Below are 45079 nucleotides of genomic sequence, written 5' to 3'. Positions count from 1 at the left end.
GTGTTCCCGTTGCGGACCGTGCCGAACATGGCGGCCAGCACCGTGCCGGAGCCGGTATTGACCGGGACCACGCGAACGCCGCCGACCGGCAGGGCCGCCGTGAAGTAATCGCGGACGGCCTGTTCGACCATGGGGCGCAACTCGTTCGGGACCTGCGGCGGGATCATCGCGTTGAGGACCTGCGAGAGCGGGCCCATGGGCACGAAACCGCCGCGGCCGGTGGTGAGGTTGACCCAGGCGACCTGCATGCCGGAGGTGTCGGCACTGTCCGGGCTGATGCCGTAAGGGACGAACGCGAACATGGCCTGGCCCGCCTTGACGGCCGAAAGATCAAGGCCGGGAATGGAAACCGCGTAACGCGGCCACGGGCCGGGGATGGTGCCCGCGACTGCGGGGGCCAGACCCAGCGTGGTGCCGCCCAAGCAGAAAGGCGCGGCGGTCGGATAGAGGAAGGGCTGGATGCCCAAAGTCTGCAATCCATCGACGGTTTGGCCGTAGGCCGAGAGCCAGTCGGTGGGGGCCGCGGTGTCAGCCCTGGTGATCGCGGCCAATGCCGCGGCCGCGTCGGCGGTGAGCGCGGCGGCGCCGGTGTTCGGGCGGTCGGCGGGGGCCGCGGCCGCGGTGCCGGTCAGGGTTGCCGGACCGGTGGCTGTCAGGACCGCGCAGACGCCGAAAGCGCCTGCGAGACGGACGAGGTGGTGGAACGCGGACATGGGTGGCTCCCCTCGAGGTCACGGGTCGAGGGGGACGCTACTCCGCTGACCAGCGAAAACCGGATATTTGATCCGGTGTGCCGGTCACTTGTTCAGGCCTGGTCGAGGATCGGTCAGGCGTGGGCCGGGGCGGGCGACATGGTGTAGCCCAGGTTCGCCAGCACTTCGCCGGTGGCCTTGGCGAAGTTCAGGGTGATGAAGTGCAGGCAGGGCGCGCCCTCGGCGATGAGCGTCTCGGCGATCTCGGTGGCGATCTCGATGCCGACCTCGCGGACCGCGGCGCGATTCTCCTCCGGACCGTCACCGGCGGCCTTGCGCAGCCGCTCCATCACCTTGGCGGGCAGCTCGCGGCCCGACAGCTCCACCGCGCGCTCGACGGTGCGCAGCGAGGTGATCGGCATGAGCTCCGGAATGATCGGCTTGGCGCCCTCGACCGGATCGCAGGCGATGACCCGATCCCGCAGGCGCAGATAGTGCTCCGGGTCGAAGAACATCTGGGTGATCGAATACTCCGCGCCCGCACGCAGTTTCGCGCACAGGAAGCGGGTGTCGTCGTCGAGGTCGCCCGAACGCGGGTGCCCCTGCGGGAACGAGGCCACGCCGACGTGGAAGTCGCCCAGATCACGCACCATGCGGACCAGGTCCTCGGCGTACTCGACGCCCTCCGGATGCTTGACCCACTCCCCCAGCACATCGCCCGGCGGATCGCCGCGCAGCACCAGCAGATTCCGGATGCCCGAATCCGCGTACGCGCCCACGATCGAACGCAGCTCGGCGACAGAGTGATCGACAGCGGTCAGATGCGCGACCGTCAGCAGCGTGGTTTCGCGCGCCAGCTGCCCGGTGACCCGGATCGTACGGTCGCGAGTGGACCCGCCAGCGCCGTAGGTCATGGACACGAACGCCGGATGCAGCCGCTCGAACTCCCGAGCCGCGCGCCACAACCGCGCCTCACCGGCGGCGTCACGCGGTGGATTGAACTCGACCGAGAACGGGATCGACCCATCGGGCCGCGGCCCCAGCTGTTCGAGGACGGAGCGAGTTCCGGACACTCGAGGCGTGCGGGAAACTCGGCCAGGGGTCGAATATCCCCGTACATTGTCGAAACTCACGCCGACATTTTACGGGGCGAAACCGGCCACCGAACCCCGCCCCGCACCTATCCCAGCAGGTGAGACCCGCTCCCCTGCGCCGAGTGGCACACCAGTGTGGCCGAATCCGACAAATCCCCTCGCTGGTGTGCCACTCGGCGAATCGATCCTCACCTCGGCTGCCGCGGCTCCGGGCCGGACGTCGAGAGATGCTCGCGACAACGGGAGGTGGGGTAGCAGGCGGAAGCGGCCCGGGCGGCGGTATGACCGATTCCTGAGGCTGGGTGGGTGCTGGGTATTGTCGGGGGCGAAGTCTCGCGCGCTGGCTCGAGCGGATCGCGATCAGGTCGGCCCCGGGGGGAAAGCCGGTCAGCGAGGCTCGGGCATCGCCGCAGTACGGCACTCATCAAGGAGGCTCCCCTGTCCGCCGGACCTGGTACCCCGACCCGCCACCCGGTCGGCGCGGGCTCTGTCGTCGCCGCCGTGGAAGAGCGGCTGCGGGCCTTCTTCGTGACGCGGGAACCCATCGTGGAGCCGCTCGGGCCGGTGTTCGTGGACGCGGCACGGGCCTTGCAGGACTTCGTGATCCGGGGCGGCAAGCGGACGCGGCCGTCGTTCGCGTGGACCGGGTGGCTGGGTGCGGGGCGCAGCCCGGAGGATCCGGAGGCGGACGCGGTGCTGACCGCGTGTTCGGCGCTGGAGCTGGTGCAGGCGTGCGCGCTGATCCACGACGACATCATCGATTCCTCGCGCACCCGGCGCGGCTTCCCGACCGTGCACGTGGATTACGAAGGGCGGCACCGGGATCAGCGCTGGCGGGGCGACGCGGACCACTACGGGATCAGTGTCGCGGTGCTGATCGGCGATCTGGCGCTGGCCTGGGCCGACGATATGACCCGCGACGCCGGCCTGCCCGACGACGCGGCCGCGCGGTTCGCCCCGGTGTGGGCGGCCATGCGCACCGAGGTGCTGGGCGGGCAGCTGCTCGACATCCACGGTGAGTCCGCCGGGGACGAGACCGTCGAGGCGGCGCTGCGCATCAACCGGTACAAGACCGCGGCCTACACCATCGAACGCCCGCTGCACATGGGCGCGGCGCTGGCCGGGGCCTCCCCCGAACTGGTCGCCGCCTACCGCGAATTCGGCACCGATATCGGCATCGCCTTCCAGCTGCGCGACGACCTGCTCGGCGTCTTCGGCGATCCGGCCGTCACCGGCAAGCCGTCCGGCGACGACCTGCGCGAGGGCAAGCGCACCGTCCTCATCGCCGAGGCCCTGCAGCGCGCCGATATCGACGCCCCGGCCGTCGCGGACCTCATCCGCTCCAGCCTGGGCACCGACGTCACCCCCGAACGGGTCACCGAATTGCGCACGGCCCTCACCGAACTCGGCGCGGTCGACGCGGTCGAGAAGCGCATCAGCTCGCTGACCGACCAGGCCCTCACCGCCCTGGACGCGAGCACCGCGACTCCAGAGGCAAAGCGGCAACTTCGTGCGATGGCGCTGGCCGCCACCGCGCGTACGTATTAGGCGTCTGCTCACATCGTCATTCCGGCGTGTCCTTGGCCGGAGTCCGCACCCGCAGGAGCCGCGCGGATGGTGTGGATCCCGGCCAAAAGCACGCCGGGATGACGGGGCAGGGATGCACGCCGGTATGACGGGGCAGGGATGACGGGGCAGGGATGACGGGAGTGGTGGTGGCATGAGAACTGTTGCGGGACCGACCGATCGGGTGGTCGTCGTGGGAGCCGGGTTGTCCGGGCTGGCGGCGGCGCTGCATCTGGTGGCGGCCGGGCGGCAGGTGACCGTGCTGGAGCGGGCCGATCACGCCGGCGGGCGGGTCGGGCGGTACCGGGGGCCGGATTATGAGATCGATTCCGGGGCAACGATTCTCACACTGCCCGAGCTGATCGACGAGGTGCTGGGTGTGGTCGGGCAGACCCGCGAGTCGGTGGGACTGCGGATTCTGGAGATGGCACCGGCCTATCGGGCGCGGTTCGCGGATGGGTCCGTGGTCGGCGTCTACTCCGAGGAGGCGCAGATGGCGGCCGAGGTGGCGCAGGTGCGCGGACCTGAGGCCGCTCGGCGGTATCGGCGGCTGCGGGGCTGGCTGAAGGACGTGTACGAGGCCGAGTTCCGGCAGTTCATGGACACCAACTTCGAATCGCCGCTGGACATGGTGCGGATTCCGGAGAAGCGCGTCGCGCTGGCGGAGCTGGTGCGACTGGGCGCCTTCGGGCGGCTCGGGCCCAAAGTCGGGTCGATCATGCGGGATTCGCAGCTCGCGCGGCTGTTCAGCTTCCAGGCCCTGTTCGCGGGGATGGCGCCGAATCAGGCGCTCGGGGTGTACGGCGCGATTCCCTACATGGACACCTGCCTGGGCGTCTACTACCCCGAAGGCGGCATGCGGGCCATCGCCGCGGCGCTCGGGCGCGCGTTCACGGCGGCGGGCGGCACCCTCGAACTCAACGCCGAGGTGATCGGCATCGACTACCGGGGCAAGCGGGCCGAGGCGGTGCGCACCGCCGACGGCCGCGTCTTCGACTGCGATGCCGTCGTGGTCACCGCCGACCTCGGCTCGCTGCCGCGCTTCGGGCTGCGGCACCGGCGCGGCCTGCGGGCCTCACCGTCGGCGGTGGTGGCGCACGGCACAATTCCGGCCGAGGTGGCCGCGGGCTGGCCGGTGCAGGCGCATCACACCATCGACTTCGGGCAGGAATGGGACAAGACGTTCACCGAGATCGCTGCCCGGCCCGGGCGCGGACGGCTGATGAGCGATCCCTCCCTGCTGCTCACCCGCCCCGCCCTCACCGACCCCACGCTCTACATCGACCGTGCCGAACAGCACATCGATGCGACCGGGCATCTACGCGACACTGTCCGCTACGAGCCACTGTCGCTGCTGGCCCCGTGCCCGAATCTCGATGCCGCACCGCTCGGCTGGGACCAGCTCACCCCCTTCTACCTGCGCGAACTCCTGCAGACCCTGGAAGAGCGCGGCTACCAAGGGATTTCGGAGCACTTCTGGATCGACCACGTGGACACCCCGCGCACCTGGAAGGCGCAGGGCATGCTCGCGGGCACCCCGTTCTCGGCCGCACACCTGTTCCGGCAGACCGGTCCGTTCCGTACTCGAAACCTGGTGCGCGGCCGCGCGAATGTCGTTCTCGCAGGCTCGGGCACCGTGCCCGGCGTCGGCGTGCCGACCGTGCTGTTGTCGGGCAGACTGGCAGCGGCGCGCATCACCGGTGACGCGCGACATGCCGGGAGTCGATCACTTGACACCGGAGCGGTGGCGCCGGTGCGCAAGCACTAGACTGACCGCGTCCTTAGATCACCCGCGGCCCGCCGCCGCCGACCTTTTCGGGGGGAACGACCGCCGATGCCGACCCCCGAGACGGACTCCGCCACTCCGGACGCCGCGAACACCACGATCACGCGGACCGCCCGCGGTGTCGCGCAGGCCGATCCGGCCGACCGCGCCGCCACCCGGAGCTCCCTCGACGCCGCCGCGCACGGCTGGCTGCACCATGCCGCCGACTTCGTCCGCGGCCCCGCCGGACACTCGGCCACCCTCGGCTTCTTCGGCGCGCTGCTGATGACCTTCGGCGGCTTCGGCGCCGGCAGCACCCGGCGCAGCGATCCGCTGTTGGAGGCCATGCACCTGTCGTGGCTGCGGTTCGGGCACGGGCTGGTGCTGTCGTCGCTGTTCGTGTGGATCGGCGTGCTCGCCATGATCACCGCGTGGGTGCGGTTGGGGCGCATCGTGATCGGGCGGCAGCCGGGCATCGAGGTCACCCTCAACGAGCTGCGCGTGATCGTCGGCGTCTGGATCTTCCCGCTGCTGTTCTCGGTGCCGCTGTTCAGCCGCGACGCCTACTCGTACCTGGCGCAGGGCGCCATGCTGCGCGACCACATCAACCCGTACCAGTTCGGGCCGACCGAACTGCACGCCAACGCCGCCACCGTGCTCGACAACGTGAGCCCGGTCTGGCTCAACACCACCGCGCCCTACGGACCGGTCTTCCTGCTCATCGGGCGGGCCATCACCAGCATCACCGGCGACAACGTGGTGGCGGGCACGATCGCGCTGCGGCTGGTCATGCTGCCCGGCCTGGCGCTCATGGTGTGGGCCATCCCGCATCTGACCAAGCATCTGGGCGGCAAGCCGACCACGGCGCTGTGGCTGGCGGTGCTCAACCCGCTGGTCCTGGTCCACCTGATCGGCGGCGTGCACAACGAGATGCTCATGGTCGGCCTGATGTGCGCGGGCATCGCGCTGGTGCTCGAACACCATCACGTGGCCGGCATCGTGGTCGTGGCCGTCGGCGTGGCGGTGAAGGCGACCGCGGGCGTGGCGCTGCCGTTCCTGGTGTGGATCTGGATGATTCACGAACGCGAGCGCCGAGCCGCGCAGAACGAGGGCGAGATGCCCCATCCGGTCCTGACCTTCGCCAAGATCAGCGCGCTGGGCGTGGCCGTGTTCGCGGCCGTGTTCGCCATGGCCACCTGGGCCACCGGGCTGCGCGATCACCAGATCGGCTGGCTCACCGCGCTGTCCGGCTCGAAGAAGATCATCAACTGGCTCTCGCTGCCGACCATCATGGCGCACATCGTCACCTGGGTGACGCCGTTCCAGATGGACCCGGTGCTGAACGTGACCCGCCTGATTTGCGCGGCGGTCATGGTGGGCCTGCTGGGGTGGGCCTGGTGGCGGTTCAAGAGCAGCGAGAAGGAGGCCGTGCTCGGCATCCTGGTCGCGTTCGTCACCATCGTGATCCTCTCCCCGGCCGCGCTGCCCTGGTACTACTCGTGGCCGCTGGCGCTGGCCGCCGCGTTCGCGCTGTCCACCCGGACGCTGCAGATCCTGGTCGGCCTGTGCACCTGGCTCATGCTGATCTTCCAGCCCGACGGCGCGCCCGTGACCGGGTATGTGCACGGCACGCTGGCCATCTTCGTGGCGGTGGTGGCGGCGCGGTCGCTGCGCACCGTGGATCCGCTGAAACTGCGTGCGGCGCAATCGCATATCGAGACGCTGCCGCAGACCGAGAAGCTCGGCACCGCCGCGCCCGGCCCGGTGTGAACCGGCCCATGCCGCTCGACCGCGCCTACCGGGACTGCCGCCGCATCGCCGCCGCCCACGGCCGCACCTACTTCCTGGCCACCCGCTTGCTGGAGCCGGAGCGAAGACCGGCCGTGCACGCGCTCTACGCCTTCGCACGGCTGGTCGACGACATCGTGGACGCGGCCGACGCGCCGAGCCGGGCGGCCGAATCCGCGGCCCGGCTGGATCTGATCGAACACGAACTGCGAGCCCGGCTGGTGGACGCGCCCGTCGACGCGGACGACAGTGCCGAGACCCGGGTGCTGCTCGCGGTCTCCGACACCATCCGGCGGTATTCGATTGCCGCCGAACACTTCTGGGTGTTCCTCGACTCCATGCGCATGGACATCCCCGGCGGGCCGCAATACCGCGACCGCTACGCCAGCCTGGCCGAGCTGGGCGAGTACATGCGCGGCTCGGCGGCGGCCATCGGGCTGCAATTGCTGCCGGTGCTGGGGACCGTGGTCCCGGTCGCCGATGCCGAACCGGCCGCGGCGGCGCTGGGAGAAGCGTTCCAGCTCACCAACTTCCTGCGGGATATCGGCGAGGATCTGGATCGCGGGCGGGTGTATCTGCCCGCCGACGAGCTGGCGGTGTTCGGGGTGGACGCCGAACTGCTGTTCCACTGCCGGGAATCCGGGCGGACCGATCCGCGGGTGCGGCGGGCGCTGGCCCATCTGATCGCGATCAATCGGGGCATCTATAGGCGCGCGATCCCGGGTATCGATCTGCTCACACCGCGGGTGCGCCCGGCGATCCGCACGGCGGCCACCCTTTACAGCGGAATTCTGGATGAGATCGAGCGGGCCGACTACGCAGTCTTCACACGCCGCGCCGTCGTGCCGCAGCACCGCCGATTGCGAGTCGCGGCACGGGAATTCGTCGCGGCCAGTCCACTGCGGAACTGACCGCGACCCGTCATTCCGGCACGTTTTTGGCCGGAATCTATTTGGATCCCGGCCAAAAGCACGCCGGGATGACGAGGCGGATCAGAAGGGATCCGCGGCGGCCCGGCGGATGACCTCGCGGGCCAGCGGGCCGTGCAGGGCGTCGATCGGGCGGCCCGGAAGGGTGTCGTCCTCGGTGTAGATCCACTCGAGGATTTCCTCGTCGGTGTATTTGCCGTCACGCATGACGGTGATCAGACCGGTCAGGTGCTTGGTAACGGCGCCGGTGGAGTCGAAGAACTCCTTCGGGATTCCGGCAACGCCATCGCGGCGCACGGCGATTATCTGATGGTCGCGCAGCATCTGATGAACTCGCGTAACCACCATGCCCAGCTGCTCGGCCACGTCGGGCAACGGGATCAGCGTCACCGAATCCGGCAGGACGTCTTCGCTGCAAGGAAAGGCACTCACGCGGACCACGGTAGTCTCTCGCGTCGCCACCGTCGCATCACACCCCGACGCGGCTACCATCGGGTGAGCCGCACGGGCGGTCAATCGGAAAATTCGGAGAATCGGAAGGGTTGCAGTTGATCGGCCAGATGCTGGAAGGGCGCTACCGCATCGATGCGCCGATCGCGCGCGGCGGTATGTCCATGGTGTTCCGGGGGGTGGACACCAGATTGGACCGACCGGTTGCCATCAAGGTGATGGATCCGAAGTTCGCCTCCGATCCGCAATTCCTCACCCGCTTCGAACTCGAGGCGCGGGCCGTGGCCAAGCTCAAGCATCCGTCGCTGGTCGCGGTGTACGACCAGGGCGTGGACGGCGACCATCCGTTCCTCATCATGGAGCTCGTCGAGGGCGGGACGCTGCGCGAACTGCTGCGCGAGCGCGGGCCCATGCCGCCGCACGCGGTGCGCGCCGTGGCCGAACCGGTGCTCTACGCCATCGGCGTGGCGCATTCCGCGGGGCTGGTGCACCGCGACATCAAGCCCGAGAACGTGCTGATCTCCGATTCGGGCGAGGTCAAGATCGCCGACTTCGGGCTCGTGCGCGCGGTAGCCGAGGCGAAGATCACCTCCGACAGCGTGATCCTCGGCACCGCCGCGTACCTCTCCCCCGAACAGGTCACCAGCGGCACCGCCGACGCGCGCAGCGATGTGTACTCCGCGGGCGTGCTCATCTTCGAAATGCTCACCGGGCGTACGCCGTTCACCGGCGACAACTCGCTGTCGATCGCGCTGCAGCGGGTCGAGAAGGATGTGCCGTCCCCGAGCCGGTTCATCGGCGGCATCCCGCCCGAGATCGACGAGCTGGTCGCGCACGCCACCGCCCGCGAGCCCATGCACCGCTTCGCGAACGCCACCGAGATGGCGGGCGAACTGCGGCGCATCGCACGGGAATTGCAGCTGCCCGACTATCGGGTGCCCGCGCCGACCGAGTCGGCCGAACATCTCAGCGCCAAGTACCGGGTCGGGCCGACGCCCGCGCCCGCGGCCCCACAGCCCGCGCGGTCGGTTCCCGGCGCGGCGGATATGACCACGCGACTACCGGTGGACCCGCCGACGGTGAAGGTGCAGCCGCAGCAGCAGCACACCCGGGTGATGACCGCGGCGCGGGAGATACCGCCGGACTACCGTCCCGACTACTCCCCGCAGCCGCCCCCGGGACCGCCCGGAAACCACGGCTATCAATCGGAATTGATCGAGGATCGCGGCAAGTCCCGGCGCAAGGTCATCGTCTGGTTGAGCGTGGTGATCGCGCTGGCGCTGCTGCTGGGCATCGGCGGCTGGTGGCTCGGGGTCGGCAGATTCTCGGCGGTGCCGTCCATCGCGGGGATGAACCAGGACAAGGCGATCAGCACGCTGCAGGAGGCGGGGTTCAAGACCGAGACCCGAAACAAGGCCTCCGACGCCATCCCGGTCGGCAATGTGGTCGGGACCGATCCGCCCGCCGGGACCAGAATCACCAAGGGCTCGCTGGTCGCGGTGCTGGTCTCGAGCGGCAAGCCCAAGGTGCCGGATGTGCAGGCCGGGCAAGACGTTCAATCGGTCAACAAGGCCATCAAGGACGCGGGACTGACACCCGTGGACGGCGGCGAGGTGGGCAGTACGGCGCCGAAAGGCACTGTCGCCAAGGTGGATCCGGGCCCCGGCACCATCCTCCCGGCCAATGCGCAGGTGAAGGTCTACCGCAGCAAGGGATCCCAGCCGGTCAAGGTGCCCGATGTGCGGGGCAAGACCGCCGAAGAAGCCAAGACGGCGCTCCAGAAGGCCGGTCTCACCGTCAGTTCCACCAGAGACCAGTTCGATCCGAAGATCAAATCCGGTTCGGTGGTCGGCACCGATCCGGCCGCAGGATCCAGCGCCGAATCCGGCTCCGGTGTGGTACTCATCGTGAACACCGCGATCGAGATGCCGAATCTGCTGGGCTCCAACGTCTCCACCGCCCGCAGCAAGCTGCAGGCCCTGGGCTTACAGGTCACCGTCCGGCAGCTCGCCAGCAATGACAGCTCGATCGTCATCTCCCAGAGCACCGCCCCCGGCGACACCGTCGAACCCGGCGCGACGATCACCCTGGTAGCGATTCCCTAACTCCCATAGAGCTCGGAAACGTAAGAGCCCGGACCGTTTTCAACGGTCCGGGCTCTGTTACGTCGCGCGGGTCCTAGCGCAGCATCTCCGCGACCAGGAACGCCAGTTCGAGGGACTGCTGGGTGTTCAGGCGCGGGTCGCACGCCGTCTCGTAGCGCTCCTCGAGGTTCAGATCCGAGATGTCCTGTGCGCCACCGAGGCATTCGGTGACGTTCTCACCGGTGAGCTCGATGTGCAGGCCGCCCGGGTGGGTGCCCAGCGCGTGGTGCACCTCGAAGAAGCCCTGCACCTCGTCGACGATGCGGTCGAAGTGGCGGGTCTTGTAGCCGGTGGAGGACTCGTGGGTGTTGCCGTGCATGGGGTCGCACTGCCAGATCACCTGGTGGCCGGTCGCCTGCACCTTCTCGATGATGGCGGGCAGCACGTCGCGGACCTTGCCATTGCCCATGCGCGCGACCAGGGTCAGGCGGCCGGGCTCGTTGTTGGGATCCAGGCGCTCGACGTATTCCACGGCCTGCTCGGGCGTGGTGGTCGGGCCGATCTTGAGGCCGATCGGGTTGGCGATCAGGCTGGCCAGCGCCACGTGCGCGCCGTCGAGCTGACGGGTGCGCTCACCGATCCACAGGAAGTGGGCCGACAGGTCGTAGAGGACCGGCTCGCCGGTGACCGGGTGCTCGCTCAGGCGCAGCATGGCGCGCTCGTAGTCCAGGACCAGCGCCTCGTGGCTGGCGTAGAGCCGCGCGGAGGCCAGGTTCGGATCGTTGACGCGGCAGGCCTTCATGAAGGCGAGCGCGCGATCGATCTCGGTGGCCATCTGCTCGTAGCGGGCGCCGGCCGGGGACTGCGCCACGAACTCGCGGTTCCAGTCGTGCACCTTGTGCAGGTCGGCCATGCCGGCGGAGGTGAGCGCGCGCACCAGGTTCATGGCGGCCGACGCGTTGGCGTAGGCGCGCACCAGACGCGACGGATCGTGCTCGCGGACACCGGCTTCGGCGACGATGGAGTTGACCATGTCACCGCGGTAGGACTTGAGGCCCAGCGAATCGGTGTCGGCCGAGCGCGGTTTGGCGTACTGCCCCGCGATGCGGGCCACCTTCACCACCGGCAGGCTCGCGCCGTAGGTCAGCACCACGGCCATCTGGAGCAGCGTGCGGATATTGCCGCGGATGTGCGGCTCGGTATTGTCGGCGAAGGTCTCCGCGCAGTCGCCGCCCTGCATCAGGAAGGCCTCACCCCGCGCCACCTCGGCCAGCCGTAGCCGCAGCTCCTCCACCTCGGCGGGCACGCAGATGGGCGGCACGCTCTCGAGCACGGTGCGCATCTTGGCGGCCTGCTCCGGATCCCAGGACGGCTGCTGCAGCGCCGGGCGAGCGAGTGCGTCGTCGAGGCGCCGACGAAGCTCGGCGGGCAGCGGAGGAAGTTCCGGCAAGCGATCGATCGGTACGTCGACGGTCCAGTTCACCCGTTCAGAATACGGATCGACCTTGGTGCGGTGGACCACCCCCAGGGCTGGGATTGCTCACACCCGGCGGCCGTATGATCAGGCCGGATCCATTTCCCGAGCTCGAGGTCAGGAGAGACCCATCTCACTGCGGTACTTTTACGATTCGGAATTCATCGAGGACGGAAAGACCATCGACCTCGTCTCCATCGCGGTGGTGTGCGAGGACGGACGCGAGTTCTACGCGGTCTCCACCGAATTCGACCCCGAGAAGGCCGGGCCGTTCGTCCGCCGCAATGTGCTTCCCAAGCTACCCCCGCCGTCGTCGCCGCTGTGGCGGTCGCGCCAGCGGATCCGCGACGACCTCTACAAGTTTCTGGTCCCCCGCCCGGGTGTCGAGCCGGAGCTGTGGGCGTGGGTCGGCGCGTACGACCACGTCGCGCTGTGCCAACTGTGGGGTTCCATGGTCGACCTCCCCAACGCGCTCCCCCGCTACACCAATGAGTTGCGCCAGCATTGGGACCAGCACGGCCGCCCGCCGCTGCCGCCGGTGCCGAAGGACGCGCACGACGCCCTCGCCGACGCCCGCCACAATCTCGCCAAGTTCGAGGCGATCGAGGCATATCGACGCATTCAGGCGTCCTGAGACCCACCCCGTCATTCCGGCGTGCTTTTGGCCGGAATCCATCGCTACTGCTGTGGATCCCGGCCAAAAGCACGCCGGGATGACAAACGGGCCCCGAGCGAATGTCGCTCGGGGCCCGTGTGATTGGGGCGGGATCAGCCCGCCATGGTCTGGGGGATGCGGTCCTCGTCGGGGCGGCTGCCGGAGGGGACGCCCTTCTTGAGGGAGGCGGCGTAGACGTCGACGTATTCCTGGTCGCCCATCTGCATGAGCTCGTACATGATCTCGTCGGTGACGGCGCGCTCGACGAAGCGGTTGCCGCCCATGCCCTCGTAGCGCGAGAAGTCGATGGGGGCACCGAATTTCACGGTGACCTTGCGCGGCCGCCAGCGGAAGGGACCGGGCGGGCACACCTCGTCGGTGCCGATCAGGGCCACCGGGATCACCGGCACTCCGGTCTCCAGGGCGAGGCGTGCCACACCGGTCTTGCCCTTGTAGAGGCGACCATCCGGGGAGCGGGTGCCTTCGGGGTAGAGCCCGACCAGGCGGCCCTCACCGAGCAGTTTGCGCGCGGTGTTGAGGGCGGATTCGGCCGCGTCCGCACCGGACCGGTCGATCGGGTACTGGCCGGTGCCGGAGAAGAAGAACTTCTGCAGCCGACCCTTGAGACCCGGGGTGGTGAAGTATTCGGCCTTGGCCAGATAGGTGATCCGGCGCGGGCTCATCAACGGGGTGAACAGCCAGTCCGTGAAGGACAGATGGTTGCCGGCCAGAATGGCCGCGCCCTTGGCGGGAATGTTCTCGACGCCCTCAACCTTCGGCCGGTTGATGAGATGCATCAGCGGCCCCACCAAGACATACTTCAGCAGCCAGTAGAACATTGCGTCCTTTCCCCTGTTTCGATACCCGGGACCGGCCTCGTTGCGGGCACCACCACTGCTTGCCTACCCTACCGCCGAGTCCTCACCGTAACCAACTGGTGGTGATGGGTTTCTCCCATGTCGGGACTTTCGTCCCGAGTTTTGGAATTGATCGCGGACCGGCCGGAATTCGTCAACGCTGCGCCGGCACCGAATCAACCGCGCGCCGGCACCGCGTCCTGGTCCGCGGCCACGGCGGCGCGGGCCAGTTCGGCGGCGCCGATCATGCCCGCGGCCTCGCCGAGTTGGGCGGTGCGGATGCGGGCCAGGCGGCGGTGGCGGGCGCCGGTGATCGAGCCCGCGTAGTGCTCGCGGGCGTCGTCGAGGAACAGCGGGGCCGAGCTGCTCACGCCGCCGGCGACCACGATCAGGTCCGGATCGAAGATGTCGCTGACGAAGGCCAGGCCCAGACCCAGCCAGCGGGCGAAGTCGGCCAGCACCTCCTGGGCGACGGGATCGCCGTCCTCGGCCGCGCCCGCGACCCGGCGGCCGGTGAGCGAGCCCGGATCGCGGCCGGCCTCGCGAGCCAGCAGGGTGGAGCGCTGCGGGTCGGTGGCCAGGAATTCGATCGCGGTGTCGACCAGAGCCGTTCCGCTGCAATACCTTTCCCAGCATCCGCGCTTACCGCACGGGCAGGCGCGGCCGTTGGGCACCACCGTCAGATGGCCGAGTTCCGGTGCGACGCCGAAGCTTCCGCGATAGAGCTGGCCGTTGATCAGCAGCGCCGCGCCGATGCCGGTGCCGATGGCCACCAGCACCACATTGCGCCCGCCCGCCGCCGCACCGAAGCGGTACTCCGCCCACAGCGCGGCATTGGCGTCGTGTTCGAGGATGACCGGCAGGCCGAGGCGGTCGGTGAGCCGCTGCGCCACGGGCGCGTCCTCCCACGGCAGGTGCGGGGCGAAACGCACGGTGGCACGGTCCTCGTCGACGAATCCGGCGACCGCGAGGCCGACCGCGCCGATGGCGTGGCGGCCGCACAGTTCGCGCACCGCGCGGGCCAGCGCGTCCTCCAGGGCGCGGGCCGAGTGCGGGGTCGGCGCGGTCACGGTGTCGAGCACCTCGCCCGAACCGTCCACCACCGACGCCCGAATATTCGTGCCGCCCACATCGATACCCACGGTCAGCGGCACGTCCTCACCCTCTCTCATGCCTTGATGGTCACGTCGATGGACTGGTACTTGGCGCGTCGACCACCCCCGGGGCGCGATGCGCGGCCGGGTGCCGGGCGACCGGCGGGGTCGTCGGCGGGGCGGGCGACGGGCGGGCCGAAGGGCTGATGGTCGCCGGACGGCTGGCGCGCTGCGCCCGGTCCGTCGCCGAAGGGGTCCTCAGCGGTCTCGGGCGGTGCGCCGAAGTCGTTGCCGCCGGGCTGCTTTCGCGCGGCGGCGCGGCCCTGCGCACCGGCGAGGAAGCGGGCGAACACCGCGGCCAGACCCGCGCCCGGAGCATGAGCCGATTCCGCTGCACCCCGGGCGGATTCGCCCGCGCCGGTCGCGTCGGCCTCGCCGCGCGCGGTGGCGTAGGCGTCGGCGAACGGCAGATCCGTTGCCTCGGACTGTGTTCCGGCGAAGTGCGAATGCCGATGCCAGGCTTGGTATTCCGGCGAATCCGGGTCCAGGTCGGGCGGGATCACCGGTTCCACCGGCACACCCGCGAGCGCCTCGCGCAGCACGGTGACGATGGCGGTGCCGTGATCGGCGATGGCGGCCACCACATCGTGGTGCTCACCGCGCACGATGGCCGCGGCCGCGCACACCGGGCACCAGCTGCAGCTGGACCATTCGACACGCCCGTCGGAGGCGGTGCGGCGCAAGACCGGTTCGACGCGTTCGAGCACGGCCTCGGCGAGCAGCCGCAGTTCCTCGGCGAATTCGCCGAGGTTCTCCTCCGGATGGCCGGGACGCGGGTGGGTCGTGGTCATTTCGGCCAGACCGCCGGATCGGGCCGGAAACGGACCACCAGCTGGTCGCCGTCGAGTTCGGCGGTCTCGACCGTGCACCGCCGCAATACCGGGGCCAGCCGCAAGCGCCGCCGGACCCCGTCCGCTCCCACGATCAAATCGTCCTCCACTCGTCCCAGCCGCAGGGTCGACGGATCGACCACCGGCAGATGCATGCGCATCGCGAACAGCGAGTGCACGCCCGCGCCCGACTCGAGCCGCACCACCGGCTCCGCGGGGACGGGCAGCACACCGTCCGCATCTGTGCCAAGCATAGGGATCGGACGCCATCCCACCCAGTTACCACTCGCGTCCACCGCGTAGGACAGCGCGGCCAGCGAGCTCAGTCCCACCGGCTCCGCCCCGGCATGGCCCACGACCTGCACCGGAACGCCGCGCAGGCGCTTGCGGAGCTCGGTCACCACGTCGAGTTGCTCGCCACGCCGGTTGAAGTACCACTGCACCGCCGGATGCGACGGCTCGGCGGCCTCGGGTGCCGGCATCTCCGGCAGCACCTTGTTGACCAGCACGGCATCCAGCCGGATACCCAGCAGGGCGGCCGCCGAACGCACGCGCGCGGATTCGGCGACGGCCACCTGCTCGGCGGCGGTCACCAGCCGCGCGCCGGTGCGGGTCCGGTCCACCAGCAGATCGCGGGCGTCGGTCACCGCCGCCACGATCTGCTCGACGGTCACCGCCAGCACGGCCTTGCGGAAGTCGGCGCCGATGGCCTCCATGGTGCGGGAGTGCGCGGGCCACACCCGTTCCAGATAGCCGAGGACGGTGTCGGGTGCGGTGACGATGCGCAGCATGTCCGCCGACGGCGGGCAGTCCACCACGATCACGTCCCAGCGCACATCCTTGGCGAACCGCGTGATCTCGAGCAGCGCGAGCAGTTCCTGCACGCCGGGCAGCCCGGTCAGCTCGGCGGGATCCAGTGCCCCCAAATCGAATCCGTGTTCATGCCCGGCCCCGGAGGCCATGATCAGCACCTGCCGGAATCGATCCTCCAGCAGCGCAAGCGAATCCACCTCGATGACGTCGAGCTCCGGAATCGCCTGCGCGGCATCGGTATTCGAGCTTCCTGCATACCCGACCTCGGCCGCGCCGAATCCCGGCTCCCGGACATCGGCGAATGCCGGTGCGGGACTGTCGAACACGGTCAGCGGCAAGCTGGCGACGGCCGCCTCCGCGCCATGGCGCAGGTGGTAGCCCAGGGCGTCGCCGAGGGAATGGGCCTGATCGAGGGAGGCCAGCAGGACCCGCTGCCCGTCACGCGCGTACGCGAGGGCGGTCGCACAGGCCAATGTGGTTTTTCCGACGCCACCCTTGCCGATGAAAAGCTCGACGCGGGTGGCGGGGCGCGGCGAGCGTTCGGTACCGCCGGTGGTCAGCCTTCGACCCGTTTCTTGAGTTCCTTGAGGGCGGTATCGGTGATGACCTTCTCCGCCTTGCGTTTGAACATGCCGATCATCGGAATGTTCAGGTCCACGGTCAGCTCGTACACGACCTGGGTGGTGCCGTCGGGCAGCGCGATCAACTCGTAGGTGCCGTCCTGCGCCTTCTGCAGATCACCGCCGACCAGACTCCAGCTCACCGCGCGGCCGTCGGACCGCCAGGTGTAGGACAGGGTGTAGGTGTCCTTCACGACCCCGGCATCCAGCACGAAACGGGCGGTGCGGGCGCGACCGTCCGGGAACTTGTCCAGCACTTCCACCGAGCGGGCCGCGGCGACCCATTCCGGATACGACTCCAGGTCGGCGATGACGGCCATCACTCGATCCGAGGGGGCGTCGATCACGATCGACCTCTGAGTTCGATCGGCCATGGTCGGCAACGCTTCCTTTCAGCCTGTGACGCGGAGCGATCGGTCTGTGACGTCGAGCAGTCGGGTCAGTGCACGGCGGCGGGCGCGACCCCGGCCTTGCGCCCGGCCTCGAGGCGGGCCTTGATCTCGAAGGACATCACCTTGCCCGCGACGCGGCGGGTCCGGTTCAGGGCCAGCAGCTCACGTCCGGACATACCGGCTATGCCGCCGCGCGGTTCGGCGTGCATGAAGAAATGCATGATGACGCCGTCCAGCATGGGCTCCAGCCAGACCTCCATGGTGCCCTCCGCACCGCCGCTGACGGTCCAGCGAATCCCCTTGTCGCCCCGGTCTTCCCGCACCTGTAACTGCAGGTCGGGGAACCAGCGGCGCCAGCGGGCGCGATCGGCCAGCACCTCGGCCACGGCCGTGCCCGGCGCGGCGACGAAGGTCTGATCGGCAACCTGGATACTGCTCACGCGGCTGAGCCTAGCGCAGGATGGGAATGGTCTCAGACCCGCGCCGACCGGGGCCGCCGCTCAGGCGGGGTGGCGCGCCCGCAGGCTCGGGTCCAGCAGTTCCTGTAGTCGCTTGCCCATCAGGTCCCAGCGCCACTGCTGCTGTACCCACTGGCGGCCCGCCGCGCCCATGGCGGCGGCGGCCTCGCGGTCGGAGAGGATGTCGACGATGGCGTCGGTGAGGGCCTGGATGTCGCGGCCGCCGACGACCCGGCCGGTCTCGCCCTCGCGCACGGTTTCCGGCGCGCCGCCCGAATCACCCGCCACCACCGGCACTCCCGTGGCCGAGGCCTCCAGGAACACGATGCCCAGGCCCTCGACGTCCAGACCGAAACCGCGGGTGCGGCACGGCATGGCGAAGACATCGGCGATGGTGTGGTGGGCGGCGAGCTCCTTGGCCGGGACGCGGCCGGTGAAGATGACATCGTCGCGCAGGCCCATGGCCTCGGTGAAGGCGCGCAGCTTCTGCTCGTAGGGCCCGCTGCCCGCGATCACCAGCACGGCCCCGTCTATCCGCTTCTTGATCTCGGGCATGGCGGTGATCAGCATGTCCTGGCCCTTGCGCGGGACCAGCCGCGACAGGCACAGAATCGTGGGCCGGTCCCCCAGCCCGTAGCGCTCGCGCAGTTCGGCCCGAGCGGCCGGGTCCGGCTTGAAGATCTCGGAATCCACGGCGGGCGGCAGGTATTCGAGCGCAGCCTGCGCGCCGAACGCCGTCGAGAACCGGCGGCGCGTGTATTTACTGACATAGGTGACGACATCGGTGTGGTCGCCGATCACCCGCAGCGCCTGCCGCGAACCCGGCAGCATCGACCAGCCGACCTCGTGTCCGTGCGTCGAGGCGATGATCCGTTCGGCACCCGCCTTGCGCAGCACCGGCGACATGAGCGCCAGCGGCGCGGCGGCCCCGAACCACACGCGGTCGCATTTCTCGTCGCGCATCAGCTTCTTGGCCCGCCGGGCGACCAGCGGCGTCGGCAGCATCAGCGTCGTGGGATGCCGGACCACCTGGAACGGCTGCTCCGCGTCGAACTTCCAATGGCTGTCGCCCCGCCAGCGCGGCGCGTAGACGACCAGTTCGTCGGCGGGCAGCTGCAGGGCCAGGGCGTGCAGATACGACTGAATTCCACCCGGTCGCGGCGGGAAATCATTGGTAACCAGCAGAGTTCGCCCCATGCCTCAAACCTACTGCACCCCGCGTCCAGCGAAGGGTTGCGGTCGGAGTGGGTTACGCGCCCGCGGCGGTGCGGGAGGTGATCCAGGCGCGCCAGTCGGCGACGAAGTCCGGGTAGCCGGTGCCGAGAGTGGAACGGAAGGCCGATTCGAGGGCGGCACGGTCCTTCGGGCCCGACGCCAGCTGGTGATAGAGGTCGACGAGCTTGGGGTCGCCGTACTTGTCGGCAATGAAAGCGCAGACGGACCAACCCTGTTCGTAGGCGAGGGAGGCCTGGCCGCTGGCGGGGGCGAACATGGCGTCCGCGGGGAGATCCGCGGGCAGGTCACCGGTGCGAGCGCGCGCGGTGAGCGTAGGCGCGATATCGGTGACCGGGTGGCGCATGCCGCGGTGGGCGGTGTATTCGGCCGCGCCCTCGAGCATCCACATCGGCGAGCCGTCGACGGTGATCTTGCGGGTGGCCATGTGGGTGAGCTCGTGGCGCAGCACCGAGCGCAGGCCGTCGGGGCCGAGGCGGTGACCGGCCTGGGGGCCGAAAACGACACGCTGACCGGTCAATTCGGCGCCGGGACGGGTCGGGTCGGCGACGGTGGAAGCGGCGACCTCGGCGGGCACGTCACCGACGGCGTGGGTGAGCGCGGCGAATTCGGCGGGGCTGGAGGCGACCACCACGACCGGCGCCTGATTCCAGTCCGGACCCCACAGCGCGGTCACGGCGTTGGTGGCCGCCGCGAGTTCGCTTGCCAGCACATCGATATCGGCCCGCTGCGCCGGATGACCGAGCACCACGCCGATGCGACCCGACCCCGTGGACACCGGATCGGCGACGAGCTTGCCGTAGTAATCCATGGTCCGCTTGACCAGCGGCACCTGCGGATCGGTCGCGGTGAGACCGTCCTGGCCCGGCACCACCGCGCGCAGGGTCGGCAGCACCGAGTTCGGCAGCATGAGCAGCGCACCGCAGGCGGCGGTCAGGCCGGTGACCATGACCAGCGTGGCGACGAACTGGAATCGCCGTCGCGCCGACAACCAGCCGCGCATCCGCCGCAGAGCGCTCATCGCCACCTCGTCGTACTCATGCGCGGCCACCTCGTACTCATGCGCGGTCCAGGGTCAGAACCGGCGCGCCGAATGGAACGGTGTGGAGCTCATCGGCGCGACCTGCACGGGAACGCCGAAAGTCGAAGCGTGCAGCATCAATCCATTGCCGGCGTAGATGCCCACATGCGAGATGTCAGAGTAGAAGAAGACGACATCGCCGGGCTGCAGGTCCTTCTCGGCCACCGGCGTGCCGAAGCTCGACTGCTGCTGGCTGGTGCGCGGGACACTCTTGCCGACCTGTCGGAAGGCCCACTGCACGAGGCCGGAGCAGTCGAACTGATCGGGACCGGTCGCACCCCAGACATAGGGATCGCCGACGCGGGTGAGACCGGCGGCCAGCGCACTGGTGCCGGAACCGGGAACCAGACCCCGCAGCAGGCTGTCGCGATCGAAGCCGGGCGGGAACATCGAGCCCGCCAGCGCGGACTTGTCACCGGCGGAGAGCTGACCCCACGCGGCGATGACACCGGCCATGGAGCCTTGCAGCGCAGCGCGTTTGGATTCCAGATCGGAGCGGACCGCATCGGCCGCGGAACTGGCGGCGCGGGCGGCCTCGGCGGCGGAGCGCGCCGCGGCATCGGCGACGGAGGCGGCGTCGGTGGCCTTCTGATACTGGCCCAGTTGATCATTCGTGCGCGTGCCCACCAGATCCACGATGGACATCTGATCGAGCAGCTGCTGCGGCGAGTTGCTGACCAGTAGCGAGGTGAGCCGGTTGGTGCGGCTACCGAGCAGCGCGGAAGTGGCGGCGCGATCGATGACCGGCCGGTAGCGGGCGATCTCGCCCTTGGCCGCGCCGAGCACGGCGGCGGCGTCGGCGGCCTTCTGATCGGCGTCGGCGGCCGCGGCCAGCTTGGTGTCGAGATCGGCCTGCGCATTGAGCGCCTGCTGGTTGAGCTGCTCGGATTGCCGGGAGAGGTCGATCATCTTCTGGACCGCCTCGCCCGCGGTGGCCGGTGCGGCGACCGGGTCGGCGGTGGCCGGTCCGATGCCGAGCGTGCCGTAGGAGGCGACCATGAGGGCGCCCACCGTGAGTGCTTCACCCACCAGTCGCCTGGTCCGCTGACCGTGTGTCCGATGAGGTCGCTGCTGCGCTGCCACGGTTGCTGTCGTCCCGTTCTCTTACCCCGAGCTGGTCAAGAAGGTCTCGATAAGATTACGAAACGGCGACCGCTTGTGTCCAGCAGGCCACGGAAGCATTACGGTCGCCGCGTCGAAATCCGCTGCGGAATCTAGATGCGGACGGCGCCCGCGAACGGCATGGACGAGATCGGGGCGACCTTCACCGGCTGACCGGAGGTCGAGGCGTGCACGACATTGCCGTCGCCGATGTAGATGCCCGAGTGGCTGCCGCCGTAGAACGACACCACGTCGCCCGGCTGCAGATCGTCGAAGGAGACGGGCGCGCCCGCGCCGGCCTGCTCGTAGCTGGTGCGCGGCAGGTTGACACCGGCCTGCGCGTAGGACCACTGGACCAGACCCGAGCAGTCGAAGGCGTTCGGGCCCGAGGCGCCGTACACGTACGGGTCGCCGATGCGGCTCATGGCGGCGTCGACCGCGGCCTGGTGCACATTGTTCTGCGGGGCCGGGGCGGCCGGGCCGGGGCCCTGCGGGGTGACGATGCCCGGGATCTCGGGGATGTTCACCGGGATGGACGCCGGGGCGCCCGGGATGGCCGGCAGCTGGATCGAGTCGGGCACGTCGAAGGTGCCGACCGGAGTGTTGACCGGCTGGGCCGACGCGGGAGTTGCGGGCAGCAGCAGCGCACTCAGCGTGGCAGCGCCGACGGCTCCGGCCGCTGCGGCACGGCGCGCGGTGCGCGTGATGCCCCGGACCTGTCGCTGGGAGGAGGTGGTCGCCATGGTGAGGTACTTCCAATCTGCCCCGCGACGCCGCACCCGGTGGTGCGTCGGACTCCGCGAGGTCTCAGGAAGATTACGAGGACATAACGGTGCTTTGTAAAGCCGAGGTGGTCGGTACGTGAACCGAAATTGTTACGCGGCTACATTTCGGTGCGACTTAAGTCACAGCAATCACGAAACGATAACAACGGCCGTTTTCGAGAGAGCGTCCCGATGGCTACCGGCGGGTAGCCAAAGTGCGCTCGAGACCCTCGCGACCTCGACGAATTCCGCATAACACGACGTCAGAGCCATGGGCTCCGACCTGGGGATCTGCGACACGCTTGATCGACACGCCCGACCGCAGGACAGCGGAGCAGCACACCGCGCCCGCCGATCCGGACCAAACGGCCTCTTCCACAAAATTGATCCACAATCTGAATCAAAGTGACCCTGGTCACAGTCTGGCATATTTCAGCAATTCGGGGATTTCGCCTCGAAAATCTCAACCTTATATACAGACATTTCCCCAGGTCAGGCATAACAGCGTTATGACCGGGTGATTCTCCGAATTTCCGGGCCCTGACCGGCGGATCCGGCGCGAGTTGTCGGACCCTGCGCCTACGCTTGCCGTCCGTGCCTTCGAGCTTGCCGTCAGTGCCACCGAGACCGGACCCTGCCGCGCAGCTGGCCTTCGACGAGCTCGAGACACCGCTCTACGACACGACGTTCGTGGTGGTCGATCTCGAGACCACCGGCACCAGCCCCGAGGGCGACTCGATCACCGAGATCGGCGCGGTGAAGGTGCGCGGCGGGGAGGTGCTCGGGGAGTTCGCCACGCTCGTCAACCCCGGTTGCGCGATTCCGCCGCAGATCGTCCAGATCACCGGAATCACCACGGCCATGGTCGTGGACGCCCCGCGCATCGAGCAGGTGCTGCCCGGGTTCCTGGAGTTCGCGCGGGGCGCGGTGTTGGTCGCCCACAATGCCCGCTTCGATGTCGGGTTCCTGAAGGCCGCGGCGGCGCGCTGCGAATTGCCCTGGCCCGCTTTCCAAACCGTGTGCACGGTGCTGCTGGCGCGGCGGGTGCTGCCGCGCGAGGAGGCGCCCTCGGCCAAGCTCTGGTATCTGGCGCAGCTGCTGGGCGCGGAGACCCGGCCGACGCACCGGGCGCTCGACGACGCGAAGGCGACCGTGGACGTGTTGCACGCGCTCATCGCGCGCGTGGGCAATCAAGGGGTGCACAGTCTCACCGAGCTGCTCGACTATCTGCCCGAGGTGACGCGGCGGCAGCGCGCCAAACGCGTGATGGCAGCGGACCTTCCGGCGACGCCCGGGGTGTATCTGTTCCGCGGTCCCTCGGACGAAGTCCTCTATATAGGGACGGCGGTGAATCTGCGCCGCCGCGTCCGCAACTACTTCACCGGTTCCGACACCCGCCCGCGCATGCGCGAGATGGTGCAGTTGGCCACCCGGGTCGATCACGTCGAGTGCGCGCACGGGCTCGAGGCGGGCGTCCGTGAGCTCCGGCTGCTGCTCGCCCACACCCCGCCCTACAACCGCCGCTCCAAGTTCCCGCAGCGCGCGTGGTGGCTGACGCTGACCGACGAGCCGTTCCCCCGCTTCGCCGTCTCGCGCACCCCCACCCGGGACGCGCTGGGCCCGTTCACCTCTCGTACCGACGCCCAGGAGATCGCCGCGACGCTCGCCGAGCAGGCGGGCCTGCGCACCTGCACCACCCGCATCCCGCGCGACGGCCGCCACGATTGCCAGCCCGCGATAGTCGGCGGTTGCCCCGCGAGCGCCGAAAACAGCCCCCTATATATAAAGGAATACGAACGAGCCCCCGCCGCCCTCCGTGCCCTCTTCACCGGCACGGACGACGCCCTCCTCCACTCGATCGCGGCCAAGCTCGAAACCCTCTCCACCGCAGAACATTTCGAGGCCGCAGCCCGCCTGCGGGACCGCACCGTGGCAGTGATCCGCGCCCTCCGCCGCACCCAGCGCCTCACCGCCCTGGCCGCCATCCCCGAACTGATAGCTGCCCACCCCGACGGCGCCGGTGGCTGGCAATTCGCGGTAATCCGCCACGCCCGCCTGGCCGCGGCAGGCACCGCCGTCCGCGGCATCTCCCCTATGGCGGTCGTCGACCGCCTGGCTGCCTCCGCCGAAACCGTCATCCCACCTCTGCTCTCCGCCCCGGGCGAAGCCCCCGCCTATCCCCCTCTGCGGGGCGCACTTCCGGAAGAGGCGGGCCTCCTGGTCCGCTGGCTCGAACAACCCGGCACCCGCATAGTCCGCACCACCGACGGCTACGCCGAACCCCGCCTCGGCGCGGGCCCCTGGCTCGACTGGGTAGCCCGCGCCGAAGCCGCCGCCCACCCCACCGACAACATCTGAACGTCCTCGCGAAACCCCAAGCCCCCGACGGTGATCGGCGCCCGCTGCCAGAATGGCGGCATGTACGTTCCCGACGTCGAACGCTGGAACCACAACATCGAGTACCACTCGCGGCTCGCCGCGGCGGTCGCGGGCGCCCGCGAGGTGCTGGACGTCGGCTGCGGGGAAGGCATGCTGGCCAGGCGGATTCGGCGCACCGGCGCCGAAGTGACCGGCATCGATCCGGATCCGGCGAGCATCGAACTGGCGCGCGAGCAATCGGCGCCGGGCGACATCACCTACCTCCAGGCGGATTTCCTCGAGTACCCCTTCGAACCGGCCTCCTTCGACGGCATCGTCTCCATCGCCGCCCTCCACCACATGGACACCACCAAGGCCCTCACCCGCATGCGCGACCTCCTCCGCCCCGGCGGCACCCTGGCCGTCATCAGCATGGCCCGCAGCGCCCTCCCGGCGGATCTCCCCTGGGAAGCCGCCGCCCTCCTCACCAGCTTCAAGGACCGCCTCTTCCGCGCCCAATGGGCCCACCCCTCCCCGGTCGTCTGGCCCCCACCCCAGACCTACCGCGAGGCCCGCCGCACAGCAGAGTCGATCCTCCCCGGCGTCCACTACCGCCGCCACCTCCTATGGCGCTACTCCTTGATCTGGACCAAACCGAATCCGGCCGCGTCCCAGAGGTAGTCGCTAAGCCTGTTCCAGGACGTCGAACGGAATGGTCGCCTCCACGGGTTCATCGAGCAGCAGCACGCGACGGTGGACGTCATGGGCGCGGTAACGGCGACCGGACCAATCGAGGCGATACTCCTCGATCTCCTCGATCCGATCTTCCTTCTGGTCCAGACGGACGATCAGATAGCGAGGAACCCCCGCCGCCGCGTACTGGATTCGCTTCTCGTTGATGTCGGTGTCGATAGTCGATTCCGAGGTCACCTCGAGAATAAGCAGGAGATGATCGCGAACGGTATTGACGTCGTACGGCTCGCAGTCGCGGATCCAGATGTCGGGGTAACGAATGTTCAGTCGCCGATCCACCGCGGCCGTCTCGGCGTCAGCGAATCGGGCAGCAACGTCGGAGTCGACCACCATGCACGGCCCACCCTCGCGGCGCGCTGCCTCGAGCAGTCCCGCCAAGCGCCGTACTACCCGGCTGTGCAGCGGACTCTGAGCCATCATCCGGACAACACGACCGTCCACGATCTCGATATCGCCGAGCCCGGCCGTCGCTCCGTCGGCGAACTGCTCAGCCGTCACGCGCAGAATGTCTCGTTCGTCGGGAGCACTCATGCGGACCATCATTGCAGCACATAATCGCCCAGGCGAGAACAACGAAGGCCCCGAGTCGAACCCAGCCGGCTAGCGCGCACGTTGTTGGCTCCGGCCAGGTGGGCGGCCGTGCCAGCGGCGGTAGGCGTGGCTGAATGCGGCGGTGTCGGAGTAGCCGAGGCGGCGGGACACCGCTTCGACGGTGAGACCTTGGGCGAGGAGTTCCTCGGCGAGAAGTTGGCGGGTCTGGTCGACGACTGCGCGGAAGGTCGTGCCTTCCTCGGCCAGGCGGCGGTGCAGGGTGCGCTCTGACATTGCCAGTTCGCGAGCCATTTCGGTCAAGGTCGGCATGTCGGCGGGTTCCGCAGCAACCGATGCCGTACCTGGGCGGCCGCGCCGGTGAAGCGGACGCGTTCGTCGAGCAGGGTCTCGCACTGGTGGACGCACTGGGCGGCGGTGTCAGGGTCGGGGGCCGGGGTGGCGCGGTCGAGGAACATGCTCGGAATGGTGAAAGCGTTCCGGGACGCACCGAATTCGATTGTTATGTCGATGCCGTACGACCCGACCAGGGCTCGGGCGGCGGTGAGGTAGTCGACTTCCTCGGTATCGGTCAGTTCGAGCCGGACCGGTTCGGTCATGGCCTCGACAAGTTCCAGCACCGCGGGTGAGAGCAGCAGCGATGCCGCACGGAAGCCTGAGACCAGGTCGCGGACCAGGAGGAACGGGCGCACGTCGGCGGGTACATCGCCGTCACCGACCTCCACCAGCAGGCCACTTCGAGGAGAGGGGAACCCATGATCGCCGCGACAATTCCATTCGACCCCGCCCGCGCCGAGCGTATCGACCGAGCACGCCGACGTGTCCCGGAGGACGCGGTGGATCGGGTGGTCCGGGGGATGTTCCGGACCGACACCGTGATCGATGCGGTCGTCGAGGATTTCGAGAATCTCGGTCCCGGCACCGGCTGGCGACTTCTCGGTGAGGCCCTGCGCCATGGTGATCCGTGCCCGACCGGCGCGCCGGACTCACTCCGAGACCTCTTGACCCCCTTGATGAATCTGCCGGACTGGTTCGATCCGGTCCAGATCCGGCGCGGCGCGGAGTTGTGGTGGCGTTTCGCTCCGGCCGTCATCATCGGCCTGGGTGGAACCCTGATGACTGCCTACCGCTTCGGTGACCTCAACAAACCGCAGGCCATGAATTCCCGTTCGGAGACCATGGCCGCTCGCCGCTACGAGGAGACCTCCCGCTGGGTTCTGGCCGCCACCGATCCCGGCATGCTGATCCCCGGCGGCACCGGTTTCGACACCACCATCCGAATCCGCTTCGTACATGCCATGGTCCGCCGTCAACTGCGCACCGGCGGCAAGTGGAACCGCACCGTCTGGGGCGATCCGATCCACACCACCGGCATGGCCGTCACCGCGAACGCCTTCCTGCTCATGCCCTTATCCATGTACGAGGCGTTCGACATACCGTTCAGCGCCGACGATGTGGAGGCCATGCGTCAACTGTGGTGCTGGATCGGCTTTCTCATGGGCGTCCCCGACGAGCTGCTCGCGCATTCGGTCGAGGACGCCGGGAACATCACCCGCGCCGCGACCATCGTCTTCGCCCCGCCCGACCAGGACACCGAGATCCTGACCCGCGCCCTGCTGCGCGGCGGCCTGCGCCCCGAACGCGTGCTCCCACAACCGCTCCGGCGTTTCACCGCCCCGGTCCTGCGCCCGCTCGTCTCCACCCTGGTCTGGGGCGGCACCGGCCGCATCGTCACCGCCTACGCAGACCCCGACGGCGTCCCGCCCCGCAACCATCCCCTGATCCTGTCGCTACGCCGGCTCGCCCGGGCCCGGGAGCTCTTGCGCCGCAACGGCAGACTCGGCACCGACGCGCACATCGCCGCGACTCAGCGTCGCGTTCTCTCCGGCGCCCTCGACGCCATGAAGGCGGCAACGGCGCCCGTCGATCCCCGTCATGCCGTCACTCCCCGCCCCTGAGAAGGCCGTCGTACCCGCCCGGAAACGGGCAAGGCCCCGAGTCGAATTCGACTCGGGGCCTTGCCTGGTGACGTTCGATCAGTGATCGGACTGGCCGCCCTTGGCGGCGTTCTGGGCCGATTCGAGGGCGTGGAGCATGGCGTGCTCCTCCTCGTGGCCCAGGGCCACGTTCTGCTCCTGCTCCGAGGCGGGGTCGGCGCGGAGGAACGAACCCGTGCCGGGCTTGCCGGCGGAGCCCAGCTTGGACATCTTCTTGGGCACCGGGGCGCCCTGGTATTCCAGCGGGATCGGGTGGCCGTGCGAATCGACCGGGCCGAGGGGCTGGTGGACCTCGATGTACTCACCGTGCGGAAGGCGCTTGATGACACCGGTTTCGATGCCGTGCTCGAGCACCGCGCGGTCGCTGCGCTGCAGGCCGATGCAGAACCGGTAGGCCGCGAAGTACGCGATCGGCGGGGCCACCAGCAGCGCGATGCGGAAGAACCACGTGGTCGCGTTCAGCGAGATGTCGAACTTCAGCGAGATGATGTCGTTGACACACGCCAGCGTCAGCACCATGTAGAACGCGATGGCCATGGCACCGATGGCGGTGCGGACCGGCACGTCGCGCGGACGCTGCAGCAGGTTGTGGCGGGCGGTGTCGCCGGTGAGGCGCTTCTCGATCCACGGGTAGGCGATCAGCACGGTGAACACCAGGCCCATGATCAGGGCGACCCAGAACGGCGCCGGGACCGTGTAGCGGCCCAGGTACAGCTCCCACGGCGGCATGAGACGCGCCATGCCGTCGGTCCACATCATGTAGAAGTCCGGCTGCGAACCCGCGGAGACCTGAGACGGGTTGTAGGGACCCAGGTTCCAGATCGGGTTGATCTGGAAGACGCCACCCATGATCGCGACGATGCCGAGGGTGAACGCGAAGAACGCGCCCTGGTCGGCGGCGAACACCGGGATGATGCGGGCGCCGACGACGTTCTTCTCGGTGCGGCCCGGTCCGGGGAACTGGGTGTGCTTCTGGTACCAGACCAGCGCCACGTGGGCGGCGATCAGGGCCAGGATGATGCCCGGCAGCAGCAGCACGTGCGCGATGTAGAGGCGCGGAATGATGATGGTGCCCGGGAAGTCACCGCCGAAGATCAGCCAGTGCATCCAGGTGCCGATGACCGGCACGCCCATGGTGATACCACCGAAGGCGGCGCGCAGACCGGTGCCGGAGAGCAGGTCGTCCGGGATCGAGTAGCCGAAGAAGCCCTCGAACATGGCCAGGATCAGCAGCAGCGAGCCGATCACCCAGTTCGCCTCACGCGGCTTGCGGAACGCGCCGGTGAAGAAGATGCGGAACAGGTGGATGATGATCGACGACGCGAAAAGCAGTGCGGCCCAGTGGTGCACCTGGCGCACGAACAGACCGCCGCGCACCTCGAAGGAGATGTTCAGCGCGGTCTCGTAGGCCCGCGACATGGTGACACCGCGCAGGGGCTGGTAGGCGCCCTGGTAGACGGTCTCCGACATGGACGGGTCGAAGTACAGCGTCAGGTAGACACCCGACAGCAGCAGGATGATGAACGCGTACAGCGCGATCTCACCCAGCAGGAAGGACCAGTGGGTCGGGAAGACCTTGTTGATCGATCGCTTGGCGAACGCGGCCAGGTGGTAGCGCTCGTCCATTTCGTTGGCCTGTACGGCCGCTTTGCTCGGGCTCATGAACGACGCTCCCAGTAGGCCGGGCCGAGGGGCTCGATGAAGTCGTGCTGGGCGACCAGGTAGCCATCGGCGTTGACGGTGATCGGCAGCTGCGGCAGCGCACGCGCGGCCGGACCGAAGACCGGCTTACCCCATTCGGTCGCGGAGAACTGCGACTGGTGGCAGGGGCACAGGATCCGGTTGGTCTGCTGCTCGAACAGCGAGGTGGGGCAGCCGAGGTGGGTGCAGATCTTCGAGTAGGCGAAGTAGTCGCCGTAGTTGAAGCTCTCCTGGCCCTTGCGCTTGATGGCGTGCTCGGCGTCGTGGGTACGCAGGCGAATCAGCATGACCGCGTTGCGGATACCGCGCAGCGACTCGAGCGTCTTGTGCTCGTCACCGCGCCAGGATTCCTTCCACGGGAAGACGGTCTCCATGGCGCCCGCGTCCAGATCCTCCGGCTTGACCAGGACGATGTCCTCGGGACGGCCGGTGTCGCGGCGCAGGAAGACGGTCTCGCCCGGGTAGTCCGGGGTCCAGCCCGAGACCCACAGCGGCGACTTGTCGCCCTTGGCCCACGGGTTCTTGATCATGCCGCCGACGAAGACGAGCAGCGCGCCCACACCCAGCAGGCCGGCGCCCAGGCCCGCGGTGCGGGTGATGAGCTTGCGGCGGCCCAGGGTGGAGGTCTCCGCGGCGTCCTGCAGCTGCGCGACCAGGGTGCGGCGGTTGACCTCCGAGGACGCGCCGTCGTGGCGGTCCTGGATGGAGATCTCGGCCGGGATGAAGTGCTTGCGGATCAGCACGACCGCGATGCCGACGGCCAGCACGGCGATGCCGAGGGTGAGGCCGTAGAGCGGGGTGGTCAGCGTGTACTGCGCGTTCCCGTCCTGGTGCCGGCCCTTGTACTCCCAGGGCCAGAACAGGTAGATGCCGATGAGCGCGGCGCCCGCGAGTGCGGAGATGCCGAACCACAAGGCCACCTTGCGCTCGGCGCGCTTCTCGGCCCGGGTGCCCTCGACCGGCCAGCGGGGGGCGCGGTAGGCGACGTCGACGCCGTCGAGCTCGGTACCGAGCTTGACCAGCTCGTCACGCGACATGGCGTCGAGCTGCTCGTCCGTGGGTTCGGTGGGGTTGTCCCCCATGCTGTTTCGCTCCTGTTCACTCATGACCGGGAACCGATCCACATCGCGGAGCCGACCAGGGCCACGATGCCGACGACCCAGATGGCCAGGCCCTCGGTCGCGGGACCGAAGCCGCCGAGGCCGTAGCCGCCCTCGGACTTGGTCTCCATGCGGTCCTTGATGTAGGCGACGATGTCCTTCTTCTCGTCCGGCGTCAGCTGCCGGTCGGAGAACTTGGGCATGTTCTGCGGGCCGGTGAGCATGGCCAGGTAGATCTGCTGCTCGCTGGCCTCTTCCAGCGGGGGCGCGAACTTGCCGGACGACAGCGCGCCACCCTTGCCGGTGAAGTTGTGGCAGGAGGCGCAGTTCATGCGGAACAGCTCGCCGCCGCGGCCGAGGTCGCGGTCCTCGATGATCGACTCCTGCGCGATCTCACCGTTGCTGTCGCGCACCACGGTCGGACCGCCGCCCTGGGACTGGACGTACGCGCCGAGCGCGTCGGTCTGGTGCGCGTCGAACTTCGGGGGCTTGCGCTGGATCTGCGCCTCGTTGCGGGCCGCGGGCATGCGGCCGGAGGAGACCTGGAAGTAGACCGCGGCCTCACCGACGCCGATCAGGCTGGGGCCGCGATCCTGGACGCCCTGCAGGTTGGCACCGTGGCAGGTGACGCAGGAGGTGTCGTAGATCTGCTTGCCCTCGCGGATCAGCGCGGACTGGTCCTCGTGCGCGGTCGCGACCTGAGCCTGCGGGGTCAGGGCCGACGCCGCGAAGCCGGCTCCGACGAGGCCCATCAGGAGGACCAGACCGCCGACCAGCTTGCGCCGGGTGCGGCGCTGCTTGCGGATCTTGGTGGCCTGGCCGATCCCCTCGGGATCTGGCGCTGACGGGGGAGATGAACTCATCTGTGTCCCTTTGGAGTAGACGGAACCGACTTGTACAAGTTTTTGGCTGCCGACGCGGGGCTGCCGCACCGGCCGTGTCCGGGTGTTAGCGGACGAAGTAGATCGTCGCGAACAGGGCGATCCAGACGATGTCGACGAAGTGCCAGTAGTACGACACGACGATCGCCGCGGTGGCCTGGGCCGGGGTGAACTTGCTGAGCTTGGTGCGCACCAGCAGGAAGATGAACGCGATGAGACCGCCGATGACGTGCAGACCGTGGAAGCCGGTGGTGATGTAGAACACCGAGCCGTACACCGAGCTGGAGATCGAGGTGCCCTCGGTGACCAGCGCGTGGTACTCGGTGGCCTGACCGCCGACGAAGAACGCGCCCATCAGGAAGGTCAGCACGTACCAGCGGCGCAGGCCGAACACGTCACCGCGCTCGGCGGCGAAGACGCCCATCTGGCAGGTGAAGGAGGAAGCGACCAGCACCAGGGTGACCGGCACGGCCAGCTTCAGGTTCAGCTCGGTCGGCTCCGGCGGCCAGTTTCCGTGCGCCTGCGCGCGAGCAACGAAGTACATGGCGAACAGGCCGGCGAAGAACATCAGCTCGCTCGACAGCCAGATGATGGTACCGACGCTGACCATGTTGGGCCGGTTCAGCGAATGCACACGCTGGGTAATGGCCGATCCTGGGGTCCCTACTGCGGTCGTCACGCCGGTAAGTATGACTCGTCGTAGTACGACAGGTGTAGCGGGGTAGGAAAGTTCGTCGTACGTGTCGTAAAGCCCAGGGCGAGCGAGCGTCTCGCGGGGGCTCTCGGCGTGTCACGGTGGAGCCTAGATTGCGCAGGTAAGAGGAAGCTGAGCCGTGCTGAGAGGGTCTTATGAGTGTCAAATCGTGGTGGCGGAAGCTGGTCGGTCGGAGTGCGACAACGGAACTGGACCCGGCGCGCCCGGATCTGGTGGTGGTCGCGTCGAGTTTCGATGACGCGGAGGCCTGTTCAGCCGCCCTCGGCAAGGCCCTGGACTGGTCCCCCGACCAACCGGTGGTCCTGCGCCACCACCTCCGGGTCCCCGCCGCACAGGTGAATGCGGTGCAAGTCATGGCCGAACAACTCGGCTATAACACTGCCTCCGTCGATGATTCCGACCCCGCGCAGCTGGTCTTGCAGCGAGTGCAAGTTCTCGACGCCCTGCACTGCTCCCAGGAGCGTTCCCGCATGGCCGCCATCGCCCACCGGCACGAGGGCACGGTGCTGGGCTGGGATGCCCTGCAGCCCGCTGCCGGTCCCGGCGATAAGAACTAGCCCCGCACACTAGGCTTTACGAAAACACTGGTGTCCGGCGTGGACCGGCAACGGGAAGAGAAGGCAATGAGCGCGCGCAGCTGGCGAGAAGTTCTCGGCATCCTCACCGACGGCAACGACCTGTCCCAGGACGAGGCCGCGTGGGCGATGAACGAGATCTTCACCGATAACGCCACCTCCGCGCAGATCGCGGCCTTCGGCGTGGCCCTGAAGATGAAGGGCCCGACCCCGACCGAGCTCAACGGCCTGGCCAGCGGGATGCTCTCGCACGCGCGCCGGGTCCGGCACGAGGGCGGCGCGATCGACATCGTCGGCACCGGCGGCGACCGCTCCGGCAGCGTGAACATCTCCACCATGTCCTCGATCGTGGTGGCGGCCAGCGGAATTCCGGTGATCAAGCACGGCAACCGGGCGGCGACCTCCAAGAGCGGCGGCGCGGACACCCTCGAGGCGCTCGGCGTGAAGATCGCGCTGGGGCCGGAATCGGTGGCCGAGTGCGTGCGGCAGACCGGCATCGGCTTCTGCTTCGCGCCGGTGTTCCATCCCTCGCTGCGGTACGCGGGCCCGGCCCGCAGTGAGATCGGCATTCCGACGGTCTTCAATATCCTGGGCCCGCTGACCAATCCGGCCCAACCCTCCTCGGGCCTGATCGGCTGCGCGTTCGCCGATCTGGTGCCGGTGATCGCGGGCGTGTTCGCCGCGCGCGGCACCTCGGCGCTGGTGGTGCGCGGCAATGACGGCCTGGACGAGATCACCACCGCCGACACCACCGACGTCTGGGTGGTCGCGGGCGGCCTGCAGCACGAAACCACCATCGACCCAACCGAACTCGGCATCGAGCGGGTGGATCCGTCGGCGCTCAAGGGCGGCGACGCGGAGATGAACGCGGTGATCGCCCGCAATATGTTCGCCGGTGATCCGGGCCCGGTCCGCGATGCGGTGCTGCTCAATTCCGCGGCCGCCCTGGTGGCCTACGATCTGCGCCCCGAGGAGGTCGAGTCCGACCTGCACGCCAAGCTGGCGGTGGCGTTGAAGCGGGTCGCCGAGACCGTGGATTCCGGTGCGGCGGCGAACCTGCTGGACCGCTGGGTCACCGTCTCCAACGAGCTCGGGTCGAACTAGCCCTTCGTGGCCTGGATGAAGTCGCGCATGGCGTCGAAACTCTTGACGCCGGGCGCGAGTTCGACCGAGCTGGAGATGTCGACGCCGTAGGGCCGATGGGCGTCGATGACGCCCGCGACATTGGCGACGCTGAGGCCACCGGCCAGCACGAGCTTGCCCGGGACCTTGTCGACCCAGTCCGGGAATTCGGCGAAGACGCCGGACCCGGCGCTGGCGTCATAGAAGAAGTACTCGTAGCTCTGCTCGGGCGTGGGCTCGACGGCCGAGCAGTAGGCCAGATTCGGCAGGTCGGTCCACTTGTAGAGCTGAACCACATCGAAATCGTCCATCACGTCGGCGATTTCGGTCGCGTCCAGGGCCACCGCGAAACTGGGGATCTTCCCGCGCGCGTACGCGGCCAGCTCCCGCGCCCGGGCCGGTTCGACATAGCGCTTGCTCTTGGTCGTGCCCATGACGCCGATGGCGGAGTAGCCGAGTTCGACAGCCCAGTCGATCTGTTCCTCGGTGGTCAGGCCACACACCTTCACGAACATGAGTCCTCCTGGTCTCTCTGGAAAGAATTCGGCGTTACAGTTTCGTCATGCGATACGGAGTGGCGCTATCCGGCCTGGTGGTCGTGTTCCTGGGCCTGGGCATCCCGGTCTCCGCGGCGCACACGGCACGCGCGGAGACCGCTCAGACCGGATCCCTGATCGTGGACGGCCGCAACTACGGCAACCCCGACGACTGCCTGACCATCCGCAGTGTGCCGCGCCGGCTCACCATCGACAACGGCACCGCGTCGCCGGTCCGGGTGTACCTGTTCCCCGGCTGCAAGGGCGGCGTCACGCACACCATCGAGCCCGGCCATTCGGGCTCAGCCCTCGGCGCGTCGGTACTGACCCGCTGACCCCGGCGATCGCCCGCCCGAGAGATCCAGCGGCTATTCGCCGATCGAGAATCCGGCTTCCACATCGGCGCGCGAGTACGACTTGAACGCGATGTGGGTCGCGGTCCGCAGCACCCCGGGCGTCTTGTTGATCCGCCCGGTCACCACCTCGGCGATCTCCTCGTGGTCGCGCACCTTCACCACGGCGATCAGGTCCACGTCTCCCGCGCACGAGTAGACCTCGGCCACACCCTTGATGTCGGCCAGCTCCTCCGCGGTCTCGGGAATTCGATCCACCTCGGCGGAGATCAGCACAATCGCGGTAATCATGCGCCCAACTCTAGTCAGCGCGGGACCGCTCGCCCACGGTTCCCCCGAGCCCGGCAATCCCGGAGCCCCGACGCACCCGCACGGCCTACACCGATATTCACGGTTACATGATGTGATTCCGACACAGCCGGGCCTCGGCCGTCGTTTCTCCGGATGTCCGGGGATGCGTATAGCAGTTCTTCGAAAATGCGCCTAGAACTTGTTCCACTCAGTTAGCGTCTGCCCCCAAGATCGGCGTGGGATTCATACGACTGTTGGGGCAGCCGGAACCTGCGGGTGATCGTCCAGGGGAGTGACGAAGAGCCGCAAGGAGGTTCGATGTCGACGACTGAGATCGAGGATCGGTCGGATGCCGCGGAATTGTCCGGGGCACAGGTACTACGACGGAATTTCGGCGAGACGGTGCTGTCGAGCCTGGGGACATTGGGCCGATCATTGCGCATGGCGGCGAACGCGATTCGGATCGGCAGCGCGGATCTGACCCGGATGCGCTTCCCGGTGCACGAAACACTCACGCAGGCTTGGTTTCTCATTCGGGTCACCGCGATTCCCAGTGTGCTGATGGCGATTCCGTTCGGCGTGATCGTCTCTGCGCAGGTCGGCAATATCGTGTCGCAGCTGGGCGCGGATTCCATGATCGGCGCGGCGGGCGGGCTGGGCGTCATCAAACAGGGCGCGCCGCTGGCCACCGCCATGCTGCTGGGCGGTGCCGGGGCGGCGGCGATCGCCGCGGATCTGGGGGCGCGCACCATCCGCGAGGAGGTCGACGCCATGCGGGTGATGGGCGTGGATCCGGTGCAGCGCCTGGTGGTTCCGCGCATCGCGGCCATGATGCTGGTCGCGCCGCTGCTCAATGTGCTGATCATCTTCATCGGCATCGCCTCCGGTTTCGCGGTGGCGGTGACGGCGCTGGGGGTGACGCCGGGTTCGTACTGGCAGTCGTTCGGCTCGTTCACCATGCCCATCGACATCTGGGTGTCGCTGATCAAATCGGTGATCTTCGGATTCCTGGTGGTGGTCATCGCCTGTCAGCGCGGGCTCGAGGCCAAGGGCGGCCCGCGCGGGGTCGCGGACGGCGTGAATGCCGCGGTGGTGATGTCGGTGGCCTCGGTGACGGTGTTGAACACCGCGATCACCCAGGTGGTCACCATGTTCATCCCGGTTCGGATGGCGTGATGGCGGCCCCCTACACCCCGCCCGGGCTGGGCTGGACCCGTCGCCTGCGTCCCATGGGTCCGATCGAAAACCTGGGATTCGTCATAGGTTTCGCGTGGCAGGTGCTGTCCTCGGTGCCCTACACCGTGGTCCACTACCGCCGTCAGACCGCGGCGGTGATCACGGACATGACCTGGGGTCGCGGTTCGGTGATCATCGGCGGCGGCGTGGTGCCGCTCATGCTGCTGATGGGTGCGGCCATGGGCGCGTCCATCGGCATCGAGGCGTTCAGCGCGTTGAATCTGCTGTCGCTGGGCCAGCTCAGCGGTTTGATCTCGGCGTTCGGCGTGACCCGGGAGCTGGCCCCGATCGCGGCGGGCATCGGGTTCGCCGCGCAGGCCGGATGCCGGATGACCGCCGAGATCGGTTCCATGCGCATCTCGGAGGAGATCGACGCCCTGGAGTCGCTGGGCATCCGGTCGGTGCCGTTCGTGGTCACCACCCGGGTGATCGCCGGAATCATCGCGGTGGCACCGGCTTTCGTGGTGGCGCTGATCCTGAGCTATGCCTCCTGCGCGCTGATCGTGACGACCGTGCACGGCACCCCGTCGGGCACCTACAACCACTATTTCGATCAGTTCGTGGCCGGCTGGGATGTGGTGGCCGCGACCATCAAGGTGATGGTGTTCGCGGTGGCCGTGGTTCTGATCCATTGCTATCAGGGGTTTTTCGCCACCGGCGGCCCCGAGGGCGTGGGTATCGGGTCGGGGCGGGCGATTCGCGCCAGCCTGGTCGCGATCATCGCCCTGGACATGCTGGCCACCATCGTGCTGTGGGGCTTCCGCTCCCCGATCTCGTTCACGGGGTGATGACATGCCCGAATACTCCCTGCCCGGAACCGAAGTGGGGCCGCGTCGCGCACGCGTGCTCGGGGTCTGCGCCCTGGTACTGGCGCTGTTGACCGTTGTCGGGTGGCGCGCCTGGCCCGAATCCGCTCCCGCCGATGAGCTGCATGTCGCCCTGCTGGTCGGCCGGGTCGGCGCGGGCGTCGCGCCCGGGACCGATGTGCGCCTGGACGGTGTGCGGGTCGGCACGGTCACCGCGATCGACTCCTCCGGGGTCGGTCGACAGCGAATGACGCTGGAACTCAGTGGTTCTCAGTTGTTCGGCCTGACCGATGCGCTGGCGCTGGATTACGCCCCCGGCAACCTGTTCGGGATCAGCTCGGTCGAATTGCATTCGGGCGCGGGCGGGTCGGCGCTGGTCAATGGCACGACCGTGGACCTCACCGCTGATTCCGCCCGGGTTCGCGACGCCACCCTGGCCACGCTGCTGAAGTCGACCGGCGCCCTCACCGACAAGGTCCTGACCCCCGAGCTGGTCGAGCTGTTGCGCCGATTCGCCCATGATCTCGACGGTTTCGTCCCGCTGCTGCAGGCCATCGGCGCGACCGCCCGCTCGTTCGCCGAGACCCAGCAGCTGCCGCCGTCGCTGCTGTTCGACCGATACGGGTCCGCGCTGACCGGGCTGCCGCCCATGCTGACCGGCGGCCTGGCGGTGCTGTGGGCGTCCTACTCCAACGAGCACCTGAAGACCGATGAGCAGGTGAAGAACTACGGCTCGATGTTCGACCGGATCACCAGCGAGCTGCTGCCGGTGGCGACCGCCATGCTCGGCACCTCGCAGCAGTACTTCCAGGGGTTGATGCCGATGGGCAGTCTGATCCTGGATCGGATCAGCGCCTCGGTGAGCACGCCTGAGCGCTCGGCGCAGCAGCTCACCGAATTGCTCGGCCGCCTGGGCGCGGCCTTCCACGACAGCCCGGACGGGCCGGTGCTCGATGCGTCCATCGAGCTGGTTCCCACACTGGCGCAAACGCTTTCGGGCCGGCTCGGTCAGACCCCCGGGGAGGGACAGCGATGAGAACCCCCGCCCTGCTGTTGCGTGTCGGCACCGCGGTCGCGGTCATGACGCTGGTGTTGATCGGCGTGTTCCGGGTGGTCGAGCGCCCGGTGAGCGGTGAAACCGACACCTATACAGCGCTTTTCACCGATGCCAATGGTGTCAGGACCGGCGATGATGTGCGGCTGTACGGAGTCCAGGTCGGCAAGGTCGAGACGGTGGGACTGTCGGGCACTCTGGCCCGGGTGCGGTTCACCGTCAGCCGTGACCATCCGGTCTTCGCCAATACCAAGATCGCGGTCCGCTTCCAGAACCTCACCGGCTTCCGCTATCTGGACCTCGAGCAACCCGGGCAGCCCGCGGGCCGCCGCTCCCCCGGAGAAACCTTCACCACCGCGGAAACCGTGCCCGCCTTCGACATCACGACGCTGTTCAAGGGTCTGCAACCGGTGCTGGCGCAGATGGAGCCGAACGACCTCAACCAGTTCGCGACCTCCGTGCTGGCGGTGATCCAGGGCGACGGCACCGGCCTGGGCCCGGCGCTGGGCGGTATCGAGAAGCTCAGCCACTACGCCACCGATCGGCAGGCGGTGCTGTCCACCCTGGTCGCGAATCTGTCGCAGATCTCCGACCACATGGGCGGCAGGTCGAACAACGCCATCAAGCTGCTCACCAATATGACCGACCTGTTCGTCACCATCAGCGACAAGCTGCCCGGTCTGATCACCTTCTCCGCCACCATTCCGCCGGTGCTGCAACCGCTTCGGGACCTGCTGACCACGCTCGGCGTCACCGGGGCCCGCGACCGCGACCTGGACACCGTCCTGAAGCAGGCGTTCCCGGATCCGCAGCAGGCGGTGGCCGTATTCGGTCAACTCCCGGGCCTGATCCAGGCCATGACGGCCGCGGTGCCGCGCACCGGTCCGGACGCCGAACTCACCTGCTCGCACGGCCCGGCCACCGCGCCGGAGCCGCTGCGCCTGCTCATCGCCGGACAGGGGATCACGCTGTGCCAGAACTGAGACTCCGGAGGCCAGAGCTGAGAGCGTGGCGGCCGACATTCAAACCGTGGCGGCAGCGGACGAGCCATCCGGAACCGCGCGACGATATCCGCTGGGGCATAGCCGGATTGGCCGTCGTCGTGCTGCTGGTCATCGCCGTCGGCGCGGTGTACGCCACCGGAACCACCCCCGAACACACCTACCGCGCCGACCTGTCTCAGGCCGGGACGATCCGCACCGGCGACGACGTGCGGGTGGCCGGTATCCCGGTGGGGAAGGTGAAATCGCTGACCCTGCTGGCGGATCGGGTCCGCATGGAGTTCAGCGTCGATGCCGACACCTTCGTCGGCGATCAGAGCACCCTCGATGTGCGCATGCTCACCGTGGTCGGCGGCTACTACCTGGCGCTCTCCCCCACCGGGACGAAACCACTGGGCGACACGGTGATTCCGCAGGATCGGGTCCTACTCCCCTACAGCCTCACCCGCGCCTTCCAGGACGCCATCGACCCGGTCGCCAAGATCGACGGCGGCATGCTGCGCCAGGACATGGCCGCGGTATCCCAATCGATCACCGGTAGTCCGGATTCGGTGCGCGCGGTGCTGCGCGCGGCCGGTGATCTGGTCGGCATCCTGGACAAGCAGAACGCCGACATCTCGCGAACGATGTCCATGTCCGACGAGTATCTCTCGGCGCTCAATGCGAATTCCGATGTGCTGGCCACGCTGATGAACACCTTCGGCACCCTCGAGGAGCTCATCCGCAACAACAAGGTCGTGGTGTCGCAGGCGCTGCGCGATCTGGCGGCCGTGGCCACCGATTTCACCCCGCTGGGCCGGGCCTGGGACAACGGCCTGAAGGATCGCGCGCAGCCGCTGGCCGATGCCATCCCGCAGTTGAGCGAACTCGGCGAACGGCTCGGCACGCTGCTGGATTCGATCCGCGGTCTGGAACAGCGCCTGCAACCGCTGTTGCCCGCGGGCGGCGGGGTGAGCGTCGATCAGTCGGGTGTGACCGTGCCGGTCGCCTCGGTCTGCGTGCCCGTGCCCGGAGGGGGATGCTGAATGTTCAAGCGAGTATTGGGCTCTCGCGGGTTCATGTCGATCACGGTGGTGCTGACCCTGGTGCTGGCGGCCGGAATCGGCCTGCGCCTGAGCAAACCCGAACCGCCGACGCGCGGCTACTGCGCCGAGATGCCCGACACCATCGGCCTGTACAAGGGCAGCGCCGTCGCCATTCTCGGCATACCGGTCGGCCGGGTCACCGAGATCAGTCCCCACGGCGCTACGGCCCTGGTGCGCTTCACCGTCCGGGCCGACCGCAAGCTGCCGACCGATGTCGGCGCGGTGACCGTGAGCGACACCCTCGTCTCCGACCGCACCCTCACCCTGATCGGGGCCGAACCGATCGGCGCGGCCTGGGATCCGGGCACCTGCATCACCAAAACCCTGACGCCCAAGAGTCTTACGCAGACCTTCGCCGCGCTCACCGCCCTCGTCGACGGTTTGAACGGCAGCGGGGACGCCGGTCAGCGCACCGCGCTCGCCAATGGCCTGGACTCCCTCGACGCCGCGACCAGCGGCACCGGCGACGAGATCAATGGCCTGATCCAGCAGCTGTCCAAGGCGCTCGCCGCACCCGACGCCGCCGTCGGCCATCTCGGCAAGCTGCTGGACGCGCTGACCGAGCTCGCCCATCGCGCCCGCAATGGGTGGCCGCATATGCAAGAGGTGTCCGTCGGTCTGCCGCAGGCGTTCACCGATATCGTCAATCTGGCCTTCCCACCCATCATCGAGCTGGTGGCGGCGCTGACGAACGTGCTGCCGCAGGCCAATGACGCCATCATGATGCTGGCCGCGCCCGCGCTGAAGAAGATCGATGCCGCGAACCTTTCCCGGCTGATCGCGGCGGGGGTGGGTTCGCTCACCCAGGTGATCGGCATGGCCCCGGCCGTGGCGACCGGTTTCGCCACCGCGCTCGACCCGGACACCGGGCAGTTCACGATCGGGTACGCGCCACCGAAACTCGCGCTCGCGCAGGCCGATTCCGTTGCGGTGTGCGCAGCGGTCCAGGCCCTCACCGGCACGGGATGTCAGACGAACGGCGGAGTGGTCACCGTGCCCGCGGTACCCGCATTGCTGGCGGCGGTGAGCGCGCGATGAAGACCTGGCGTCGTGCCGGAGTGCACGTGATCACCTGTCTCACCCTGCTTTTCGCCGCCACCGCCTGCGATATGCAGCCCGGCGACATCCCCGTGCCCGGCTCGGGCGTCTCGGGACCCACCTACACCCTGCACATCGAATTCGCCGATGTGCTCAACCTGCCGCAAGGCGCGAAGGTGCTCGCCGACGGCGTGCGGGTCGGCCAGCTCACCCACGTCACCCTGGTGGACGCGCTGCCCGCGAACGGCGATCGGCCCGCGAAGGCCGGTTACGCCATCGCCGATGTCGCCGTGCGCACCTCGGTGCGGCTGCCGGTGGGCACCACCGCCGAGCTGCGTCAGGACACTCCGCTCGGCGATGTCCACATCGCGCTGTCCGGACCCGCGAAACCCGCTGCGGCGCACCTACAACCGGGTGCGACCATCCCGCTCGCCGACACCACCCGCTCACCGTCGATCGAGGATGTGCTGGCCGGTTTGTCGACGTTCATCGGCAGCGGCGCGGTCGCCGACTTCCAGGACATCGTGCGCAAGATGAACGGGGTGATGCCGCGCGATCCGGCCGACACCGCGCGCATCGCCGGCGTGCTGGGGGCCGACTTCACCGATCTCGGTGACCATCTCGCCTCGGTCGACGCCCTGCTGGACGGCTTACAGGCCACGGTGAACGAGGGGCTCACCAAGAACGAGCCCATGCTCGACGGCCTGCTCACCCCCTACGGCGTCCAGCACACCACCGACGCCATCAATGCCGAGATCGGCGTCATCTTCGTGCTCACCGCCCTCGGCCCGCTGGGTCCGGCCGCCAGCTGGCTGGGCCTGCTGGTCGGTTCGCTGGACGGCGCGGCGCGGGCGATGGTGCCGATGTTGTTCGGCAGCCATCCGCTCGACAGCGATTCGCCGTCGAACATGAAGCTGCTCACCGATCTCATTCAGAACAAGCTGGTTCCGTTCGCCGAACGCGGACCAAAGGTGAACCTGGTCGGGGTGACTGTCGCGGGCATGTCGGCGGCGGACCGCACCGAACGCATTGTCGACACCCTGCGCATGATCGGAGCGGTGCGATGAATATCCGTACGCTGCTGTCGTTCTCGGCCATCGCGGCGGTGCTGCTGCTGGGCATCTCCTATATGACCATCGGCGTCCTGCACCTCGATCCGCGGCGCGGCTACTTCACCGCCGAACTGCGCCTGGACAATTCGGGTGGGCTCGGGGTGAATTCGCCGGTCCTGCTGACCGGCATCCAGATCGGCCGCGCCGAGGCGGTCGACAAGCAGGCGCGCGGGGTGCGGCTGCGATTGCGCATCGACGACCGCTACCGCGTCCCGATCGCCAGCGAGGTGCGCATCGAACAGCTCTCGGCGCTCGGCGAGCCGTATCTGGAATTCGCGCCGAAGTCGGCGGCGGGGCCGTATTTGGCTGACGGCCAGGTCATCTCGGCCGACCGGGTACACGCTCCGACCACCGTCACCGATCTCGCGGCACGGGTGGTGGATCTGCTGAACCAATTGCATCCGGAGTCGATCGGCCACCTGGTCGGCACCTTCGACCGCGCTTTGGCCGGGACCGATCAGGCCGTGGCGGTGCTGCAGCGTTCCACCGATCTGCTGGCCGCCACCCTGCTCAGCCGCACCGCCGCCATCCGGCAGCTGTTCACCGACCTGCAGGCGATGGGCAGCAATATGGACTGGCTCGGCCCCTCACTCGCCGCCGCCGGGCCTCCGCTCGGCCAATTCGGCGTCACCCTCAACGACATCGTCGCCAACGGTGCCGCGCTGGCCGAAAGTCGGCCGGTGGACTCGTATTTCACCGGTGACGGACTGGTTCCGTTCCTGAAGTCGCTGGACTCCCTGATCGCGCAGATCGGCCCCAGTCTGGCTCCGCTGGGGCCCGCCCTGGATCCCGTGGTGCGCGACGCGCTGCAGCGCACCCCCGCCCTCGATATCAGCGCGCTCATCGACCAGGCCCTGCGCGGCGTCGCCGACGACGGCGCGGTGCATTTCCGAATCGGACTCAAATAGCCGCCACCCCAGCCGATTCGGCGAAAGGACAGCCATGACCAGCACCATCGAACCGACCACGAAGACCCCGGAGAAGTCGTCCGAAACCGCGAAACCCGCACTCACCGTGTCGATTCGGCTCTCGACCGTCCTGGTCGCCGCCACGATCGCCGCGCTGCTGGCGGTATCGATCACGTTCGGCGTGCTGTACGCCTCGGCCTCGTCGAAGCTGTCGGACCGCGATGCGACCGCCGCCGACAACCGGCACGCCGAACAGATCGCCACCGACTACGCCCTCGGCGCATCCACCATCGACTACCACGACGTGAAGGGCTGGCTCGGCCGCCTGCAAGCCGGCACCACACCCCAACTGTCGGCCAAATTCGATGCCACCGCACCGCAACTCGAACGGATCCTGCTGCCCCTGCAGTGGACCTCCAAGGCCACCCCGCTCTCGGCGGCGGTGACCTCCGAGGCCGGTGGAATCTACAAGGTCAACGCCTACCTCAATGTCACCTCCACCAGCGCGCAGACCCCGGACGGCAGCCAGAGCACCGTCACCTATTCGATGACCATCGACCGCAATTCCGGCTGGAAGATCACCGAGGTCGGCGGGCTGCAGAACGCGCTGCCCACCAAGTAGCCGGGCGTCCCGGCCTCAATCCGGGATCGAATCGGTGTGGTCGAGCGGACCGCCCAGGAGTCCGGCGGCGGTGCGCTGAATCTTGGTCAGCGCCGACATGAGGTGGGCACGCTCGGCGCCGGTGAGGTCGGCGGTGAGCTTGTCCGACAACGCCTTCCGGTCCGCCTCGACGGGACCCCGGAGTTCCCGGCCGCGGTCGGTGAGCCAGAGCCGGACCAGGCGGTTGTCGTGCTCGTCGCGGCGGCGGGTGAGCAGCCCTGCGGCGGCCATACGGGTGGCCATCTTCACGACGGTCGGCGTAGTGACGTCCAGCGCCGCGGCCATCTCCCCCGGCGTGCGCCCGTCGCTTTCCCACAGCACGGCCAGCACATGATTCTGGCCGAGGTGCAGGCCGTGGCGGCGCATATCGCGATCAGCCAAGGCGCGCAAGGCTTTCGACGTGCGGCCGTGCAGATCCAGGAAATCGGACACCGTGCCTCCGAGAGTGCGCGAACGGGTATTGACCATTGATCGTTAGCCGTCTAACGTTTTTCGGTAGACGGCTAACGATCTGGAGATCCCATGCTACTGTTCACCGGCGCGACCGGAAACATCGGCCGCGAACTCACCCGCATCCTCGACACCACCGGCACCGAATTCCGTGCCCTGGTCCGCGATTCCGCCCGCGCGGCCACCCTCCCGCCACATGCCCGGCCAATCCTCGGCGACCTGGACGACCCGGCCGCCCTCGACCGGGCCATGACCGGCGTCTCGGCCCTGTTCCTCCTGGTCCCCGGCATCGGCATGGACCACACCCGCAACGCTTTGAAGGCCGCCGAGCGCGCAGGCGTCGGCCGCATCGTTCTCATCTCCTCGGCCCACGTCCTCGTCGAGCCGCTCCCCGCCATGGGCAGCTGGCATCACGAACGCGAGGAACTGCTGCGCGCCAGCGGAATCCCGTTCACGATCCTGCGCCCCGGCGGCTACATGTCCAACGCCCTGGAATGGATCCCGAACCTCCGCGCGGGCGAACCGATCCTCGACCCCTCCGGCCCCGGCCGCTACGCCCCGATCGACCCCGCCGACATCGCCGCGGTCGCCGCCCACTGCCTGACCACCCCCGGCCACGAAAACACGGCCTACCACCTCACCGGCCCCGAACTCCTCACCTGCGCAGACCAAGTCGAAATCCTCTCCCGAACCCTCCAACGCCCCCTGCGGATCCGACCGACCGCCACCCCCGAGGAGGCGGTAGCCGCCCGCTACCCCAACGGCGCTCCCCCACGCCTGGCCGAAGCCATCCTCGAAGGCTTCACCCTCCTGCGCACCGACGCGGTCGCCACCCTCACCACCACCGTCGCAGACCTACTCGGCCGCCCAGCAACAACTTTCGCCACCTGGTGCGACTCCCACCGCGCCGCCTTCGCCGACTAGCCGCCTGGTCGAAAGTTCCCATCGTCATTCCGGCGTGCTCTTGGCCGGAATCCATCTCGGGCAGTGAGATCCC

General features: G+C 68.6%; 46 protein-coding genes. 22 read left to right on the top strand and 24 right to left on the bottom strand.

The window, feature by feature from the left end; genetic code table 11:
- Together ON43_RS11920 and ON43_RS11915 are read right to left on the bottom strand one after the other, a co-directional pair.
- Positions 1 to 713 (bottom strand): hypothetical protein (locus ON43_RS11920; protein ID WP_040806859.1); only part of this gene is annotated, 713 nt, incomplete at its 3' end.
- Positions 714 to 826: 113 nt separating this feature from the next.
- Entirely contained in the window at positions 827 to 1765 is a 939-nt protein-coding gene (locus ON43_RS11915; RefSeq protein ID WP_040806858.1) for a methylenetetrahydrofolate reductase, read from the bottom strand.
- Positions 1766 to 2224: 459 nt separating this feature from the next.
- Between ON43_RS11915 and ON43_RS11910 the strand changes: the two genes are divergently transcribed.
- The 4 genes from ON43_RS11910 to ON43_RS11895 all read left to right on the top strand — a co-directional run bounded on the left by ON43_RS11910 (position 2225) and on the right by ON43_RS11895 (position 7816).
- Positions 2225 to 3334 (top strand): polyprenyl synthetase family protein, encoded by a 1110-nt coding sequence (locus ON43_RS11910; protein ID WP_051178302.1) that lies wholly within the window; start codon positions 2225 to 2227, stop codon positions 3332 to 3334.
- Positions 3335 to 3506: 172 nt separating this feature from the next.
- Positions 3507 to 5120 carry a phytoene desaturase family protein gene (gene crtI / locus ON43_RS11905; protein WP_040806857.1) on the top strand — a complete coding sequence of 538 codons (1614 nt, stop codon included), beginning with the start codon at positions 3507 to 3509 and terminating at the stop codon, positions 5118 to 5120.
- Between the two features lie 66 nt (positions 5121 to 5186).
- Positions 5187 to 6887 (top strand): alpha-(1->6)-mannopyranosyltransferase A, encoded by a 1701-nt coding sequence (locus ON43_RS11900; RefSeq protein WP_083913338.1) that lies wholly within the window; start codon positions 5187 to 5189, stop codon positions 6885 to 6887.
- Positions 6888 to 6895: 8 nt separating this feature from the next.
- Positions 6896 to 7816, top strand: a complete 921-nt coding sequence (locus tag ON43_RS11895; RefSeq protein ID WP_040806890.1) for a phytoene/squalene synthase family protein — start codon at positions 6896 to 6898, stop codon at positions 7814 to 7816.
- A gap of 81 nt (positions 7817 to 7897) precedes the next feature.
- On the opposite strand, the gene ON43_RS11890 is transcribed toward ON43_RS11895, so the two are convergent.
- On the bottom strand, positions 7898 to 8266 hold the full coding sequence (locus tag ON43_RS11890; protein ID WP_040806888.1) for an Rv2175c family DNA-binding protein: 369 nt from the start codon (positions 8264 to 8266) through the stop codon (positions 7898 to 7900).
- Between the two features lie 116 nt (positions 8267 to 8382).
- On the opposite strand from ON43_RS11890, the gene pknB reads away from it, so the two are divergent.
- Positions 8383 to 10389, top strand: a complete 2007-nt coding sequence (pknB, locus tag ON43_RS11885) for a Stk1 family PASTA domain-containing Ser/Thr kinase (protein WP_040806886.1) — start codon at positions 8383 to 8385, stop codon at positions 10387 to 10389.
- A 73-nt stretch (positions 10390 to 10462) separates the two neighbouring features.
- Here pknB and ON43_RS11880 read toward each other — a convergent pair whose 3' ends face one another.
- Positions 10463 to 11851: a class II 3-deoxy-7-phosphoheptulonate synthase gene (locus ON43_RS11880; RefSeq protein ID WP_040806856.1), complete on the bottom strand. Its 1389-nt coding sequence runs from the start codon at positions 11849 to 11851 to the stop codon at positions 10463 to 10465.
- A gap of 127 nt (positions 11852 to 11978) precedes the next feature.
- Between ON43_RS11880 and ON43_RS11875 the strand changes: the two genes are divergently transcribed.
- Positions 11979 to 12476: a polyadenylate-specific 3'-exoribonuclease AS gene (locus ON43_RS11875; protein ID WP_040806881.1), complete on the top strand. Its 498-nt coding sequence runs from the start codon at positions 11979 to 11981 to the stop codon at positions 12474 to 12476.
- Positions 12477 to 12610: 134 nt separating this feature from the next.
- Here ON43_RS11875 and ON43_RS11870 read toward each other — a convergent pair whose 3' ends face one another.
- From ON43_RS11870 to ON43_RS11825, 10 genes are all read right to left on the bottom strand, one after another.
- Positions 12611 to 13336 (bottom strand): lysophospholipid acyltransferase family protein, encoded by a 726-nt coding sequence (locus tag ON43_RS11870; RefSeq protein WP_040806854.1) that lies wholly within the window; start codon positions 13334 to 13336, stop codon positions 12611 to 12613.
- Between the two features lie 194 nt (positions 13337 to 13530).
- On the bottom strand, positions 13531 to 14526 hold the full coding sequence (locus ON43_RS11865; protein WP_040806851.1) for an ROK family glucokinase: 996 nt from the start codon (positions 14524 to 14526) through the stop codon (positions 13531 to 13533).
- Positions 14523 to 15299: a hypothetical protein gene (locus tag ON43_RS46155; RefSeq protein WP_245568550.1), complete on the bottom strand. Its 777-nt coding sequence runs from the start codon at positions 15297 to 15299 to the stop codon at positions 14523 to 14525. Before ON43_RS46155 ends, ON43_RS11865 begins: the two co-directional genes overlap by 4 nt.
- Entirely contained in the window at positions 15296 to 16624 is a 1329-nt protein-coding gene (locus ON43_RS11855) for an ArsA family ATPase (protein ID WP_051178298.1), read from the bottom strand. The genes ON43_RS46155 and ON43_RS11855 overlap by 4 nt, the downstream gene beginning before the upstream one ends.
- 83 nt (positions 16625 to 16707) lie before the next feature.
- Positions 16708 to 17145 carry an SRPBCC family protein gene (locus ON43_RS11850; protein WP_040806877.1) on the bottom strand — a complete coding sequence of 146 codons (438 nt, stop codon included), beginning with the start codon at positions 17143 to 17145 and terminating at the stop codon, positions 16708 to 16710.
- Between the two features lie 65 nt (positions 17146 to 17210).
- Positions 17211 to 17603, bottom strand: a complete 393-nt coding sequence (locus ON43_RS11845) for a hypothetical protein (protein WP_040806848.1) — start codon at positions 17601 to 17603, stop codon at positions 17211 to 17213.
- 60 nt (positions 17604 to 17663) lie between these two features.
- Positions 17664 to 18818: a glycosyltransferase family 4 protein gene (locus ON43_RS11840; RefSeq protein WP_040806847.1), complete on the bottom strand. Its 1155-nt coding sequence runs from the start codon at positions 18816 to 18818 to the stop codon at positions 17664 to 17666.
- Between the two features lie 52 nt (positions 18819 to 18870).
- The gene (locus tag ON43_RS11835) at positions 18871 to 19905 is read right to left on the bottom strand and encodes a peptidase MA family metallohydrolase (RefSeq protein WP_083913337.1); all 1035 of its coding nucleotides are present in this window, start codon (positions 19903 to 19905) and stop codon (positions 18871 to 18873) included.
- Positions 19906 to 19929: 24 nt separating this feature from the next.
- Positions 19930 to 20934, bottom strand: coding sequence for an NlpC/P60 family protein (locus ON43_RS11830; RefSeq protein WP_051178301.1), 1005 nt, complete (start codon positions 20932 to 20934; stop codon positions 19930 to 19932).
- Positions 20935 to 21149: 215 nt separating this feature from the next.
- The gene (locus ON43_RS11825; protein ID WP_040806841.1) at positions 21150 to 21779 is read right to left on the bottom strand and encodes a C40 family peptidase; all 630 of its coding nucleotides are present in this window, start codon (positions 21777 to 21779) and stop codon (positions 21150 to 21152) included.
- 627 nt (positions 21780 to 22406) lie between these two features.
- On the opposite strand from ON43_RS11825, the gene ON43_RS11820 reads away from it, so the two are divergent.
- Together ON43_RS11820 and ON43_RS11815 are read left to right on the top strand one after the other, a co-directional pair.
- Entirely contained in the window at positions 22407 to 24158 is a 1752-nt protein-coding gene (locus ON43_RS11820; protein WP_051178297.1) for a DEDD exonuclease domain-containing protein, read from the top strand.
- 60 nt (positions 24159 to 24218) lie between these two features.
- Positions 24219 to 24839, top strand: a complete 621-nt coding sequence (locus ON43_RS11815; RefSeq protein ID WP_040806874.1) for a class I SAM-dependent methyltransferase — start codon at positions 24219 to 24221, stop codon at positions 24837 to 24839.
- A gap of 3 nt (positions 24840 to 24842) precedes the next feature.
- Here ON43_RS11815 and ON43_RS11810 read toward each other — a convergent pair whose 3' ends face one another.
- From ON43_RS11810 to ON43_RS42405, 3 genes are all read right to left on the bottom strand, one after another.
- Positions 24843 to 25442 (bottom strand): Uma2 family endonuclease, encoded by a 600-nt coding sequence (locus ON43_RS11810; RefSeq protein WP_040806871.1) that lies wholly within the window; start codon positions 25440 to 25442, stop codon positions 24843 to 24845.
- 69 nt (positions 25443 to 25511) lie between these two features.
- Positions 25512 to 25772 carry a helix-turn-helix transcriptional regulator gene (locus tag ON43_RS42410; protein WP_051178296.1) on the bottom strand — a complete coding sequence of 87 codons (261 nt, stop codon included), beginning with the start codon at positions 25770 to 25772 and terminating at the stop codon, positions 25512 to 25514.
- Entirely contained in the window at positions 25760 to 26185 is a 426-nt protein-coding gene (locus ON43_RS42405) for a hypothetical protein (RefSeq protein ID WP_051178295.1), read from the bottom strand. Before ON43_RS42405 ends, ON43_RS42410 begins: the two co-directional genes overlap by 13 nt.
- A gap of 30 nt (positions 26186 to 26215) precedes the next feature.
- Between ON43_RS42405 and ON43_RS11800 the strand changes: the two genes are divergently transcribed.
- A complete protein-coding gene (locus ON43_RS11800) occupies positions 26216 to 27418 on the top strand; it encodes an oxygenase MpaB family protein (RefSeq protein WP_040806836.1) in 1203 nt (400 codons plus the stop codon).
- Positions 27419 to 27496: 78 nt separating this feature from the next.
- Here ON43_RS11800 and qcrB read toward each other — a convergent pair whose 3' ends face one another.
- The 4 genes from qcrB to ctaE all read right to left on the bottom strand — a co-directional run bounded on the left by qcrB (position 27497) and on the right by ctaE (position 31818).
- Entirely contained in the window at positions 27497 to 29119 is a 1623-nt protein-coding gene (gene qcrB, locus ON43_RS11795) for a cytochrome bc1 complex cytochrome b subunit (RefSeq protein ID WP_040806833.1), read from the bottom strand.
- Positions 29116 to 30264: a cytochrome bc1 complex Rieske iron-sulfur subunit gene (qcrA, locus tag ON43_RS11790; RefSeq protein ID WP_040806831.1), complete on the bottom strand. Its 1149-nt coding sequence runs from the start codon at positions 30262 to 30264 to the stop codon at positions 29116 to 29118. The genes qcrB and qcrA overlap by 4 nt, the downstream gene beginning before the upstream one ends.
- Positions 30261 to 31121: a cytochrome bc1 complex diheme cytochrome c subunit gene (gene qcrC, locus ON43_RS11785; RefSeq protein WP_040806829.1), complete on the bottom strand. Its 861-nt coding sequence runs from the start codon at positions 31119 to 31121 to the stop codon at positions 30261 to 30263. The genes qcrA and qcrC overlap by 4 nt, the downstream gene beginning before the upstream one ends.
- A gap of 85 nt (positions 31122 to 31206) precedes the next feature.
- Positions 31207 to 31818 (bottom strand): aa3-type cytochrome oxidase subunit III, encoded by a 612-nt coding sequence (gene ctaE / locus ON43_RS11780; RefSeq protein WP_040806827.1) that lies wholly within the window; start codon positions 31816 to 31818, stop codon positions 31207 to 31209.
- Between the two features lie 170 nt (positions 31819 to 31988).
- Between ctaE and ON43_RS11775 the strand changes: the two genes are divergently transcribed.
- Positions 31989 to 32411 carry a hypothetical protein gene (locus ON43_RS11775; protein ID WP_040806826.1) on the top strand — a complete coding sequence of 141 codons (423 nt, stop codon included), beginning with the start codon at positions 31989 to 31991 and terminating at the stop codon, positions 32409 to 32411.
- Positions 32412 to 32477: 66 nt separating this feature from the next.
- Positions 32478 to 33533, top strand: coding sequence for an anthranilate phosphoribosyltransferase (gene trpD / locus ON43_RS11770; protein ID WP_040806825.1), 1056 nt, complete (start codon positions 32478 to 32480; stop codon positions 33531 to 33533).
- On the opposite strand, the gene trpF is transcribed toward trpD, so the two are convergent.
- On the bottom strand, positions 33530 to 34066 hold the full coding sequence (gene trpF / locus ON43_RS11765; RefSeq protein ID WP_040806824.1) for a phosphoribosylanthranilate isomerase: 537 nt from the start codon (positions 34064 to 34066) through the stop codon (positions 33530 to 33532). The genes trpD and trpF overlap by 4 nt on opposite strands.
- Positions 34067 to 34113: 47 nt before the next feature.
- Here trpF and ON43_RS11760 point away from each other — a divergent pair, with 47 nt between their 5' ends.
- Positions 34114 to 34422, top strand: a complete 309-nt coding sequence (locus ON43_RS11760) for a hypothetical protein (RefSeq protein WP_040806822.1) — start codon at positions 34114 to 34116, stop codon at positions 34420 to 34422.
- A gap of 33 nt (positions 34423 to 34455) precedes the next feature.
- Here the strand turns inward: ON43_RS11760 and ON43_RS11755 are convergent, their stop codons facing one another.
- Positions 34456 to 34731, bottom strand: coding sequence for an Lrp/AsnC family transcriptional regulator (locus ON43_RS11755; protein ID WP_040806820.1), 276 nt, complete (start codon positions 34729 to 34731; stop codon positions 34456 to 34458).
- Between the two features lie 318 nt (positions 34732 to 35049).
- On the opposite strand from ON43_RS11755, the gene ON43_RS11750 reads away from it, so the two are divergent.
- From ON43_RS11750 to ON43_RS11710, 9 genes are read left to right on the top strand one after another with little or no spacing between them, the layout of a single operon-like run.
- Entirely contained in the window at positions 35050 to 35907 is an 858-nt protein-coding gene (locus ON43_RS11750) for an MlaE family ABC transporter permease (protein WP_040806817.1), read from the top strand.
- The gene (locus ON43_RS11745; RefSeq protein ID WP_373283438.1) at positions 35904 to 36755 is read left to right on the top strand and encodes an ABC transporter permease; all 852 of its coding nucleotides are present in this window, start codon (positions 35904 to 35906) and stop codon (positions 36753 to 36755) included. The genes ON43_RS11750 and ON43_RS11745 overlap by 4 nt, the downstream gene beginning before the upstream one ends.
- A 4-nt stretch (positions 36756 to 36759) precedes the next feature.
- Positions 36760 to 37809 (top strand): MlaD family protein, encoded by a 1050-nt coding sequence (locus ON43_RS42400; RefSeq protein ID WP_051178293.1) that lies wholly within the window; start codon positions 36760 to 36762, stop codon positions 37807 to 37809.
- Positions 37806 to 38810: an MlaD family protein gene (locus ON43_RS11735; RefSeq protein ID WP_040806811.1), complete on the top strand. Its 1005-nt coding sequence runs from the start codon at positions 37806 to 37808 to the stop codon at positions 38808 to 38810. The genes ON43_RS42400 and ON43_RS11735 overlap by 4 nt, the downstream gene beginning before the upstream one ends.
- Positions 38798 to 39853, top strand: a complete 1056-nt coding sequence (locus ON43_RS11730) for an MlaD family protein (protein WP_245568549.1) — start codon at positions 38798 to 38800, stop codon at positions 39851 to 39853. The genes ON43_RS11735 and ON43_RS11730 overlap by 13 nt, the downstream gene beginning before the upstream one ends.
- A complete protein-coding gene (locus ON43_RS11725) occupies positions 39854 to 40951 on the top strand; it encodes an MlaD family protein (RefSeq protein ID WP_040806808.1) in 1098 nt (365 codons plus the stop codon).
- Positions 40948 to 42018 (top strand): MlaD family protein, encoded by a 1071-nt coding sequence (locus ON43_RS11720; RefSeq protein WP_245568548.1) that lies wholly within the window; start codon positions 40948 to 40950, stop codon positions 42016 to 42018. The genes ON43_RS11725 and ON43_RS11720 overlap by 4 nt, the downstream gene beginning before the upstream one ends.
- Positions 42015 to 42971, top strand: coding sequence for an MlaD family protein (locus ON43_RS11715; RefSeq protein ID WP_040806805.1), 957 nt, complete (start codon positions 42015 to 42017; stop codon positions 42969 to 42971). Before ON43_RS11720 ends, ON43_RS11715 begins: the two co-directional genes overlap by 4 nt.
- A 34-nt stretch (positions 42972 to 43005) precedes the next feature.
- Positions 43006 to 43593, top strand: a complete 588-nt coding sequence (locus ON43_RS11710; protein ID WP_040806802.1) for a hypothetical protein — start codon at positions 43006 to 43008, stop codon at positions 43591 to 43593.
- Positions 43594 to 43608: 15 nt separating this feature from the next.
- Here ON43_RS11710 and ON43_RS11705 read toward each other — a convergent pair whose 3' ends face one another.
- Positions 43609 to 44064 carry a MarR family winged helix-turn-helix transcriptional regulator gene (locus ON43_RS11705; RefSeq protein WP_040806861.1) on the bottom strand — a complete coding sequence of 152 codons (456 nt, stop codon included), beginning with the start codon at positions 44062 to 44064 and terminating at the stop codon, positions 43609 to 43611.
- Positions 44065 to 44154: 90 nt separating this feature from the next.
- On the opposite strand from ON43_RS11705, the gene ON43_RS11700 reads away from it, so the two are divergent.
- Complete coding sequence (locus ON43_RS11700; RefSeq protein WP_040806800.1) at positions 44155 to 45006, top strand: NAD(P)H-binding protein; 852 nt, start codon at positions 44155 to 44157, stop codon at positions 45004 to 45006.
- Positions 45007 to 45079: the final 73 nt, after the last annotated feature.

Origin of the sequence: Nocardia concava NBRC 100430 (assembly GCF_000308815.1) — a bacterium.
In the GTDB taxonomy this organism is placed as follows: Bacteria; Actinomycetota; Actinomycetes; order Mycobacteriales; family Mycobacteriaceae; genus Nocardia; species Nocardia concava.
The sequence above is the reverse complement of the archived record's forward strand: the minus strand, read 5'-3'. Positions and strand labels throughout refer to the sequence as shown.

What these genes read in the sequence shown, in the direction of transcription:
- trpF (WP_040806824.1), bottom strand. Translation starts at nt 34,066, where the DNA reads ATGTTCGTGAAGGTGTGTGGCCTGACCACCGAGGAACAGATCGACTGG.
- ON43_RS11850 (WP_040806877.1), bottom strand. Translation starts at nt 17,145, where the DNA reads ATGGCCGATCGAACTCAGAGGTCGATCGTGATCGACGCCCCCTCGGAT.
- ON43_RS11735 (WP_040806811.1), top strand. Translation starts at nt 37,806, where the DNA reads ATGAGAACCCCCGCCCTGCTGTTGCGTGTCGGCACCGCGGTCGCGGTC.
- ON43_RS11775 (WP_040806826.1), top strand. Translation starts at nt 31,989, where the DNA reads ATGAGTGTCAAATCGTGGTGGCGGAAGCTGGTCGGTCGGAGTGCGACA.
- ON43_RS11815 (WP_040806874.1), top strand. Translation starts at nt 24,219, where the DNA reads ATGTACGTTCCCGACGTCGAACGCTGGAACCACAACATCGAGTACCAC.
- crtI (WP_040806857.1), top strand. Translation starts at nt 3,507, where the DNA reads ATGAGAACTGTTGCGGGACCGACCGATCGGGTGGTCGTCGTGGGAGCC.
- ON43_RS11825 (WP_040806841.1), bottom strand. Translation starts at nt 21,779, where the DNA reads ATGGCGACCACCTCCTCCCAGCGACAGGTCCGGGGCATCACGCGCACC.
- ON43_RS11830 (WP_051178301.1), bottom strand. Translation starts at nt 20,934, where the DNA reads ATGGTCGCCTCCTACGGCACGCTCGGCATCGGACCGGCCACCGCCGAC.
- qcrC (WP_040806829.1), bottom strand. Translation starts at nt 31,121, where the DNA reads ATGAGTTCATCTCCCCCGTCAGCGCCAGATCCCGAGGGGATCGGCCAG.
- ON43_RS46155 (WP_245568550.1), bottom strand. Translation starts at nt 15,299, where the DNA reads ATGACCACGACCCACCCGCGTCCCGGCCATCCGGAGGAGAACCTCGGC.
- ON43_RS11720 (WP_245568548.1), top strand. Translation starts at nt 40,948, where the DNA reads ATGAAGACCTGGCGTCGTGCCGGAGTGCACGTGATCACCTGTCTCACC.
- ON43_RS11715 (WP_040806805.1), top strand. Translation starts at nt 42,015, where the DNA reads ATGAATATCCGTACGCTGCTGTCGTTCTCGGCCATCGCGGCGGTGCTG.
- ON43_RS11840 (WP_040806847.1), bottom strand. Translation starts at nt 18,818, where the DNA reads ATGGGGCGAACTCTGCTGGTTACCAATGATTTCCCGCCGCGACCGGGT.
- ON43_RS11865 (WP_040806851.1), bottom strand. Translation starts at nt 14,526, where the DNA reads ATGAGAGAGGGTGAGGACGTGCCGCTGACCGTGGGTATCGATGTGGGC.
- ON43_RS11895 (WP_040806890.1), top strand. Translation starts at nt 6,896, where the DNA reads ATGCCGCTCGACCGCGCCTACCGGGACTGCCGCCGCATCGCCGCCGCC.
- qcrA (WP_040806831.1), bottom strand. Translation starts at nt 30,264, where the DNA reads ATGAGTGAACAGGAGCGAAACAGCATGGGGGACAACCCCACCGAACCC.
- ON43_RS11700 (WP_040806800.1), top strand. Translation starts at nt 44,155, where the DNA reads ATGCTACTGTTCACCGGCGCGACCGGAAACATCGGCCGCGAACTCACC.
- ON43_RS11900 (WP_083913338.1), top strand. Translation starts at nt 5,187, where the DNA reads ATGCCGACCCCCGAGACGGACTCCGCCACTCCGGACGCCGCGAACACC.
- ON43_RS11800 (WP_040806836.1), top strand. Translation starts at nt 26,216, where the DNA reads ATGATCGCCGCGACAATTCCATTCGACCCCGCCCGCGCCGAGCGTATC.
- ON43_RS11755 (WP_040806820.1), bottom strand. Translation starts at nt 34,731, where the DNA reads ATGATTACCGCGATTGTGCTGATCTCCGCCGAGGTGGATCGAATTCCC.
- ON43_RS11750 (WP_040806817.1), top strand. Translation starts at nt 35,050, where the DNA reads ATGTCGACGACTGAGATCGAGGATCGGTCGGATGCCGCGGAATTGTCC.
- ON43_RS11810 (WP_040806871.1), bottom strand. Translation starts at nt 25,442, where the DNA reads ATGAGTGCTCCCGACGAACGAGACATTCTGCGCGTGACGGCTGAGCAG.
- ON43_RS42400 (WP_051178293.1), top strand. Translation starts at nt 36,760, where the DNA reads ATGCCCGAATACTCCCTGCCCGGAACCGAAGTGGGGCCGCGTCGCGCA.
- ON43_RS11760 (WP_040806822.1), top strand. Translation starts at nt 34,114, where the DNA reads ATGCGATACGGAGTGGCGCTATCCGGCCTGGTGGTCGTGTTCCTGGGC.
- ON43_RS11710 (WP_040806802.1), top strand. Translation starts at nt 43,006, where the DNA reads ATGACCAGCACCATCGAACCGACCACGAAGACCCCGGAGAAGTCGTCC.
- qcrB (WP_040806833.1), bottom strand. Translation starts at nt 29,119, where the DNA reads ATGAGCCCGAGCAAAGCGGCCGTACAGGCCAACGAAATGGACGAGCGC.
- ON43_RS42410 (WP_051178296.1), bottom strand. Translation starts at nt 25,772, where the DNA reads ATGCCGACCTTGACCGAAATGGCTCGCGAACTGGCAATGTCAGAGCGC.
- ON43_RS11870 (WP_040806854.1), bottom strand. Translation starts at nt 13,336, where the DNA reads ATGTTCTACTGGCTGCTGAAGTATGTCTTGGTGGGGCCGCTGATGCAT.
- trpD (WP_040806825.1), top strand. Translation starts at nt 32,478, where the DNA reads ATGAGCGCGCGCAGCTGGCGAGAAGTTCTCGGCATCCTCACCGACGGC.
- ON43_RS11725 (WP_040806808.1), top strand. Translation starts at nt 39,854, where the DNA reads ATGTTCAAGCGAGTATTGGGCTCTCGCGGGTTCATGTCGATCACGGTG.